The organism is Hymenobacter saemangeumensis, from assembly GCF_039541835.1.
Lineage (GTDB): Bacteria > Bacteroidota > Bacteroidia > Cytophagales > Hymenobacteraceae > Hymenobacter > Hymenobacter saemangeumensis.
The window spans coordinates 115,343-173,013 of sequence record NZ_BAABGZ010000006.1; the positions used below are offsets into that span (position 1 = coordinate 115,343).

43 protein-coding genes and 1 pseudogene (2 of these 44 running past the window's edge) are annotated in these 57,671 nt (G+C 64.7%); 21 read left to right on the plus strand and 23 right to left on the minus strand.

The features are described 5' to 3' along the window. Window positions 1-270 carry the 5' portion of a helix-turn-helix transcriptional regulator gene (locus tag ABD919_RS00970; protein ID WP_345232951.1) on the minus strand. The gene continues 594 nt to the left of window position 1, outside the view, so only the first 270 of its 864 coding nucleotides appear in the window; the start codon lies at window positions 268-270; its stop codon lies beyond the left edge, outside the window. A 143-nt stretch (window positions 271-413) separates the two neighbouring features. Between ABD919_RS00970 and ABD919_RS00975 the strand changes: the two genes are divergently transcribed. The 3 genes from ABD919_RS00975 to ABD919_RS00985 all read left to right on the plus strand — a co-directional run bounded on the left by ABD919_RS00975 (window position 414) and on the right by ABD919_RS00985 (window position 2,558). Beyond that, window positions 414-1,445 carry a transglutaminase-like domain-containing protein gene (locus tag ABD919_RS00975; protein WP_345232953.1) on the plus strand — a complete coding sequence of 344 codons (1,032 nt, stop codon included), beginning with the start codon at window positions 414-416 and terminating at the stop codon, window positions 1,443-1,445. A gap of 117 nt (window positions 1,446-1,562) precedes the next feature. Further along, window positions 1,563-1,718 (plus strand): hypothetical protein, encoded by a 156-nt coding sequence (locus tag ABD919_RS00980; protein ID WP_345232955.1) that lies wholly within the window; start codon window positions 1,563-1,565, stop codon window positions 1,716-1,718. Between the two features lie 267 nt (window positions 1,719-1,985). Beyond that, window positions 1,986-2,558: a hypothetical protein gene (locus tag ABD919_RS00985; protein WP_345232957.1), complete on the plus strand. Its 573-nt coding sequence runs from the start codon at window positions 1,986-1,988 to the stop codon at window positions 2,556-2,558. Between the two features lie 57 nt (window positions 2,559-2,615). Here the strand turns inward: ABD919_RS00985 and ABD919_RS00990 are convergent, their stop codons facing one another. Together ABD919_RS00990 and ABD919_RS00995 are read right to left on the minus strand one after the other, a co-directional pair. Next, window positions 2,616-2,744 (minus strand): hypothetical protein, encoded by a 129-nt coding sequence (locus tag ABD919_RS00990; protein WP_345232959.1) that lies wholly within the window; start codon window positions 2,742-2,744, stop codon window positions 2,616-2,618. Between the two features lie 630 nt (window positions 2,745-3,374). Next, the gene (locus tag ABD919_RS00995; protein ID WP_345232961.1) at window positions 3,375-4,322 is read right to left on the minus strand and encodes an aldo/keto reductase; all 948 of its coding nucleotides are present in this window, start codon (window positions 4,320-4,322) and stop codon (window positions 3,375-3,377) included. Between the two features lie 163 nt (window positions 4,323-4,485). Between ABD919_RS00995 and crcB the strand changes: the two genes are divergently transcribed. Continuing rightward, complete coding sequence (gene crcB / locus ABD919_RS01000) at window positions 4,486-4,857, plus strand: fluoride efflux transporter CrcB (RefSeq protein WP_345232963.1); 372 nt, start codon at window positions 4,486-4,488, stop codon at window positions 4,855-4,857. Window positions 4,858-4,882: 25 nt separating this feature from the next. Here the strand turns inward: crcB and ABD919_RS01005 are convergent, their stop codons facing one another. Further along, window positions 4,883-6,295: an alpha-amylase family glycosyl hydrolase gene (locus ABD919_RS01005; protein ID WP_345232964.1), complete on the minus strand. Its 1,413-nt coding sequence runs from the start codon at window positions 6,293-6,295 to the stop codon at window positions 4,883-4,885. Between the two features lie 248 nt (window positions 6,296-6,543). On the opposite strand from ABD919_RS01005, the gene ABD919_RS01010 reads away from it, so the two are divergent. Next, on the plus strand, window positions 6,544-8,292 hold the full coding sequence (locus ABD919_RS01010) for a T9SS type A sorting domain-containing protein (RefSeq protein ID WP_345232966.1): 1,749 nt from the start codon (window positions 6,544-6,546) through the stop codon (window positions 8,290-8,292). A gap of 93 nt (window positions 8,293-8,385) precedes the next feature. Here ABD919_RS01010 and ABD919_RS01015 read toward each other — a convergent pair whose 3' ends face one another. The 3 genes from ABD919_RS01015 to ABD919_RS01025 all read right to left on the minus strand — a co-directional run bounded on the left by ABD919_RS01015 (window position 8,386) and on the right by ABD919_RS01025 (window position 15,183). After that, window positions 8,386-11,499, minus strand: a complete 3,114-nt coding sequence (locus ABD919_RS01015) for a TIM-barrel domain-containing protein (RefSeq protein WP_345232967.1) — start codon at window positions 11,497-11,499, stop codon at window positions 8,386-8,388. 64 nt (window positions 11,500-11,563) lie between these two features. After that, entirely contained in the window at window positions 11,564-12,088 is a 525-nt protein-coding gene (locus tag ABD919_RS01020) for a GNAT family N-acetyltransferase (protein ID WP_345232969.1), read from the minus strand. Window positions 12,089-12,282: 194 nt separating this feature from the next. Then, a complete protein-coding gene (locus tag ABD919_RS01025; RefSeq protein WP_345232971.1) occupies window positions 12,283-15,183 on the minus strand; it encodes a TIM-barrel domain-containing protein in 2,901 nt (966 codons plus the stop codon). 138 nt (window positions 15,184-15,321) lie between these two features. On the opposite strand from ABD919_RS01025, the gene ABD919_RS01030 reads away from it, so the two are divergent. After that, window positions 15,322-16,398 carry an NYN domain-containing protein gene (locus ABD919_RS01030; protein ID WP_345232973.1) on the plus strand — a complete coding sequence of 359 codons (1,077 nt, stop codon included), beginning with the start codon at window positions 15,322-15,324 and terminating at the stop codon, window positions 16,396-16,398. Between the two features lie 166 nt (window positions 16,399-16,564). After that, complete coding sequence (locus tag ABD919_RS01035) at window positions 16,565-16,942, plus strand: hypothetical protein (RefSeq protein WP_345232975.1); 378 nt, start codon at window positions 16,565-16,567, stop codon at window positions 16,940-16,942. Window positions 16,943-17,079: 137 nt separating this feature from the next. Here ABD919_RS01035 and ABD919_RS01040 read toward each other — a convergent pair whose 3' ends face one another. Together ABD919_RS01040 and ggt are read right to left on the minus strand one after the other, a co-directional pair. Next, the gene (locus ABD919_RS01040; protein WP_345232977.1) at window positions 17,080-17,388 is read right to left on the minus strand and encodes a DUF6799 domain-containing protein; all 309 of its coding nucleotides are present in this window, start codon (window positions 17,386-17,388) and stop codon (window positions 17,080-17,082) included. A gap of 142 nt (window positions 17,389-17,530) precedes the next feature. After that, window positions 17,531-19,276 carry a gamma-glutamyltransferase gene (gene ggt / locus ABD919_RS01045; protein WP_345232978.1) on the minus strand — a complete coding sequence of 582 codons (1,746 nt, stop codon included), beginning with the start codon at window positions 19,274-19,276 and terminating at the stop codon, window positions 17,531-17,533. 164 nt (window positions 19,277-19,440) lie between these two features. Between ggt and ABD919_RS01050 the strand changes: the two genes are divergently transcribed. After that, window positions 19,441-21,498, plus strand: a complete 2,058-nt coding sequence (locus ABD919_RS01050) for an alpha amylase C-terminal domain-containing protein (protein ID WP_345232979.1) — start codon at window positions 19,441-19,443, stop codon at window positions 21,496-21,498. 72 nt (window positions 21,499-21,570) lie between these two features. Here the strand turns inward: ABD919_RS01050 and ABD919_RS01055 are convergent, their stop codons facing one another. After that, window positions 21,571-24,351 carry a T9SS type A sorting domain-containing protein gene (locus ABD919_RS01055; protein WP_345232981.1) on the minus strand — a complete coding sequence of 927 codons (2,781 nt, stop codon included), beginning with the start codon at window positions 24,349-24,351 and terminating at the stop codon, window positions 21,571-21,573. Window positions 24,352-24,695: 344 nt separating this feature from the next. Between ABD919_RS01055 and ABD919_RS01060 the strand changes: the two genes are divergently transcribed. Both ABD919_RS01060 and ABD919_RS01065 read left to right on the plus strand, forming a co-directional pair. After that, the gene (locus ABD919_RS01060; protein ID WP_345232983.1) at window positions 24,696-24,950 is read left to right on the plus strand and encodes a hypothetical protein; all 255 of its coding nucleotides are present in this window, start codon (window positions 24,696-24,698) and stop codon (window positions 24,948-24,950) included. A gap of 306 nt (window positions 24,951-25,256) precedes the next feature. Then, on the plus strand, window positions 25,257-26,459 hold the full coding sequence (locus ABD919_RS01065) for a T9SS type A sorting domain-containing protein (protein WP_345232985.1): 1,203 nt from the start codon (window positions 25,257-25,259) through the stop codon (window positions 26,457-26,459). A 74-nt stretch (window positions 26,460-26,533) separates the two neighbouring features. On the opposite strand, the gene ABD919_RS23910 is transcribed toward ABD919_RS01065, so the two are convergent. The 4 genes from ABD919_RS23910 to ABD919_RS01085 form a co-directional block, all read right to left on the minus strand. After that, window positions 26,534-26,737: a T9SS type A sorting domain-containing protein gene (locus ABD919_RS23910; protein ID WP_425556392.1), complete on the minus strand. Its 204-nt coding sequence runs from the start codon at window positions 26,735-26,737 to the stop codon at window positions 26,534-26,536. Between the two features lie 4,461 nt (window positions 26,738-31,198). Beyond that, a complete protein-coding gene (locus ABD919_RS01075; protein WP_345232989.1) occupies window positions 31,199-31,642 on the minus strand; it encodes a hypothetical protein in 444 nt (147 codons plus the stop codon). A gap of 253 nt (window positions 31,643-31,895) precedes the next feature. Next, window positions 31,896-32,396 (minus strand): YdeI/OmpD-associated family protein, encoded by a 501-nt coding sequence (locus ABD919_RS01080; RefSeq protein WP_345232991.1) that lies wholly within the window; start codon window positions 32,394-32,396, stop codon window positions 31,896-31,898. Then, complete coding sequence (locus ABD919_RS01085) at window positions 32,393-33,880, minus strand: glycosyltransferase (RefSeq protein ID WP_345232993.1); 1,488 nt, start codon at window positions 33,878-33,880, stop codon at window positions 32,393-32,395. Before ABD919_RS01085 ends, ABD919_RS01080 begins: the two co-directional genes overlap by 4 nt. Window positions 33,881-34,232: 352 nt before the next feature. Between ABD919_RS01085 and ABD919_RS01090 the strand changes: the two genes are divergently transcribed. The 4 genes from ABD919_RS01090 to ABD919_RS01105 all read left to right on the plus strand — a co-directional run bounded on the left by ABD919_RS01090 (window position 34,233) and on the right by ABD919_RS01105 (window position 39,059). Then, complete coding sequence (locus ABD919_RS01090) at window positions 34,233-36,698, plus strand: glycoside hydrolase family 31 protein (RefSeq protein ID WP_345232995.1); 2,466 nt, start codon at window positions 34,233-34,235, stop codon at window positions 36,696-36,698. A 112-nt stretch (window positions 36,699-36,810) separates the two neighbouring features. After that, window positions 36,811-38,070, plus strand: coding sequence for a hypothetical protein (locus ABD919_RS01095; RefSeq protein WP_345232996.1), 1,260 nt, complete (start codon window positions 36,811-36,813; stop codon window positions 38,068-38,070). Window positions 38,071-38,279: 209 nt separating this feature from the next. After that, window positions 38,280-38,780, plus strand: a complete 501-nt coding sequence (locus ABD919_RS01100; RefSeq protein ID WP_345232998.1) for a hypothetical protein — start codon at window positions 38,280-38,282, stop codon at window positions 38,778-38,780. A 54-nt stretch (window positions 38,781-38,834) separates the two neighbouring features. Continuing rightward, window positions 38,835-39,059, plus strand: a complete 225-nt coding sequence (locus ABD919_RS01105; RefSeq protein WP_345233000.1) for a hypothetical protein — start codon at window positions 38,835-38,837, stop codon at window positions 39,057-39,059. Window positions 39,060-39,139: 80 nt separating this feature from the next. On the opposite strand, the gene ABD919_RS01110 is transcribed toward ABD919_RS01105, so the two are convergent. From ABD919_RS01110 to ABD919_RS01120, 3 genes are all read right to left on the minus strand, one after another. After that, the gene (locus ABD919_RS01110; RefSeq protein ID WP_345233001.1) at window positions 39,140-40,072 is read right to left on the minus strand and encodes a T9SS type A sorting domain-containing protein; all 933 of its coding nucleotides are present in this window, start codon (window positions 40,070-40,072) and stop codon (window positions 39,140-39,142) included. A 284-nt stretch (window positions 40,073-40,356) separates the two neighbouring features. Beyond that, entirely contained in the window at window positions 40,357-41,520 is a 1,164-nt protein-coding gene (locus ABD919_RS01115; RefSeq protein ID WP_345233003.1) for an esterase/lipase family protein, read from the minus strand. Window positions 41,521-41,545: 25 nt separating this feature from the next. Next, on the minus strand, window positions 41,546-41,962 hold the full coding sequence (locus ABD919_RS01120) for a thiol-disulfide oxidoreductase DCC family protein (protein WP_345233005.1): 417 nt from the start codon (window positions 41,960-41,962) through the stop codon (window positions 41,546-41,548). Window positions 41,963-42,260: 298 nt separating this feature from the next. Between ABD919_RS01120 and ABD919_RS01125 the strand changes: the two genes are divergently transcribed. The 4 genes from ABD919_RS01125 (at window position 42,261) to ABD919_RS01140 (ending at window position 45,302) form a co-directional block, all read left to right on the plus strand. Then, window positions 42,261-42,689 carry a hypothetical protein gene (locus ABD919_RS01125; RefSeq protein ID WP_345233007.1) on the plus strand — a complete coding sequence of 143 codons (429 nt, stop codon included), beginning with the start codon at window positions 42,261-42,263 and terminating at the stop codon, window positions 42,687-42,689. A 46-nt stretch (window positions 42,690-42,735) separates the two neighbouring features. Continuing rightward, window positions 42,736-43,329, plus strand: a complete 594-nt coding sequence (locus tag ABD919_RS01130) for a hypothetical protein (protein WP_345233009.1) — start codon at window positions 42,736-42,738, stop codon at window positions 43,327-43,329. Between the two features lie 187 nt (window positions 43,330-43,516). Beyond that, entirely contained in the window at window positions 43,517-43,855 is a 339-nt protein-coding gene (locus ABD919_RS01135) for a hypothetical protein (protein ID WP_345233010.1), read from the plus strand. A 358-nt stretch (window positions 43,856-44,213) separates the two neighbouring features. After that, window positions 44,214-45,302, plus strand: coding sequence for an MBL fold metallo-hydrolase (locus tag ABD919_RS01140; protein WP_345233012.1), 1,089 nt, complete (start codon window positions 44,214-44,216; stop codon window positions 45,300-45,302). 198 nt (window positions 45,303-45,500) lie between these two features. Here ABD919_RS01140 and ABD919_RS01145 read toward each other — a convergent pair whose 3' ends face one another. The 4 genes from ABD919_RS01145 to ABD919_RS01160 form a co-directional block, all read right to left on the minus strand. Continuing rightward, entirely contained in the window at window positions 45,501-47,315 is a 1,815-nt protein-coding gene (locus tag ABD919_RS01145) for a DUF885 domain-containing protein (RefSeq protein ID WP_345233014.1), read from the minus strand. A 424-nt stretch (window positions 47,316-47,739) separates the two neighbouring features. Continuing rightward, entirely contained in the window at window positions 47,740-49,539 is a 1,800-nt protein-coding gene (locus ABD919_RS01150; RefSeq protein ID WP_345233015.1) for a DUF885 domain-containing protein, read from the minus strand. Window positions 49,540-49,749: 210 nt separating this feature from the next. Then, entirely contained in the window at window positions 49,750-50,409 is a 660-nt protein-coding gene (locus tag ABD919_RS01155) for a hypothetical protein (protein WP_345233017.1), read from the minus strand. A gap of 450 nt (window positions 50,410-50,859) precedes the next feature. Next, window positions 50,860-51,273 carry a hypothetical protein gene (locus tag ABD919_RS01160; protein ID WP_345233019.1) on the minus strand — a complete coding sequence of 138 codons (414 nt, stop codon included), beginning with the start codon at window positions 51,271-51,273 and terminating at the stop codon, window positions 50,860-50,862. Window positions 51,274-51,577: 304 nt separating this feature from the next. Between ABD919_RS01160 and ABD919_RS01165 the strand changes: the two genes are divergently transcribed. Together ABD919_RS01165 and ABD919_RS23915 are read left to right on the plus strand one after the other, a co-directional pair. Next, window positions 51,578-54,745, plus strand: coding sequence for a serine hydrolase domain-containing protein (locus ABD919_RS01165; protein ID WP_345233021.1), 3,168 nt, complete (start codon window positions 51,578-51,580; stop codon window positions 54,743-54,745). Between the two features lie 80 nt (window positions 54,746-54,825). Next, window positions 54,826-55,171 (plus strand): annotated as a pseudogene (locus ABD919_RS23915) (GxxExxY protein); the annotation flags it as partial. A gap of 86 nt (window positions 55,172-55,257) precedes the next feature. Here the strand turns inward: ABD919_RS23915 and proC are convergent. Together proC and ABD919_RS01175 are read right to left on the minus strand one after the other, a co-directional pair. Continuing rightward, window positions 55,258-56,058, minus strand: coding sequence for a pyrroline-5-carboxylate reductase (gene proC / locus ABD919_RS01170; protein WP_345233023.1), 801 nt, complete (start codon window positions 56,056-56,058; stop codon window positions 55,258-55,260). Between the two features lie 90 nt (window positions 56,059-56,148). After that, on the minus strand, window positions 56,149-57,270 hold the full coding sequence (locus ABD919_RS01175) for an acyltransferase family protein (RefSeq protein WP_345233025.1): 1,122 nt from the start codon (window positions 57,268-57,270) through the stop codon (window positions 56,149-56,151). Window positions 57,271-57,528: 258 nt separating this feature from the next. On the opposite strand from ABD919_RS01175, the gene ABD919_RS01180 reads away from it, so the two are divergent. Continuing rightward, window positions 57,529-57,671, plus strand: the start of a protein-coding gene (locus tag ABD919_RS01180; protein WP_345233027.1) for a hypothetical protein. 547 nt of this gene lie beyond the right edge of the window; the window shows 143 of its 690 coding nt (coding positions 1-143); its start codon is at window positions 57,529-57,531; the stop codon falls past the right edge of the window.

Here is a 57,671-nt window from a genome sequence, read left to right on the forward strand (position 1 = left end):
CGCGTCGTCGCTGAGCTGCCAGTGGTGCACCTGTCCCGGGGCCAGGAAGAAGAGGCTGCCGGGCTGCAGCTCGTAGCTCACCAGGTCTACGGTGTGGCTGCCGCGGCCCTGGGTGATGTAGAGCAGGAGGTAGAAGTCGTGGGCGTGGGGCTCGTTTACGTGGGGAAAGCGGCGCACATGGGTTTCGAGCCGCTCCACGTAGTAGGGCCGGCGCGCCTGGGCCTGCGGAAAGGAGGCCAGGGCGAGGACAGGTGGAGTGGTGTTTTTCATGCCGGGCTTACCTCCTGAAAAAGCGTGTTGGTGTCGGCTGCCGACAGTGCCGGGACGACAGACGCTGCAATATTAGGACATGCTGTGGTGGACGCGCCCGCGGCCGGTACGGTACCTTTGCAGCCTTGCTATTCCATTCCTACGTGTTTCTATCTGCTCTACCTTCCGGCCCGTCGCGCCGGCTTGCCCGCCTCGGCCTGGCCCTGCTGACGGCCGCCGGGCTGGCTTTCACTCCCCCGGCACCCCCCAAAGCTCCCCGCGTGCGAACCTTTACCCTGCGCTGCCAGGCCACCGTGCCCGTGCCACCCGCCGGCACCCATGCCCTCGACCTGTGGGTGCCTGTGCCCCACAACGACCCGTCCCAGACCGTAGCCGACCTGCAGGTGGAGTCGCCGGTGCCGTACAAAATCGAGCGCGGCGCCTTTGGCAACACCATGCTGCACCTGCGCCTGCCAGCCATGCCCACGGCCCCACTGGTCCTGCGCTTTACGGCCCGCGTCAGCCGGCGCGAGCACCTGAACTTCCCCGCCGGGCAGCCCGGCAAAAGCCGGCCCGCGCCCGCCGACCCCGACCAGGCCCGCTGGCTGGCGCCCGACCGCCTCGTGCCGCTCGACCCGCAAATCCGGCAGCAGGCCCGGGAGGTAGTGGAGCAGGCCGGCGCCAAAACCGACCTCGACCAGGCCCGCGCCATCTACCAGCACGTGGTGGGCACCATGACCTACGACAAGTCGGGGCAGGGCTGGGGCCGGGGCGACATCTACTACGCCTGCGACGTGCGCCGCGGCAACTGCACCGACTTCCACGCCCTGTTCATCGGCTACTGCCGGGCCCTGGGCATTCCGGCCCGCTTCAGCATCGGCCTGCCGCTGCCGGCCGGGCGCGGCAAAGGTGAAATCAAGGGCTACCACTGCTGGGCCGAGTTCTTCACGCCCCAAACCGGCTGGGTGCCCATCGATGCCTCCGAGGCCGCCAAAGACCCCGCCCGCCGCGACTACTTCTTCGGCGCCCACGACGAAAACCGCGTGGAATTCTCCCGCGGCCGCGACCTGACGCTGACGCCCGCCCAGGCCGGCCCGCCCCTCAACTACTTCGTGTTTCCCTATGCCGAAGCCGATGGTAAGCCCCTGGAGGTGGAGCGGGTTTACGAGTTTGAGGATTTGGCGGTGGCTCCGTGAACCCCGGCCCCACGCCGCTTGGTGCGCGAAGTTCTCCGGGGGAGGGGAGCCTGACGATTTCAGTGGTCGGGACCGACAGTTTGTATGGTCGCTCCCATGCCTTCCCTGGTCAAACAGTTGTGCGCCTTATTAGGGGCGCCCGACACGGTGTATGCGTGGGCTGAGCCGCCCGCAGCCGTGGTCTGGCAGTACGACATGGGGCCTTTAGCGCCCAAAGACGTCCGCGCGTTTCTGGTGCAGGATACCGTTGCAGGCGTGAGCTACATCCAGTAGAAGTCCCTCCGGCGTCGGTTCAGCCAAAGGTTTCGACTCGTCAAAGCAAGGTATTATTGCATAATGCGCCCCTGAGCTTGCCTGTGCCTCCTTACTGTCGGCGCCTATTATTGTATGACTTCTGCTGTTCGGCCATCTTGGTTCTGCTTGTGGCTTTTCGCGGTCTGCTGGTTGTGCAGCGTGCTTCCCAGCGAGGCACAGCTTAATAGGCCCCTCTTTTTCAAAGAAGTGCCCCTGCCCCAACCGTGGGACCCCATGGTGTTGCGCTTGAACAAAGCATTTGGTTACTCCGTCCGCAACGAAAACGGTAAACTCATCACAGGCCTGGGAAGCCCGAGGTACACTTCCGAGCTGGCCACATCCGCCGGGCGCTTCGAGGGTGTTGACTACGGTGAATTTGGCGGCGTACTGCGTTTTTTTAGCTCCGACAAGCAGGCCCCGCCCGTGGTAGTTAAGCAGGGGAACGTGCGGTTCATTTTTCAGCACAATGGCCAGGTGTACTTCATCGAAGGCCTCGCCCATTTGGGCTACAGAGCCGGAGCCCTGTACCGCGTGACGGGCACGGCACCGGCTTGGGGGTACACCCAGGTGCTTGCGTTTGATGATGCCCCCGAAGCGTTTGCGCGTGAGGGCGACAACCTCTACATCGCGCAAAGCAGCGGGTTCATCGTAATCCGGGCGCTGCAACCAGAGGTGATTGTGCCGCGCGCATTCTGGGGTGGGCTCTATCCCAATTCCGTGGCCGTGTTCGGCGACACGGCCTACGTGGGCTTGCGCGGAGGCTATGCACGGGTCATCGTGTCGACCGGGCACGTGGCATTCTTTAAGCACCTGCCCTAGCTGCTAGTGGTCAGCGTAGCACTTGGACTAGCAAAAAGGCTGGCAGGGCTGCTGGGCTCACTTCTTGCGCCGGTTATACGATTTTACCCGGATATAATCGGGCAAGCTCTTCGGTGTTAAGCGGGCCAGCACCATATCGGCTTCGTCTTTGGTGGCCGGGCGCAGGTCGTCTATAGCTTGCAGCACGGCGGCTCCGGCTAAGTACTCTTGCCCCGATAACCGGGGGCAGGTGCACCAAGTCAGGGATGCCCGGATACATTCCACGACCATGAATTGCCGTCGGTGTGACCGGCGTCCCGCCCACAAGGCGCCACTACCGGCGGCTGGCTTCACCGACTTGAGCCGTCCAGCGGCGGCGTTGTAGCGGGGTAACGCGGTAGAGTTTGCAGGGGTGGGAGCCGCCGCTGCCGTATCAACGGCGCAGCAGCGCACGGCGTAGGGCCCCGGGACCTGGAAGACCAAGGGGGTGCCACCCAACGCACGGAGCAGGGCAAACACGTCGGGTTCGCTCCCGGCCATCGGGGCACGGGGAACTGGGGCAGCAAGCTTGGCGGGCAGCACAAAATACGTGTCATTGGCATCGATGGACCCAATCGTCACTTTCACCACCAAGTGCGGTGGAGCAGCTGCTTGGGCGTGGGCAGCCGTATTCGCTAACCCGGCTTGGGCGAATGCCTGCACGCTCAACAAGAACTGCAAGTGAAGGAATAGTACACGAAGTGTCATGTCAGAATGTACAGTTAAACACGACACCGGAGCAGGCACCCCGGAGGATTCCGCGTATCAAGCGGTGTGGGCCGGGGGTGAGGTTTGCGCCTACTCCGCCGCCTGCAGCGTGCGAATATCATCCGCTGTCAGGCGCATTTCCGTGGCTTCCAGCAGTTCTTCCACCTGGCCAGCGCTGGTAGCGCTGGCAATGGGCGCCGTTACGCCGGGGGCCTGCATCAGCCAGGCCAGGGCTACCTGGGCGGGCGTGGCGCCTTGGTGGTCGGCCACGGCGTCGAGGCCGTGGAGCAGGCGCTGGCCTTTCTCGTTGAGGTATTTCTGGCCTACGCCGGCGCCGCGGGCACTCTTCTTCAGGTCTTCGGCCTGCCGGTACTTGCCGGTGAGGAAGCCTGCCGCCAGGCCGTAGTAGGGAATGCCGCCGATATTTTCCTGCGTCAGCATGGCAGCCAGCTCCTGCTCGAAGTCGTGTCGGTCGTAGAGGTTGTACTGGTTTTGCAGGGTCTCGTAGCGGGGCAGGCCGTGCTGACGGCTGGCCTGCAGGGCCTCCCGCAGCCGGGCCGCCGTGAAGTTCGACGCCCCGATGGCGCGCACCTTACCCTGCTGAATAAGCTGGGCGTAGGCTTCCAGGGGCTCGCTCACGGGCACGCTGGCGTCGTCCTTGTGCGACTGGTACAGGTCGATGTAGTCGGTTTGGAGGCGGCGCAGCGAGTCTTCTACCGAGCGGATGATGTAGGCCTTGCCCAGGCCGCGGTGCTCGGCGTCGATTTCGTAGCCCACCTTGGTGGCAATGAGCACGTCGTCGCGCCGCCCCCGCTGCTTGAGCCACTTGCCGATAATGGTTTCCGACTGCCCGCCGCCCGCGTTGCCCGGCGCCCAGGCCGAGTACACGTCCGCCGTATCAATCATGTTGCCGCCACCGGCTACAAAAGCATCAAGCACGGCAAAAGACATGGCTTCATCAATGGTCCAGCCGAAAACGTTGCCGCCTAGCACCAGCGGGAAAGTGGAAAGGCCCGAGCGGCCAAGGGGACGGAGCATGGTAGGGAATTAAAAATTATGAATTATGAATTAAAAATTCTCGGTCGGACGAGGTTGTTGGTGTGGCGCGGCATATTCTGGCTACGGCACCACTTTCAGAACCCAGCCTAGGCATACGTGAGGGCGGCTCCTAAAGTAGATAGGCTCCGCGTAAGTTTGCCGCATGATGTATTCCTACATGCTGGTGGGGTTGGGGGGCGGAATAGGCGCTATGGGCCGCTACGTACTGCAGCAGGCGGTACAGGGGCGCTTCCCGCTGCCCTGGCCGGTGGGCACGGGCGCGGTAAACGTGCTGGGCTGCCTGCTGGCCGGCCTGCTGCTGGGCACGATGGAGCGCCACGGCCTGGGCAGCGGCTGGCGCCTGCTGCTCATCACCGGCTTCTGCGGGGGCTTCACCACCTTTTCGGCTTTTGCGCTGGAAAACCTGGCTTTGCTGCGGGCCGGGCAGGTGCTGCTGGCTGCCCTCTATGCCGGGGGCAGCGTGGTGCTGGGCGTGCTGGCCGCCGCCGGGAGCTACTGGCTGGCGCGGGGGTGAAGGGGGTACGGGCAGGTTCGGATGCTTACTGGCTGGCCAGCACGCGCCAGCCGTGGGCGGGCAGGCGCAGGGTATCGGCCGGGGCGGGCTGCTTGCTGAATACGTCCTGGCGGGCCTCCTCAGCGGCGGGCAGCGGCACCGCCTGAGGCCGGGCGTCCAGGTTCACGGCGACGAGCACGGCGGCATCGCCTTTCCGTCGTTCAAACACCACCGTTTTTGATGAGCTGGGCAGCAGGCGGAATTCGGCGCAGGCGTCGTAGTTGCGCAGGGCCGGGTGGCTTTTCTTGAGTTTGACGAGCGTAGTGTAAAAGTCCTGCAGCGGGTAGCCGTTCCAGGGAATGGTGTCTTTGTCGAAAAAGCGCAGCCGCTTTTTCAGGGCGGCTTCCTGCCCGCTGTAGATGAGCGGCACCCCGGGCAGCAGGGCCGTGAGCACGGCCATGGGCTGGGCATTGGGCCCCAGCCGCTCGTACTCCGAGCCGTCCCAGGCGTTGATGTCGTGGCTGCTGGTAAAGGTCATGAGCTGCACGCCGGCCGGGTACATACGGCGCTCGGCGGCGTAGTAGCGGGCCAGCGCGGAAGTAGGCTTCTGGCCCCGGCCCAGGCTGTCGAGCAGGCCGTGCAGGTGCAGGGCGTAGGTGGCATCGAAGGCCTTTTCGAGTAAATGCGTGTGGGGCGTAAACTCGCCGGGCTTGAGGAAGGGCGGGTCGTGCAGCTCGTCCCACTCGGCCAGCATAAACACGGGCTTCACCTTTTCCAGCTCCTGCCGCGTGCTTTCCCAGAAGTCGGTAGGCACCAGCCCGGCCACGTCGGCGCGGTAGCCGTCGATGTCGGCCTCCTTCACCCAGTACAGCATGGCGTCGGTCATGTAGCGGCGCAGGGCCGGCTTGCCGTAGTCCAGGTCGATGACGTCCTGCCAGTCGGCCACGGGCGGCTGAAAGTTTCCTTTGGCGTCGCGGGTGTACCAGTCGGGGTGCTGTTTGGTTAGCGGGTTGTCCCAGCTTGTATGATTGGCCACCCAGTCGAGGATGACGTACATGCCGCGGCCGTGGGCGGCCTTCACCAGCTGCTGTAAGTCGGCCAGGGTGCCCAGCTGCGGGTTCACGGCCCGGTAGTCGTACACGGAGTAGGCGCTGCCCAGGCTGCCCTTGCGGTTGAGCTTGCCGATGGGGTTGATGGGCATCAGCCACAGCACCTTTACGCCCATTTGCTGCAGGCGCGGCAGGTGCTGCTCAAAAGCCCGGAACGTGCCCTCGGGCGTGTACTGCCGCACGTTTACCTGGTAGATGGTGGCATCGTCCATCCAGGCCGGGTGCCGCACGGTGAAGGGGGCCGGCGGGGGCGGGCAGGCCACTGCCTGCTTTGCTGCAGTCGTTTCTTTCTTATCGGTTGACTGGCAGGCAGCCAGCGTCAGCAGCAGGAGCAAAAGGAAATGTCGCATTCCGAAATGTACGCGGCCTTTCATCATCCTGAACCGGCACCTGCCTTCAACAATCGGTACGAATGGTACGCTACTGCTTCACCACGCGCTGGTGCTGGCCGCTGCGCACTGCTGGGTAGCCGGGAGGCGCATAAGCCATTCCGGGTAAGCAGTATTATGAGCGTCAGGTGAATAAAAACTACTTACCTTGGGCCCCAGTCAATGCCAGGCCCGTCCACCAGCGCGGGTACACCCAACCGATTGTGGCGATGAGGAAGTACCTGACACGTTTTGGGAGTGCCCTGGTGGTATTCGTGCTACTGCTTTCAGGCAGCAACGCCAGCGCGCAAGGCCCCACCTTCGACCGGGCCATAACCTGCGCCAGTGGCCCGGGCTCAATGGGCTTTGGTCCCTTCCGTATGGTCTTCGACGCGCAGGGCAACCAGTACGTGGCCGGGGCCTTTGGGGGTTCGGTACTGCTGGGTAATACCATCCTGTCTGTATCGCCCAACGTACGAGGGCTGTTTGTGGCCAAGCTCGACCCGCAGGGCAACTATCTCTGGGCCACGCAGGCCGACGACAACCAAGATGGGTATGCCACGGTCCTGACCTTAGACGCAGCTGGCGACCTGTACGTGGGCGGGGGCTTTAGCTCCTTCAGCCTACGCCTGGGGCCTGGCGTAATTGTCTACAATTCCAGCAACAACCTGACTGAAGGTTTCGTGGCCAAGATGGACGGTTCTACGGGCCAGTGGCGCTGGGCCCGTCGCGTGGGTGGCACCCGCGATGATTATGTCAACGCGCTGGCGGTAATGCCTAGCGGGGATGTGTACGTGGTCGGCAACAGCGAAAGCCAAGTCAACAGTTTTGGGCCGGGCACGCCACTGAACTTGCCTAATCGCGCCGTTGGCACAAGCAGCCAATACCGCGACGCCTACCTGGCCAAGCTCTCAGCCACTGGTACCTGGCTCTGGGCCCGGCACGTGGGCAATGGCAATCCCTATTTAGGCACCTTGGAGGTGGACCCGCAGGGCGAGCTATACTTTACCGGAACCTTCACTGACTCGGTTCGCTTCGGGAACACGCGCCTGCTGACGCGGCGCATTACCGGCGCGCCTAACCCCATGGGCAGTGACATATTCATCGCCAAAAGCACTGCGGCAGGTGTTTGGCAGTGGGCTGTGCAGGGCGATGCTCTTACCCAGCAGAACCAACTAGGAGGTGGGGTTGTCAGTGATGGCCAAGGGCATCTGTACTTTGCCGGTATTTATGAAGGGCCAGCCGCGCGCCTTGGCAATTTCGTGCTCCCGAACCAAAGCCTGCAACGCCCGCGAAGTCCGATGTCGCCCCTGTATACGAATAACTATCATTCCGATGCCTTCGTGGCCAGGTTTGATTTAGGTACTCAAACCTGGAGTTGGGCTATGCAACGAGGAGGGCCTTACGACGAAGTATTAGGTCAGCCTGCCGTGGACGCCCAAGGTCGTTTGTATGTAACGGGTACCGTTACCAATGTACCCCAGTACGGAAGAGACCCGGAGCTTGGGCAACTGGATGCGGCAACGGGAGCCTGGCAGTCGAGTCAGTCCTTGATTCCGCTAGCCTATCCTATATTAAAAGTTGATAGGCAAAACCGGCTGCATTTAGCTACCTCATTCAGTACGCCATCAGTCACGCTCGGGGCCTTCACACTGCAGAATGCCGGGCCCAATATGAACACCGGCGTGCTGGCCCGCATGACGGCCGGCCCGCTGGCAGCTACGGCGGCTTCAACACGCCAGGTAGGATTGGCGCTGTGGCCCAACCCAGCCAGCGCGGGTATGCCGGTGCAGGTGACGGGCCCGGCCCCGGGCCAAGCGGTGGAAGTGTTCGACATGCTGGGCCGCAATGTGGGCCGGGGCCGTATGCCCGCTCAAGGGCCCTTAGCCCTGGCCTTGCCTGTAGCATTGCCCGCCGGCGTATACGTAGTGCGAAGTGGCGGACAAAGCATGCGCCTGCTCTGGTCCGCTCATCCCTAGAGCTTGCTGGCGGCGAAAGGCTTCAGTTTTTCCACTGTTCTAGCGTAGCTGGCAGTTAAAAGTATCCCGCTTCCAAGGGATAGCATTTAGGTCTTACTGCTTCACCACGCGCTGGTGCTGGCCGTTGAGCTCCAGCAGGTACACGCCGGGCGGCAGGGGCTGGCCGGCACTGCCGGTGCCGGGCCAGGTCAGGGTGTGCGTGCCGGCAGCTTTGGCGTCTACCGGCAGGGTAGCCAGCAGCTGGCCCGTGAGCGAGTACACCCGCAGCTGGTAGCGGCCCGGCTGGCTAACCTCGCAGCTGATGGTGGTTTCGCTGCTGAAGGGGTTGGGGTAAGCAGCATTCAGGCTGATGGGCCGCAACGAGCTTGGGCGGGCCGGGATACTGTTCAGCCGCAGGTTGAATACGCGCACCGCCACTTGCTGGTGCCGCCACTTAAAGTGTACGCGCAGCACGTTGCTGGCCGCGTCGAAGTAAGCCGCCGAATCTTGGGCTGCATAGGCGGCCAGGCTAGCAGAGAGCGGCAGGTTCTGCCCATCGTACGTCACCAGCGAAGGAGCCCGGCTCACCCGCTGGATGTGGTACTCGATTTCGCGCTGCCGCGGGGCCCCGACGTAGCCGGCGCCAGTAGCCGTGGCCACCAGCGTCATGTCGGCCGCCCCGGTGGGGTAGTCCTGAAACCGCAGCAGCTGGTACTCGCCGCGGGCGTAAGCATCGGGCGTGCGGCCGTCGTCGTCGTACACAAAGTAGGGCGCGCTGTTGCCCCCGATGATGGGGTAGTAGTGCAGCTGCAGGGTGTCGAGCACGCCCTGGGCCGTGCTGGGGCGGTAAGGCTGCAGGGCCAGGAAGCCCTCGCCGCGCACAAACAGGGGCAGGCGGCTGAGCGGGGCCGCCACGGTGGCCGTGCTGCCGCCGCGGTACACCTGCCGCGTCCAGTAGTCGACCCAGTAGCTATTGCCGGGCAGGTACACGCTGCGCTGGGTCTGGCCGGGGCTGAGCACCGGCGCCACCAGCAGGTCGTGGCCCCAGAGGAAGGCGTCGTTGAGGGAGGGCACGGTGTTCGGCACCGCCGCCTCCCAGCTCAGCGGCCGGGTCAGGGGGGCGCCGGTCTGGCTGTTTTCCCAGGCGAGGGTGTAGGTGGTGGGCAGCAGGCGGTGGCGCAGGCGGGCGTAGTCGCGCACGATGCTCTTGTAGGGCTCGGGGTAGAACACCGGCTCGGTGGGCACGCCCTCGCCGTGGGCCCGCATGATGGGCGTAAAGGCCGCAAACTGCAGCCAGCGCATGTACAGCTCGGGCTGCAGGCCGCCCCCGGTGAAGCCGCCGGCGTCGGAGTGCATGTAGCCCACGCCGCTCAGGCCCATGCCCAGCATCACCGGCACCTGGGCCTGCAGGCCGCTCCAGCTGCGCTGAATGTCGCCGCTCCAGGGGAAGGCGCTCAGGCGCTGCATGCCCGCGTAGCCCGAGCGGGTGAGGTTGAACAGGCGCTGGCCGGGAAACTCCTGGCGGTACTGGTCGTGCAGCAGCTCCATCCACTGCTGGGCGAAGCTGTTGTGTACCTGCCGGGCCGTGCCGCCGGTGTGGCGCATGTCGGCCGGGTGGTTTTCGGGCTCACCCAGGTCGCTCCACCAGCCGCCTACCCCTTCCAGGGTGCGGGCCCGGTAGAAGGGCCACATCCAGCTGCGGGTGGCCGGGTTGCTCATATCAAGCAGGCTGGCCGCGCCGGCCCAGAAGTTGCCAATAACGTAGGGGGCGCCGGTGCTGCCGCGGGCCAGCAGGCCGCCGGCCTGGGCGGCCGCGTAGTTGCGGCTCTGCTGGGTGATGTAAGGCTCGGCGATGAGCACGGTTTTCACGCCCACCGAGTCGAAGTCGCGCAGCATGCGCACGGGGTTGGGAAAGCGGCTGCGGTCCCAGTCCAGGTCGCCCATGCGGTTCATGCCCCCAAACCAGTACAGGTCGAGCACCAGCCCCGACAGGGGGAAGCCCTGCCCGCGCAGGGCCTGCACGATGCTGCGCGACTCGGCCTCCGTCTGGTAGCCGTACTTGCTTTGGATGTAGCCCAGGGCCCAGCGCGGGGGCAGGGGCTGCCGGCCGGTGAGGGCGGTGTAGGAGCGCAGCAGCTCGGGTATGGTGGTGTCGGCCAGCACGAAGTAGCCCAGGCGGCTGCTTTCGGTGCCGTATTCGAGGGTGTTGGCGTCGGCCTGGCCCAGGTCGAGGTAGCCGGGCAGGTGCTCGTCAAACAGCAGGCCGTAGCCGCGCCCGCTCAGCACCAGCGGGATGCTGATGTTGAGGTTGGGCTGGCCGTTCTGGTAGCCGTAGTGGGCCTGGTTGTACAGCTCCAGGCGCTGCCCGCGCCGGTCGATGGGCAGGGCGCGGAAGCCCGTGCCGTACAGGGCCTCGCCCGGCCGCAGGCCGAAGCGCACGCCGCGCAGGCTGCCGGCTTCAAAGTAGCCCGGGGCCTCCACCAGCAGGGTGTCGGTGCCGCGGCGGTACACCAGGCGCAGGGGCATTTTCTCAATGCTCAGGCGGATGCCGCTGGCCGTCAGCTCCAGGCGGGCGGGCGTGTCGGCCACGGTGGCGCTGCCGCTGGCCGTGGCCGTTACGGCCAGGCTGGGGGCGGGCACGGCCGCCACGCCGCTGGGGTAGAAACCCACCCGCAGCACGGCCGGGGCGTAGGGCTGAACCGTTAGCGTGGCCCCATCGGAGGTGCTGACGCTGAGCAGGCCGCCGCTCCACTGATGGCCTGCGTAGTTGCGGGTGGTGGCCGTGTAGCGCGGCAGCAGCACATCGGAGCCGTTGGCGTTGCGGCCCGAGCGGCTGCCGTCGGCGTTGCGGAACACGAAAGCGAAGTAGTTGACCTGGGTGCCCGGCAGCAGGCCGTAGAAGGTGTCGGGCCGGATGCGCAGGCTGTAGCGGCGGTTGCCCAGGGCACGCATGCGCAGCCGGGGCTCGGGCTGGTTCCAGCTGCCCTGCACATGCTTCCAGTCGCTGGACGACGTGCTGGCCGGGGTGATAACGCCCGTATGGGCGTACACGTCGCCGTTGAAGCTGGCCAGCCCCGCATCGCCCCGGGTGGCATCGAAGGTGATGGTGAGCGAGTCGCTCAGGCTGGGCAGCTGCTGGGGCGCAAGCGTGGCCACAGCCTGGGCCCGGGCAAGGCCGGGGAAGGCGAGGGCGAAGAAAAGCAGCAGGCCGAGTAGAGAGTGGCGCATAGCATCCGGAAAAGGCTGAGTAAGCCGCAAGCTACAGCAAAGACCATGCTACCTGCCCCGGCGCTTAAAGCTGCGGATTGGACCGCTCGTACCACACGCAGATGTCGCCCTCGTCTTCGAAGGAGTTGCCCAGCTGCATGCCCAGCTTCTCCATAATGCGGCGGGAGGCCTGGTTCTGCTCATCCACGTAAGCTGAAATCAGCGGCAGCTTCATCTGCTCGAAGCCGTGGTTTAGCCAGGCTTGGGCGGCCTCGTAGCCGTAGCCCTGCCCCCAGAACCGCTCGATGAAGCGGTAGCCCAGGTCGTAGACATTGGTGCGGCCGTTCAGGGGGCCGGCAATAAACTTCAGCCCGGCCCAGCCGATAAACTCGTCGGTGGCGCGCAGAAACACGCCCCAGCGGCCAATGCCAAACTGCCGGTACTGGGCCTGAATATCCTGAATCATGGCCAGGCTCTGGCTGACCTCCGTCAGCGGCTGGCTGCCGAGGTAGCGGTGCACGGCGGGGTTGGCGTCCAGCTCAAACATGCCGGGGGCGTCTGCTTCGCGCAGCTCCCGGAAGTACAGACGGGGGGTGGGGGAGATAGTCATCGCAGAAGCAAGAATGTTAAGTAGGCAGAGTTTACACTAAAAAGGACCTTATGCCGAGCGCAGCATCTTGCCCCAGCAGTAATCTTAACATAAAGGATTTACTCTCGTGGCAGAGATGCTTCGACTCCGCTTCGGCTCCGCTCAGCATGACGCTCTATGATTTTCATGTCTCAGAGCGCTTGCAAGCTCAAATACTACTGCGTCACAATCAGCCGCTGGTGCTGGCCGCCGGCTTCGGCCGTGTACACGCCCAGCGGCAGGGGCTGGCCCTGGGCATTGCGGCCGTCCCATTTCAGGGTGTGCGCGCCGGCACTGCCGGCCAGCTGCAGCTCGCGCACTACCTGGCCCCGCGCATCCAGAATGCGCAGCGGCATGGCCGCACCAGCGGCGTGCCGGGTGTAGCGCAGCGTGGTGCCGCCGGGCCCGAAGCTCCGGTTTTCCGGCACCTCCAGGGTAAACGTTTCCGGCTCCACGCTGCCCACGGGCCGGGTTTGCAGCAGCAGGCCGCGCAGGCTCACGGCCGTGCCGGCATTCATCAGGAAGTGCACGTCCAGCTCGTGGCGGGCAGGGTCGTAGCTCCAGGCTTCGGCCGGCGTGGGCTTGCCGTCGAGCAGCACCTGCGCGGGCGGGGCGGCCACGCGCTGCACCAGCAGCCGCAGCAGCCGAAACGAGGGCTGCCCCGGGTACTCGCCGTCGCTGCTCAGGATGATGTCGGTTTGGGCGCGGCTGTAGAAGCCGCGCATGGTCAGGGTCTCGTACTCCTTGCGGGCCAGGGCCTGGGCCGAGTGTCCGTCGTCGTCATACATGGTAAACTCCGACTCGGTCACCTGCGGGTCGGGGTAGTAGCGCAGCAGCAGGGTGTCGGGCTGGTAGCGGGCCGTGCTGGGCCGGTAGTTGGTCATGGGCAGGAAGGCGCCTGCTTTCACCAGCAGCGGCGTGCGGGCCAGCGGCGCCGGCATGCTCACCGTGCGCCCCCCGGCCAGGGTCTGACCGGAGTAGAAGTCAATCCAGCTGCCGGTGGGCAGCACCACGTTGCGCCGCCGCTGGCCCGGCTGCAGCACCGGCGCCACCAGCAGGCTGGGGCCCAGCAGGTATTGGTCGTTGGAGGGAGTTGTCAGTTGTTGGTTATCAGTTGTCAGTGACGTTCTACCGTCAGCTTTATTAGAACGACCTGACAACTGATAACTGTCAACTGATAACTGCTTATCATACTCCATCATCCGCGCCAAAGGCGCACCAGTCGTAGTATTCTGCCAGGCCAGGGTGTAGAGGTAGGGCAGCAGCTGGTAGCGCAGGTGGGCGGCGTCGCGCACGGCGCTCTTATAGGGCTCGGGGTAGAAGAAGGGCTCCGGCGGCACGCCCTCGCCGTGGGGGCGCATGATGGGGCAGAGGCTGGCCATCTGCAGCCAGCGGGTGTAGAGCTCGCTGTCGATGCCGCCCACGCAGAAGCCGCCGGCATCGGAGTGCATGTAGCCCACGCCGCCCACGCCCATGCTCAGCATGATGGGCACCTGGGCCTGGAAGCCGCTCCAGGTGCGCTGCACGTCGCCGCTCCACGGAAACACCGCGTTGCGCTGCATGCCGGCCCAGCCCGAGCGGGCCAGGTTGAACAGCCGCTCGTTGGGGTACTCCTTGGCGTAGTTTTCCGAGAGGATGCTGGCCCAGGCCATGCCGAAGGCATTGTGCACCTGCCGGGTGGGGCCCAGCACGTGGCGCATGGCTTCGGGGTGGTTTTCGGGCTCGCCCAGGTCGCTCCACCAGCCGTGCACGCCGGTGTCGTGGTGCTTTTTGTAGTAGCTCCACAGCCAGGCGCGGGCGCTGGGCTTGTACATGTCGAGGATGGTGGCCGGGCCGGCCCAGAACGAGGAAACTGTGAACGGCTTGCCGGCGGCGTCGGTGCCCACCAGCCCGCGCGTGCGTACCAGCGAGTCGTTGCTGGAGGTGCGCATCACGTAAGGCTCCGAGATAAGCACGGTTTTCACGCCCTTCTGCTCCAGGCGCTTCATCATGCCCAGCGGGTCCTGGAAGTGGCGGCGGTCCCACTCCAGGTCGCCCTGCCGGGTGGTGCCGCCAAACCAGTACAGGTCGTGCACCAGGGCATCGAGCGGAAAGCCCTCGCGGCGCATGCGGGCGGCCACGTTTTCCGTCTCCGCATCGGAGCGGTAGCCGAAGCGGCTTTGAATCAGGCCCAGGGCCCAGCGCGGCGGCAGGGGCTGCCGGCCGGTGAGGGCGGTGTAGCGGTTGAGGATTTCGCCCTGGTCTTTGCCCGTCACCACGAAGTAGGAAAGCGAGGTCAGGCCTTCGCCGCTGTACTCCAGCACGTCTTTGTTGGTGGCGCCCAGGTCTAGGCTGCCGGCCGTGTAGTGGTCGAACAGCAGCAGGTAGCCGCGGCTGCTCAGCACCACGGGCAGGGTCACGTTTAGGGTGGGCTCGCCGTTCTGGTAGGCGTAGTGGGCTTCGTTGTAGAGCTCCAGCTTGTGCCCGCGCCGGTCGACGGGCAGGGCGCGGGAGCCCGTGCCGTACAGCTGCTCGCCGGGCTGCAGGCGGAAGCGCACGGCCGTGCCGCCGGGCTCGGGCTTGGTGGCAGCGGTGGGGGAGGCGGCCTGACGGCGGAAGGGGGTGGCGGCTTGCGGAACGATGGGGTTGCCTGTTTCGGCTGAACAGACTTCTACCTGCATCGTGCCTTTCATCACCCTCACAACTTTGTCTTCCAACAATGGCCCACCTACAAGCCACAGCCGGTCAGGCTTTTCAACTACTTGTGCTTGGTCCAGAGCCGGAGGTTGCACCACGCTGATGGAACTATCGGCCTTGGGCATTCGGCCAGGCGCGAAGTAAGTTACCCGGACGACGCCCTTAGCCCAAGGCCGTACCTGTACCACGCTGCCATCGGAAGCATTCACTTGCAAAGTGCTGTTGTCCATAAAGGCCGACTGAAATTGCCCGCCCGGTACCACCCGCGCCGCCACGGTGCGCTTGCCAAACGGGTCGGGGCCGGGGGCATCGCCCACGCGCTGGGCCTGGGTAGCCGGGGCCAGCAGCAGGCCGGCACTTAGAAAGGAAAGAGAAAGCAGGGAAGGGAAAACGGACTTCATCGACGCAGGGCAATACACGAGGCGGCAAGTTACGGCCCCGGCGCTTGCGTCTTGTATAAGCCCGGCCATTCGGGAAAGAAAGGCATTAAAAGCCGGTGAAAACGCCCAACCCCCCGAACCCAATTGTACATTTGCCACATGTCCAGTAAAACCCAAGCCTCCCCCTACGCTGCCGTTTTTATTGACTTTGAGAACGTTTTCTACTTTCTCAAAAACCACTTTCACGACCCGCCCGACCTCAACGACTACGTGCTGGAAATTGTGCGAAAGCTGCGCGAGGAGCTAAGTACAAAGGGTCTGGACTGCCTGGTAATCAATGCTTACGCTGACTTTGAGCGCATTCCTACGGCCCCGCAGGGCGCCTTTTACCTCATGGGCGTGAGCACCCGCAACGTGCTGGGTACCGACCATAAGAATGCCGCCGACATGCAGCTCTGCATCGACGCGCTGGAGGTGATGTATACCCGCCCCGACATTGGCACTTTTGTGCTGGTGGCCGGCGACCGCGACTACATTCCCGTGCTGCAGCACCTGCGCCGGCAGGCCCGGCAGGTGCTGGTGGCCGGCTTCCGCGAGGCCGTTTCCGGCGACCTGATTCAGAACCTGGGCAGCCAGCATTTCTACGACGCCCGCGAGCTGCTGGCCCCCGACACGGTGGAGCTGCTCGAAAAGCGCCGCAGCGAGCGCCTGCGCCTGCAGGAGGAAAGCCGCCGCCTGCGCGAGCAGGGCCTGGTGGGCGTGCCCTCGGCGGCAGCCCTGGCCCTGCGCAACAGCCCGGCCCCGGAAGCGGCGGCCGATGAAGCGGCGGCACCTCCCCAGCCGTACGTGCCGCCCGTGCCGGCCCAGGCCGCCCCGCGCCCCCTGGGGCCGCCGCCCGTGCGCCCAGCCGCGGACGAGGCGGCGTTCAACCCCGTGCGGCGCCTTACCCGCGAGCTGGAACGCCGCGCTCTCGGTCTTATCCTCAGTGAGTTCCGCAAGCTCGAAGCCAAGCAGCAGCGCCACGTGTCGGAGCTGTGGCTGGGCCCTTTCATGCGGCAGCTCACCGACGAGCTGTCGGAGCTGCCCGACTGGGAGCGGCGCGACCTGATAAACAAGCTGCGCGACGCCGGGGCCCTGCGCATCGAGAAGCGCGAAGGCGAGCCCCACCCTTTTTCCGTCATCGTCGTCAACTACACCCACCCCGACGTGTGGGAGCTGAACCCCGGCGAGGAATAGCGTTTCCGGTGCCTGGCTTCTGGTTTCTTGTTCCTGGTTGCTGGTTTCTGGTTGCTTGTTTCCGTATTTCGCAGTCTGAAACAGCCTGTGGCAGCTCAGAGCCGGCTCCCCACGCCGCCGGCCCCACCTCATAACTCATAATTCATAACTCATAACTCAATAAAGCATGAGCTTCTTCTCTGAAATGGAATCGGGCATTCAGGCCCTGTTTTCGGCCGTTGGCAACGGCTTTGGCGGCGACCCGGCCATTGGCCAGCAGCACGCGGCCAACTGGCGCCAGCACCTCAACAACGCCAACAGCCCCGCCCTGCGGGCCATCAGCCAGGAGCTGGAGGTACTCAACAGCCACATCGGGCACGGCAACGCGGCCGGCATGGCCGTTTCCATGCAGCTGCTGGGCGAGCTCACGGCCAAAGCGGCCATGGGTATTCACACCTTCGAAGGCACCGGCGACAAGATGCGCGAGCTGAGCCAGAAACTCATCGCCGCTGCGGGCAACCTGCGCCAGATTGCCGCCACCCAGCAGCCCGTACACACCCACTAAGCAACTGCGCTTGTCGCGTTGCTTATAAGGTGCCCATGCGCTAAGCGTACATATTGGTATCAGACCAAGAAAACGGCCCCGCCTCCTGTTACAGGAAGCGGGGCCGTTTTTCTGTTGAAGCGAGGTCGGGCAGGTGCTTAGCGCATTTTGCCGTCCATGCCAATCTGCTGCTGGTCTTTGAGGGTGCTGGTTTTCCCCGACTTGCTGATTACGGTGCCGTCTTTGCGCACCTTGCTGCCATCGGCCAGGGTTACTTCATTGGCCATGGGAATCATCGAGCCGTTGGCCTCCACCTGAATCATCTTGCCCTTGTTCATATAGATGTAGCCACCGGTATCAGGGGTGGTTTGGGCCGTGCCTGCCTTGGCCGGGGCCGTTTGGGCGTGGGCGGTGCCGGCAAAGCAAAACAGGGCCAGGGCCGGTAGGAACTTGAGAGCGTTTTTCATAAGTGAAGTGAAAAAAGGTATGCCTGGAATGAATGGATGCTAAAGTAGCTTACGCTGAGACTATAATACAACTTTATTTTCTAAGATTTACACCGGGCCGCCAGCGCGGCCAAGGTGCCGGGGGTAAGCCCGCGGGCGGGCACTAGTACCCCAGGGCCGTGTCGTCTCCCCGGGGGTCGGCGCCGCCTTCGAGCATGCCGTCGCTCAGCACCCGAATCACCTCTACGCGGCCCCAGGGCGCGCGGGGCTTGAGGGTGTAGCCGCGCCGCTGCAGGGTGTCCTGGGCGGCGGGCAGCAGGGCGCCGGCTTCCACGTCGATGTGGTCGGGCAGCCACTGGTGGTGCAGGCGCGGGGCAGCCACTGCCTGCTGGGCGTTCAGGCCGTAGTCGACAATGCCCACGATGGTTTGCAGCACGCTGCTGATGATGGTGGACCCGCCGGGCGAGCCCAGCACCAGGGCCAGCTTGCCCCCGCGGGTGAGGATGGTGGGCGTCATGGAGCTGAGCATGCGCTTGCGCGGGGCAATGGCGTTGGCGGTGCCGCCTACCAGCCCGTAGGCATTGGGGGCACCGGGCTTCACCGAGAAGTCGTCCATCTCGTTGTTGAGCAGAAAGCCCGCGCCGGGCACCACCACGTAGCTGCCGTAGCGTCCGTTGAGGGTAGTGGTGCAGCTCACGGCGTTGCCGTAGGCATCCACGATGTTGAAGTGCGTGGTTTCGGTGCTTTCGTACCCGGGCAGGCCGGCGCCGGCTTTCACCTGAGCGCTGGGCGTGGCGCGGCCGTCGCGGCGGATGGTGCCGGCCCGGTAGCGGTTGTAGTCCAGGTCGAGCAGCCGCTGCACCGGCACCCGGCCAAAGTCGGGGTCGCCGAGGTAGGTGGCGCGGTCGGCATACGCCAGGCGCTCGGCCTCGGTGATGTAGTGCGTAGCCCCGGGCGAGTGGTAGCCCAGCTGGCTGAAGTCGACCGGCTCCAGCATCTGCAGCATCTGCAGCAGGGCCACGCCGCCGCTGCTGGGCGGGGGCATGGAAATAACTTCATAGTCGCGGTAGCGGCCCCGCACCGGCTCCCGCCACTGGGGCTGGTAGGCGTCGAGGTCGCGCTGGCTGATGAGGCCCTTGCCGCGCTTCATCTCGGCCAGCAGCAGGCGGGCCGTTTCGCCCTGGTAGAACCCGGCCCGGCCTTTGTCGCGGATGCGTTCCAGGGTGCGGGCCAGCTCGGGCAGGCGCAGGGTGTCGCCGGCCCGCCAGGGCCTTTCGCGCAGGTAGGCGGGGGCTGCGTCGGGGTTGTGTAAGAGCAGCTCGGCGCGGGCGCCATTGAGGCCTTGGGCTTCCTTCTCGGTGAGAGGGAAGCCCCTGGCGGCCAGGGCCACCGCCGGCTGCACCAGCGAAGGCCAGGACAGCTTGCCCAGGCGCTTGTGCAGCTCGGCCATGCCGGCCACGGTGCCGGGCGTGCCCACCGACAGCGCCCCGGCGGTGCTCAGGCCCGGCTGCGGGTTACCCTGGGCATCGAGGAACATGTCGCGGCTGGCCCCGGACGGCGCCGTTTCCCGGAAGTCGAGGGTGCCGGCCGAGCCGTTGCGGTCGAGGTACACCAGGAAGCCGCCCCCGCCGATGTTGCCGGCGGCGGGCAGCACCACGGCCAGGGCCAGCTGCACGGCCACGGCAGCGTCGTAGGCGTTGCCGCCGCGCTGCAGCACCAGCGTGCCCACCTTGGATGCCTCCGGGTGGGCCGACACCACCATGGCGTAGTTGGTAACCACGGGCGGCGCGGCTTTGGGGATGGGGGCCGATAAGGCCGATTCGAAGCTGCGCGACGACGAAGTAACGGGCCGCTCGGTGGTGCAGGCCAGCACCGCGGCCAGGGGTATGGCCAGCCATTGGGTTTTCATAACCACAAATAAACGCCGGGATTGGAATCCGCCGCGGGATTTACTGGCCGGGGCGGGCCCGCCCCCTACATTGCGCGGCCGCGGCCGCCTGGCAGGGCTGCTTGCTCTACATGGTTCTATCTATTCATCTACAAGCTACTTTTGAGCTTCACCGCTTTATCCCGATGGCAAAAAAGACCCTTACCGCCCCTGCTGCTCCCCGCCTGGCCCTGGTGCAGCACGACGCCTGGCTGCAGCCCTACGAGCCCGTGCTGCTGCGCCGCCAGCAGCGCCTGCGCGAGCGCCTGGCCGAAATCACGCGCTACCACGGCTCCCTGACGGCCTACGCCACTGCCCACCAGCAGCTGGGCCTGCACCACAGCGCCGGGCGCGGCGGCTTCGTGTACCGCGAGTGGGCGCCGGGCGCCACCAGCCTGGCCCTGGTCGGCGATTTCAACCAGTGGGACAACCTGGCCAACCCGCTGCAAAAGCTGGAGTACGGCGTGTGGGAGGTGTTTCTGCCCGATGCGGAGTATGCCGGCCGCCTCACCCACGGCAGCCGCTATAAGGTGCACGTCGTCACGCCCACCGGGGCCAAAGACCGCCTGCCGGCCATGCTGCGCCGCGCCGTGCAGGACGAGGACAGCAAGGACTTCGCCGCGCAGTACTGGCAGCCCGACACGCCCTTCGCCTGGACCGACCAGGAATTTCGCACCAGCCAGGCCGTGCCCGAGCCGCTCATCTACGAGGCCCACGTTGGCATGGCCACCGAAGAGGGGAGGGTGGGCAGCTACCGCGAGTTTGCCGATAATATCCTGCCCCGCATTCAGGCCGATGGCTACAACTGCGTGCAGCTCATGGCCGTGATGGAGCACCCCTACTACGGCTCCTTCGGCTACCACGTGGCCAACTTCTTCGCCGCCAGCTCCCGCTTCGGCACACCCGAAGACCTGAAGTACCTCATCAACGAGGCCCACGGGCGCGGCATTGCCGTGCTACTCGACGTGGTTCACTCCCACGCCGTGAAAAACGAAGCCGAGGGCCTGGCCGACTTCGACGGCTCGGGCAACCTCTACTTTCATAAGGGCGGGCGGGGCCAGCACCCGGGCTGGGACAGCAAGCTGTTCGACTACGGCCGCCCCGAGGTGCAGCAGTTTCTGCTCTCCAACGTGCGCTACTGGCTGGAGGAGTTTCACTTCGACGGCTTCCGCTTCGACGGCGTGACGAGCATGCTCTACCACCACCACGGCGAGGGCGTGGCCTTCGTGGGCTACGACAACTACTTCGGCCCCGGCGCCGACGAAGACGCCATTCTCTATCTGCAGCTGGCCACCACCCTGGCCCACGAGCTGCGGCCCGAGTGCCTGCTCATTGCCGAAGATATGAGCGGCCTGCCCGGCCTGTGCCGCCCCATTGCCGAAGGCGGCGTGGGCTTCGACTACCGCCTGGCCATGGGCATTCCCGACCACTGGATTAAGCTGCTCAAGCACACGCCCGACGAGCACTGGCCCCTGGGCGACCTCTGGCACACGCTCACCAACCGCCGCGCCGGCGAGAAAACCGTGGCCTACGCCGAAAGCCACGACCAGGCCCTGGTGGGCGACAAAACCCTTTCGCACTGGCTGTTCGACTCGGCCATCTACCACCACATGCAGGCCGGCGACCCCGACCCCGGCGCGGCTCGCGCCCTGGCCCTGCACAAGCTCATCCGCCTCATCACCCTGGCCACCGGCGGCGAGGCCTACCTCAACTTCATCGGCAACGAGTTCGGCCACCCCGAGTGGGTCGACTTCCCCCGGGCCGGCAACGACTGGAGCTACCACTACGCCCGCCGGCAGTGGAGCCTGGGCGACAACCCCGACCTGAAATTTCACTTCCTGGGCAACTTCGACAAGGCCATGATTGGGCTGGCCCGGGAGCAGCACCTGCTGGCCGCCCCCGCCGCCCGCCTGCTCAACCACGACGAGGGCAACCGTGTGCTCACCTTCGAGCGCGGCGGCCTGGTGTTCGTCTTCAACTTCAGCCCCGAGCGCAGCTTGCCCGACTACGGCATTCCCGTGCCCAAAGCCGGCCGCTACCAGCTGCTGCTCAACTCCGATGATGCAGCCTTCGGCGGCTTCAACCGCATCGACCCCGCCGTGATTTACGACACGCTGGGTGGGGGCGGCACGCTGGAAGCGCCCCGGCTCAGCCTGTACGTGACCAACCGCACGGCGCTGGTGCTAGGGGCGGTGGGGGAATAGGGCGCCTGGCCCAAGCCGCAAGGCCCCGGGTGCACTCGTAGCCGGTGCCTTGCGGCTTATGAGAAACTTGATTTACTCGACAACGAACTTCTTGCTGACCGTGCCCTGGGCCGTGGCAATGCGTAGCGAGTAAACGCCCGCGGCCAGGCCCTGCAGCGACACCTGCTGGCTAAGCAGGCCTACCCTCAGCGCCTGGGTACGCACCACGTGGCCCAGCGCATCCACCAGCTCCGCCGTGTAGGCGGCGCGGCTGAACATGGCCGGCAGCTCCACAAAGACCGTTTTGCTGGCTGGGTTGGGGTAGAGCAGTACCTGCGCGTTAAGCGCGGGGGCGGTGGCCGACACGGCGGCCGGGTCCCAGATGGCGAAGTTGTTACTAACCTTGCTGCCGTCGCCTACACCTCCGAACAAGCCCCCGACACAGACCTTGTTGTTGGGCCCCACACACAAGGCAATTACACCCCCATTCAGCCCCGTGCCCAGGTTACTCCAGGCGGTGCCGTTCCATTTGGCAATGTTACTGGCCGGCACGCCCCCGGCCTGCGTCATAGTCCCGCCCACATACAGCTCCCCGCTGGCCGACACGGCCAGGCAAAGTACACTGCCATCCGTGCCCTGGGCACTCGCCGAGCCCAGGGCGCTCCAGGTGGTGCCGTTCCATTTGGCGATGCTACGGGCCGCAACTACACTTGGAAAAAACTGGCCTGCCACTTGGTTAAAGTACCCCCCTACGTACAGGTCTCCGCTGCCCGACACGGCCAGTGCGCATACTGGTTGATTCGTGCCATCGTTGGGGGCGACACCCAGCGTGCTCCAGGCCGTGCCGTTCCATTTGGCGATGCAACGGGCTGGCTGGCCCCCGGCTTGGTCGAAGAAACCCCCGACGTACAGCTCTCCCAGGCTCGTAACGGCAAGGGCCCTCACTTCACGATTCACCCCATTGGTGGCCCCCGTACCCAAGGTGCTCCAGGCCGTGCCGTTCCATTTGGCCACGTGGTTGGCGAGCTGGCTACCCGCTTGTATAAAATCACCACCCGCATACAACTCTCCCGTGCCGGTTAGGGCCAGCGCTTTCACCGCTGGCGCAGTGTTGTTGGCGAGGACGAGGCCCGTACCGAGGGCACTCCAATTGCTGCCGTCCCACTTAGCGATGTTGTTGACCACAACGCCTCCCGCGTGGGTAAAGGCCCCGCTCGCGTACAGTTCCCCGCCCGGTGCCACCACCAGGGCATACACCCCATTGTTAAAGCCAGTGGACCAAGTAATTCCGGTGCCCAGGCTACTCCAGGCCGTGCCGTTCCATTTGGCAATGTTGTTCGTCGCCAGTGCGCCCGCCTGGGTAAAACGCCCCCCCGCGTACACCTCCCCGGTGGGCGCCACGGCTACGGCGAATACACCACCGTTCACGCCATTGCCGCCGCTCGTGTCCATGGGGCTCCAGGCGCTGCCGTTCCACCGCGCAATGCGGTTGACCCGCAGCCCCCCAGCCAGGGTGAAGTCTCCGCCGGCAAAAAGTTCCCCACTGCCCGAAAAGGCCAGGGCCTTCGCCGGGTTGTTGATGCTACCGGCATTGCCGGTGCCCAGCACCGCCCAGGCCGTGCCGTTCCACCGGCTTATCTGACTGACGCTGCCCCCTCCTGGCGGGGTATAATTCTCCCCCACGTACAGCTCCCCGCTGCCCGAAAAGGCCAGCGAAACCACCGTCCGATTGGTCCCAGTGCCCAGCCCCGCGCCCAGGCTGTTCCAGGCCGTGCCGTTCCAGCGGGCGATGCTAGAGGCCGCCATGCCCCCGGCCAGGCCAAAGTCCCCCCCGGCATATACCTCCCCGCTGCCCGACACGGCCAGGGCATACACTACGTTGTTGGTCGTGTTGCCAATGCCGGGGCCCAGGGTGCTCCAAGCCGAGCCGTTCCACTGGGCCACGCGCTTGGCTGCCGTGCCCCCGGCCTGTTGGAAGCGTCCGCCCACGTACAACTGTCCGCTGCCCGTCAGGGCCAGCGCGTACACCTGGTCATCTACCCCATTGGTGCTGCCCGTGCCCAGGGTGCTCCAGGCCGAGCCGTTCCACCGGGCGATGTTATTGGCCATTACATTGCCGCTGGTCTGGCCAAACAATCCCCCCACATACACATCTCCACTGCCGGATACGGCCAGGGCCGTCACTTCCCCGTACACACCATTGTCGGTCGCCGTGCCCAGCACACTCCAGGCCGTGCCGCTCCACTTGGCCACCTGACGGACGGTGAGGCCCCCGGCCCGGGAAAATCCCCCCCCTACGTACACTTCTCCGCTGGGCGAGGCCGCCAGGGCATACACTCTCGCGTCGGTGCCATTGACGGGGCCCGAACCCAGAACGCTCCAAGCGGTGCCGTTCCATTTGGCAATGTTACTGGCCGCAACATCGCCTACCGCTGTAAAAGACCCCGCAATGTAGATGGACGTGCCGACGCACAATACAACAGCTACCGACTGATTGGCTCCTTGCAGGCCAAAGTTACCGGCCCACCGATGGTCCCCTATTCCCATTGTCCCGCTGGGCCGAAACACGGGCCGCCCATCGGGCGCGGTCTGCATCTGGTACTGCCGGGCATCGAACGAGCCGCTGGCCCCCGCCCGCAGCGTGCCGTCCGGGTTCAGGGCCTGGGCCAGCGAGGGCGTGGCCCCCGCCGCCGGTCCCGCCTCTACCGCCGGGCCCTGGTGCGTGCCGGGCCCGGCAGCTGCGGGTGGAGTGCCAGCCCAAGCGGGGGCTGCCAGCAGCCAACTCAACAGCAGAACACGTAGCAGGGCGGGTAGCGGTGCAGTAGCCTTCCTGAGCAGGGCGCTGCAAGTAGTCGAGGGCGTAAGAGTGGGCATAGAGCGAGTGTAATAAGGAGTGGGTATGTGGGCAAATATAGGAGCGGCCCCAAACAGCCACGCCTGCCTGAGGGCCGCTGCATGACGCAGGTGCTGCCCCGGTAGCAAGAGCAGTTTCTCGTAGCTGTGGATTGACAGTATTTCCCGAAAAAAATAAGAAAACCAGTGCATTAAATTTAATTGGCGGCAATCCGTAACAGTGGCTTCTAACGGATGGGAAGACGGATTTGCAACCTGCCATTGAATTAAGAACAGCTGGTATTCCCAGGCAGTGGGTGGCCGGTTTCCAGGAAAAGGAGCCGTGCCGGGCAGTCTTCATCCTTGGGTTGACGCCGGGCTTGTATTTGCGTATACCCGCCACGCCTGGCCATTTCCTACTCGGCCCCGACCGCAGCGGGCTGTTCTACCTGCTGCTGTTCATTGCCCTCATTGCCGCGGCCCTTTTTGTCGACCACGCCTTTGACATCCATTATTCTATTATCGGCAGCGTGGCGTCGTTCTTGGGCTTCTTTACCTCCTTTCAGAGCTGGAAGGCCGCGCACGAAGCCCCGCGCAATGCCGACCAGGCCCTGGCCCAGATGCAGGACATCACGCGCTAAACTCAGGCTCTGGCTCATTCCAACCACCTCATCGACCTTTGCTAGCGCGCGTCTGCGACGCGTGCTCACCAGCCTCGCGTCGCCAACGCGTAACCTCCGCGCCCTATGAAGATGCATACCGCCGCGTCAGAGAGGCGAAACCACCCGGCACGCGTCGCAGACGCGCCAGCAGAGGTTCTGCCTGCGGGAAGGGCCATTGTAGCCTGCCATTTCGGGCTTGGTAAAATGATTAACTTGCTTTCAGGGCAAGCAAGCCTATATTAGTCTGCCCTTTACTCCCGCTTCACCCTTTTTTCTGACTTTGCCATGAAACACACCTACGCAATTTGCTTATTGCTACTGGCCAGCACCGTTGGCCGGGCCCAGTCCTCGCTCACCTTTACCCAGCTGAGTGGCCTGCCCGACGGCGGGCGCTACGGCATGGGCTACAGCCAGGACCAGGATGCCTTCTACATGGCCGGGGGCGGCGGCCCGGCTTCGGCTTTTAACTCCCAGATTTACCGCTACGAGCCCAGCTCCGACTCCTGGGCGTCGGGCAGCGCCAGCGCCAGCCTCACCCCCCAGCGCTGGACTTCCCTGGCCCAGCCCAATATCAGCCTTATCTACGTGCTGAACGGGGTAACAGCCGCAGGCGCCCCCGTGCCCGACCTGCAGACCGTCAGCACACAGTCGGGTTCCTTCGGCTCCAGCTTCGCCAATCCCAGCCCGGCCTCCTCGGCGGGCGTGGCCGTATGGAACGGCCTTATCTACAGCTACGGCGGGCAGCTGGCCAGCGGTACCTACACCGACCAGCTGCGGGCCTACAACCCCACTTCCAACACCTGGACCACACTGGCGCCCATGCCCGAAGCCAAGTCTGCCTTCGGGGCGGCGGTGAACGGTAAGATTTACACCTTTGGCGGCTTCAACGGCGTGCAGAATTCGGCCCGCGTCGATGCCTACGACATTTCCAGCGGCCAGTGGCAGGCCCAGGGCCTGCTGCCCACCACGGTATCGAGCCAGGCCGTGGCCGTGCAGGGCGAGTGGGTGTGGCTGGTGGGCGACTTCACCAACCAGAGCTACCTGGCCGCCTACAACGTACGCACCCGCCAGCTGCGCACCTTCACGTCCAACCTGCCGCCCCGCCGCAATGCGGCAGCGGCCGTGCGCAACAACTTTCTCTACGTGTGGGGCGGCAACACCGCCTCCAGCAATGCCTCTACGCTGGCCGACATGTGGCGCGCCGACGTGAGCCTGCTGCTGGGCACGGGCCCGGCCACGGCCCAGGCCTCCGGCCTGCGCGCCTACCCCAACCCCAGCGAAGCCGGCCAGACCACCCTGGAGCTGCCCAGCGGCACTCAGCAGCTCAACGTCTTTGATGCCCTGGGGCGCCAGGTAGCCACGGCCACCCCCGCCCCGGGCAGCCCGCGCTGGCCCCTGGACCTACGCGGCTTCCCGGCCGGCATCTACCTGGTGCGGGCGCGTACCGCCTGGGGCGGCAGCGCCAGCTGCCGGGTAGTGTGCCCGTAGCTAAGTTGACTTTACTTCATTAAAAAGCCCCGGCTGCGAGCGCAGCCGGGGCTTTTTAATTCCAGCATGTTAGCTTACTCCACCACCAGCTTCTTGCTGATGGTGCCCTGGGCGGTGGCCAGGCGCAGCGCATACACGCCGGCGGCCACGCCCTGCAGCGAGAGCGGTTGGGCCGCTGCGCTAGCCCCCAGTTGCTGGGCGAGCACTACGCGGCCCAGGGCATCCACCAGCTCGGCCGTGGTGGCCGCGCGGCTCAGGCTGGCGGGCAGCACTACCATCACGGCTTTGGCGGCCGGGTTGGGGTACACCGCTACCTGGGTGCTGAGGCTAGTCGCGGCCGTGCCCAGCACGCGCTGGGGCGCGAACACCAGCTCGAAGCGCGGGGTGGTGTTGGCTGCGTTCAGCGTAAAGGTGTAGCTGGGCTGCTGGCTCAAATCCACCAGGGCGCCGGTCTGGCGGTCGCGCAGGTAGGTGGGGATGCCGGCCAGGTGCAGCAGCTCGGCCGCGTGCAGGGTGTAAGAGCCCGTGGCGGGCACTTTCACCGCTAGGGGCACCACTGCCTCGGCGCTGCCCGGCAGGGGCAGGCCCTGAATGGCCAGCTGCTCGGTACCGGTGCGCGCGCTCAGGTTCAGGCCGTGGGTGTTGGGCAGTTTCACGGCGTCAAACTCCGCATCTACCCCCGCCGTGGCGCCTTGCTCAAAGTACACGTAGGCCGCGTCGTGGAGCCCGTTGCTACCACGCAGCTGCAGCTGCAGCTGCGGGCGGGTATCAGCCGCGCCGCGCCGTACCGGCACGTTGGTGTAGCTGGTCAGGCGCTGGGAATCGCGCAGGGTAAGCGTCCCTTGAGTTTGGCCGCTGCTCACGCGCACCCAGAAGCCCTGGGCCAGGCCAATGAGCGAGTTGCCGATGCCGTTGACGTAGGCCCGGTACTGCCCGCCGTACTGGCTGGTGCTTTCAAACACGTACATCGACGCATCCAGATTGACCCGGTCGGCTGGGGCCACCAACGCCCAGTCCAGCGGGGCGGGGTAGGGGTTGCCCAGGTGGTGCCAGCCTGCTTCTGACGCAAACACGCCGTTGTCGCGGTTCAGCGTCTGGCTGAAAGCCCCGTTGAATACGCCCCCGAAAAAGTCTATTGTCTGACCAGCGGGCAGCTGCACCGCGTAGCCCCGGCCCAGGTCCAGCGGGGTGCTCGGCGACGCCGGCGAGAACCAGCCCTTGTCGAACGCCGACAGGTTGTTGCTGGCCGTGGCCAGGCGGGCCTGGTTGTAGCCAAACACGGTGGGGAAGGGCGTCACCTGGCCGGGAGCAGGCGAGCTGTTATAGGCCGGGTTTACCACCGGAGGAGGAGAGCTGCCCGTTCGCAGGGCCGACACGTTGGCGAACGCGCTCGATACCGGCGAGCTCAGGTGGCGGTAGCCGGTACCGGGGTTCACGCTGGGGTTGATATAGCGCTGCACCGTGGCGTTGCCAGTCAGCACGCCGCCGTTGTTGACCACCATGGCCGTGGCCGTGGGCATCGATTCCAGGGTGAAGGCTTGGCCGTTTATATTCAGGCTGCCGGTGAGCGTGAGCAGGCGCTGCACGCTGGCCGGGCCGCCGAGGCTGGCGCCATTGGCTTGCACGGTCAGGTTCCAGAAGCGGGAGGTGCTGCTGCCGCCCAGCGCTGTTGGGGCGGAGCTAGCGGCCACTACGGTGCCCCCGGCTGGCACAAAGCTGCCGTTGTTGGTCCAGCTGCCGCTTACTGCCAGGGTGCCGCCCGTCATGTTGAGCTGGGCGGCGCTGGCAATGGTCAGGTTATGGGCCGTGGCGTTGCCGCTGCCGATGAGGGGCATGCGCGGCGTGGTGCCCGCAATGGTAGCGTTGAGGGCGGGAGTGGGCACGCCGGCCGTCCAGTTGGCCGCGTCAAACCAGTCGGTGGAGACGGCCCCGGTCCAGGTAGTGGCCGTGGCTGCATCGGAGTAGAAGCCGAAATAAGAAGTGGCTTTGCTGCCGTCGCCTACGGTGGTGAAGCTGCCCCCGGCGTACACGCCGGTGCTGAGCATGCCCAGGGCATTTACCCGGTTATCCAGTCCCGTGCCCAGGCTGCGCCAGCTCGTGCCGTTCCACTTGGCAATGTGCGGGGCCGTGCCTCCGCCAGCCATGGTGAAGACACCTCCTATGTAAACATCGGAGCCGCTTACAGCTAAGGAGTAGACAATGTTATTCGTGCCATTGGCCATACCCATGCCCAGGCTGCTCCAGCTGGTGCCGTTCCACTTGGCAATGTAGTTGGCCGCAGCCCCACCGGCCGTAGAGAAGTTGCCCCCCGCGTACACGTCGGTGCCACTCACCGCCAGGGCCCGAACGTCGCTGTTCATGCCCGTGCCCAGGCTGCTCCAGCTGGTGCCGTTCCACTTAGCAATGTTATTCGCGGCCACTCCGTCTACAGCGGTGAAGCTGCCCCCGGCGTACAAGTCGGGGCCGCTCACGGCCAGGGAGAAAACAGTACTATTCATGCCCGTCATGCCGGCTCCCAGCGCGCTCCAGGCGCTACCATTCCACTTGGCAATGCGAATGGCCGTTGCCCCGCCGGCGGTGGTAAAGCTGCCCCCCGCGTACACGTCGGCCCCCCTCACGGCCAGGGCATAAACAAAATTGTTCATTCCTGTGCCTAAGCTACTCCAACTGGTGCCGTTCCACCTGGCAATGTAAGACGTCCCCGCACCGCCAGCCGTAGTGAAGCTGCCCCCGGCGTAGACGTCGGTGCCGCTAACGGCCAGGGCCCACACGGTACCGTTTGTGCCATTGCCAGCGCCCGTTCCCAGGCTGCTCCAGCTGCTGCCGTTCCATTTGGCAATGCGATTGGCCGTCACCCCACCGACCGTGGTAAAACTGCCTCCCACGTACACATCGGTGCCACTCACGGCCAGGGCATGAATATTATTGTTTGCGCCCGCCCCCAAAGCACTCCAGCTGCTGCCATTCCACTTGGCAATGAAGTTGGCCGCCACTCCACCGGCTGTGGAGAAATTACCGCCAGCGTACACGTTGCCGCCGCTCACCACCAGGTCCTGTACGTAGCTGCTCGTCCCCGTTCCCAGGGCGCTCCAGGCGCTGCCGTTCCATTTAGCTACGCGGCTAACGGCCACGCCCCCGGCTGAGGTAAACCACCCCCCGGCGTACACCTCGCTGCCGCTCACGGCGATGGACAGCACATAATCATTCACGCCGCTACCCAGGCTGCTCCAGCTCGTGCCGTTCCATTTGGCAATGTTATTCGCGGCTACTCCACCGGCCGTCGTGAAGTAGCCCCCGGCGTACAGGTCGCTGCCGCTTACAGTCAGCTCCCATACAGTGGCATTGCCAGGCGGTACGTTATTATTCATTCCTGTACCCAGGTTGTTCCAGCTCGTGCCGTCCCATTGGGCGATTTTGTTCGCCGCTACCCCGCCGGCCGTGGTGAAGCTGCCGCCTGCGTAGAGGTTATTGCCCATCACGGCCAGGGCCTCGACACGTCCGTTTATTCCAGTGCCCAAGGCACTCCAGCTCGAGCCGTCCCATTTGGCAATATAGTCGGCGGGTACCCCACCGGCAGTGAAGAAACTACCCCCTGCGTATACGTCACTGCCTATCACGGCAAGGGCTCTGACTTCACGGTCAGTACCGGCATCCAGACTGCTCCAGCTGCTGCCGTCCCATTGAGCAATGTTATTCGCGGCTACCCCGCCGGCGGTGTCAAAGTCGCCCCCCACGTAGAGGACGGGGCCGCTCACCGCCAAGGTATTGACATTGCCGTTTATCCCCGTATCGAGGCTGCTCCAGCTGCTGCCGTTCCATTTGGCAATGGAATTGGCTGCAATCCCACTCGCCATGGAGAATGAACCGCCCACATAGATGTCGTTGCCATTTTGAACCACGGCAATCACTGTTCCATCAGTGCCCGGCAGCCCAAATCCATCCTGCCAGTTCTCATCGCCGGCCCCGGTAATGCCGGCCGGCCGGAATACCGGCTTGCCGTCGGGGGCGGTGCGCATTTGGAAGCCGCTGGCATCGAACGAGCCGCGGAGGCCAGTCTTGAGGGTACCGTCGGGGTTGAGGGCGCCGGCCAGGGACTGGCCTTTGGCCGGAGTGCCGGGCATAGGGGCGCCGGCTGGCGGCGTACTGGCCCAGGCCGGGGCGGCCAGCAGCCAGGCAAGCAGCAGGGCCCGCAGCAGGCCTGGCAGCGAATGGCCGCCGGCCAGAAACAGAGGAGAAGTGTGCATAGGTGTAAGGGAATTAAAGGGAAGAGATAAATTGACCGGTAAAGCTACGCCCCCGAGGCAGGTGGCAATACCCGGAGGTGGGGATTTCCCTTTCCGGCTAGCCCGCGGTGTAGGCCGTCACCTGGCACGTCATACAACGTTTTGCTCAGGGGGCTTTCTGAACTAGTTGGCACGTCCTACAGAGCTACTGTGCCGCAACAAAAAACCTGGCCGCTCCAGCGGCCAGGTTTTTTTGGGAATGTACCCGGTTGGGGTGGCTACACCACCAGCTTTTTGCTGACGGTGCCCTGGGCCGTGGCCAGGCGTAGCGTATGTACACCAGCGCCCTTGCTCGCAAGGCTGGCCACAGTCTAAGCGCAACGACGATTGCGCGCCAGGAGTTAAGACGTGTTTGTGCTTCGCCATTGAATAGGCTCAGGCGACGAATTGCAAACTCGCTTATCTCAGGCTCGCAATTACCCGGGCTCTGGTCGGAAAGCTGCGTCGAACACTAGCTTACTCCGCCGCCTCGTGCCGGGGCCAGGGGGCGGTGTGGAATATCACTTGCCCGTCCTTGATGCCGTCCACCACCAGCACGAAGTAGCGGCCCAGCTGCTGCTCGTTGCTGTAGGCATAATCCCGCGCCAGCTGGGCCATATCCAGGTAGCCGATGCGGCTGCGCTTGCGGGTCAGCAGGTTTTTGTCGAACAGCCGGCACAGCTGGTAGCCGCCGTAGGCCGTGGGCAGAATTTCATAGCGCTGCCGCGGAAACAGGCGCAGCATGCCGGCCTGGGTGCGGCAGTACAGCTCGTGCCCGGGAATGCGGCTCAGCCCATCTACCCGGAAGTAGAGGGTGTAAGGCTCATCTGCCTGCCCGGCACGGGCCTGCTCCGGCCAGCGCCACCACGCCGCCAGCAGCAGGCCAAGTGCCAGGATAATACGCAGATGTAGGGGCCGCATGAAGTCAGCTCAGGTGGTAGTGCCGGCGGGTAAGCCTTGGATATGTTTACGCTTAACAGTTGAAAGTTAAAAGTTGAGCGTTAAAAAGCAGACGTGCTGTTAACGCTCAACTTTTAACTAAGCTTTCGTAAGCTGTAGCGTGAAAATCTGTTTCGCATTGCGCAGCAGGCGCCAATCGGGTACCGCGCTATAGCGCCTACCCGCCCAGGGCTTGTCGCAAAAGAGATTCTCGCAGCTGCTTCCGCGCCATTGCTTAAGCCCGCTTCAGGCCGCGGGCCAGACGCGCCACCGTTTCTTCGAGGCGGCGGGTACGGGTTTCGGGCTTTTTGGCACCTTCCAGCCAGCGCACATATTCCCGCTGATGCGTGAAAGCCAGCTTGGCGAAATAGGTGGCCGCCGCCGCATTATCCTGCAGGGCGGCCGCCAGGTCGTCGGGCACGGTCACCTTGCGCTCGGTGGTGTCGCGGCTCAGAGCCACCCGCACGGTGTCGCCCAGCGTCTTGCCGATAGCGCGGCGAATCTGCTTAAGAACCAGCAGGGCATGGTGCCCGTCGCCGAGCGGTACCAGGCTGCCGCTGTACGGGAAGCCGTCGAGGGTAGCCCGCACGGGTACCCGGCCGCGGGTGCCGTACACCTCGGGTACGCTGAATGGGGCCAGCACAAATACGCCGCCATCGGCTGCTTCGGCATCGGCTTCGAGTACGGCGTCGAACTCGTGTTCAAAAGGGATTTCGGGGCTATTATCGGCGTTCATGAGGCGGAAGTAGGAGGGATGGAGGGGAGGGCAGTCAGGCTGAGCCCGGCCAGTAGCGCCGCAATGCCGGCGGCGTCGGTGGCGGCCAGCACCTGCACCCGCTCGGGGTGCAGGCTGTAGTGCCGCAGCACCCGCTGGCGCAGCTCGTCGGTGGTTACCAGCACGGTGTGGGCCCGGCGCAGGGCGTAGCGCTCAACTTCCAGGCGCCAGCCGCGGTCGGCGGGAGCGGCCGAATCCCGGGCCAGGTCGCTCAGGTGCAGCACCAGGGGGCAGCGCAGGCGGTAGCGGATTTCCAGCGCCGCCAGCCAGGTAGGCCAGCTGGGCGCGTAGATGATGCCAAACTCCTCGCCCAGGCTGCTGGCGTGGGTAGCAAAGCGGGCGTATTGGATAATGCGGTAGTGCAGGTCGTCGGACAGTGCCGGCAGGGCCGGGGCTGGCTCGGCCGCCGCCGTGGGTGCCGGGGCAGGCATGGCTTCTTCGCCGGAGCGGCGCAGGGCGGCCAGCCCTTGTGTGAGGCTGGCGCGGGCCGGGGCAGAGGGCAAGTGCGCGGGGGCAGCCGCCGGGGGGGGTAGGGCCGTACCGGCTTCGGCCGGGCTCAGGCTCAGGTTGTCGGCGGACGCACTTAGGGCGGCTGCTTCCGCCGGGCCGGGCTCGGCGGGAGTGAGGGCGAAAGGCGGGGCGACGGCCTGGGGCCGCAGCGGCAGCTCCGGGTCGGGGTCGAAGGCCAGGTCGGCCACCAGGCGGGGGGCAGGCAGCGGGCTTTCGGGCCGGGGCCGGGGAGGAGCCGGCGGGGGCGGCACATGGGGGTAGGGCGGCCCCAGGGCCGGCCGGTTCCCGCCTGCCTGCGCGGAGCTGCCCAGGTAAGGCGCGGCCGGTACCAGACCGGGCTGCTGCCGGGGCACAGCGGGCCAGACAAACGGCGTAAACCCGGCCCGGGGGGGCTGGGGCCGGTCGGCCGGCCGGAGGCGGGGGGCAGAGGGCACTGGTGCTGCCGGCAGGGGCGGGGCGCTCGTGACAAACCCTACATCAGCCAGGCCAATAAGTCGGGAAATGGACGCGGGCTCGGGGCTGGCGGCGTTGGCAGCCTGCAGCGGAACACCCAGCGCAAAGACAGAGGCAGAGGCCGGGCCTGCGGCTACCAATGATGTCGCCTCCGGTTCAGTGGCAGGGGCTACATCATCGGCGTCGCTCGATGGGGCGGGTGCGACGGACTCCGGACGGCTTTCAGCCTCGATTGCCGGGCCGGGCCCGGGGTGGGGCAGTGCAGCCCCGGCGGCTTGCGGCGCCTGCGCCAGCTCGTCCAGACGGGCCTGGTCGCGCACGGCCTCGGGCAGCTGGGGCAGCACGGCCAGCAAGGGGTGCCGGGCGGCCAGCGCCCGCAGCAGCGGCAGCAGCGGGGGCATGGGCTGCTCGCCGGGCAGGCAGGGGCTGGCGTCGTCATCGTCCCAGGCCAGCACAAGCAAGGGAAACAAAGGCTGGGTCATGGGCAGAGGGCTTGGGACGGGCAAAACGGCGAGTGCCGGCAAAGATGCGCCGCCCGGGCTGCCCGCGCAACCCTGCCGGGCTGGGAGGCCGCGTTCCGGCGGCCGCTGGCTCACCAGGCTGCCTTTATTTGGATTCTGCCCGCCGGGCGCCGGGGGCTGCTGGCATCTGCTTCCGGGCGGCAGAAAGGCAGCCGAACAGAGGGCCGGACTTACGTGGAAGGGCTTCCGCCTGCCCGCCCGGGTTTACAGTTCAGCCTATCTGGTTTTACCTTGCGGAATTATTGCTGGCACCGGCCTTTAGGTCCTCTTGCCTACGGCCCCTTTGCCCCACCTCCGACATCAGCACCTCTTCATGGCTTCCACTGCCCCCGAACTGAATTACATGATAAACGACCTGGCGGCCAAAAGCCACCAGGAGCATTATCCCGGCGTCGTTATTCGCGTCGACCAGCTCAGCGACAGCACCTTCCTGTTCAACACCCAGAACGGCGCCCGCCTGGCCCTGTACGTGCTGGGCGACAAAATCCTGCGCTTCCGCTACCTCACCGACGGGCCCCTGGAGCCCGACTTCTCCTACGCCGTGCCGCCCGAGTCCATGCGCCGGCACAAGCCCAAGTTTTTGGAGTTTACCGAGAAAGTCGACCACTACCGCATCACCACCGCCCGCCTTATCTGCATCGTGCAGAAAGAGGGCCTGCGCATCCGGGTGCTCGACCGCTCCGGCACGGTGCTCAGCGAAGATGAAAAAGGCTTCCACTGGGAGTACAACGACGACACCGGCAACGACATCGTGAAGATGAGCAAGCAGGTGCCCGCCGGCGTGCACTACTACGGCCTGGGCGACAAGCCCGACAACATGAACCTGCGCGGCAAGCGCTTCACCAACTGGGGCACCGACACCTATGGCTACCAGAAAGGGGCCGACCCGCTCTACAAGAACATTCCGTTCTACCACGTGCTGCACCAGAAAATCGCGCACGGCATTTTCTTCGACAACACCTTCAAGGCCAGCTTCGACTTTGCCGCCGAGCGGGCCGACGTGACCAGCTTCTGGGCCCAGGGCGGGGAGATGAACTACTACTTCATCTACGGCCCCAGCCTCATGGAAGTGGCCCAGGAGTACACCATGCTCACCTGCCCGCCCGAGCTGCCCCCGCTCTGGACCCTGGGCTACCACCAGTGCAAGTGGAGCTACTTCCCCGAAAGCAACGTGAAGGCCATTGCCCAGGGCCTGCGCGAGCGCCAGATTCCCTGCGATGCCATCTACCTCGACATCGACTACATGGAAGGCTACCGCTGCTTTACCTGGAGCAAGGCCCACTTCCCCGAGCCCAAGCGCATGGTGCAGGAGCTGGCCCAGGACGGCTTCAAAACCATTGTCATCATCGACCCCGGCATCAAGATTGACCCCAGCTACTGGGTGTACCAGCAGGGCCTGGCCGGCGACTTCTTCTGCCGCCGCGCCGACGGCCCCCTGATGAAAGGCTCGGTGTGGCCCGGCCTCTGCAACTTCCCCGACTACACCAACCCCAAGGTGCGCGAGTGGTGGGCCGGCCTGTTCCAGGAGCTGATTCAGGACATCGGCGTGAAGGGCGTGTGGAACGACATGAACGAGCCCGCCGTGTTCGAGAAAGGCACCTTCCCGCCCGACGTGCGCTTCCACTACGACGGCCTGACGGCCTCGCACAGCAAAGCCCACAACATCTACGGCATGCAGATGGCCCGCGCCACCAACGACGGCGTGAAGCGCTTCAGCTACCCCAACCGGCCCTTCACCATCACGCGCAGCACCTACAGCGGCGGGCAGCGCTACTCCTCGGGCTGGACCGGCGACAACATCGCCTCCTGGGAGCACCTCTGGCTGGCCAACATCCAGTGCCAGCGCCTGAGCATCTCGGGCTTCAGCTTCGTGGGCTCCGACATCGGCGGCTTCGTGGATACGCCTACCGGCGAGCTCTACGCCCGCTGGGTGGCGCTGGGGGCCTTCCACCCCTTCTTCCGCACCCACTCCAGCGGCGACCACGGCGACCAGGAGCCCTGGAGCTTCGGCGAGCCCTACACCAGCCACGTGCGCAGCTTTATTGAGCTGCGCTACCGCCTGCTGCCTTACATGTACACCACATTCTGGCAGTACGCCACCCTGGGCACGCCCATGCTGCGCCCGCTCACCTTCCTCGACCAGCACGACACCGAGACCTACCTGCGCATGGCCGAGTTCGGCCTCGGCGACAACCTGCTGGTGTGCCCCATCACCCAGCCCGGGGCCGATGGCCGCTGGATGTACCTGCCCCGCGGCGACTGGTTCTACTACTGGACCGACGAGCACAAGGCCGGCGGGGCCGAGGTGTGGGCCAGCGCCGACCTGAGCCGCATTCCGCTGTTTGTGAAAGCCGGCGCCGTGCTGCCCCTGCAGCCGGTGCTGCAGTACGTGGGCGAGAAGCCCGTAGACGAGCTGACCCTGCACGTGTACTTCAAAAACGGCAGCGCCGAGAGCCTGCTCTACGACGACGGCGGCGAAGGCTACGGCTACGAGCAGGGCCACAAAACCCTGCGCCGCTTCACCGTGACGGGCACTACTGACAGCCTGACCCTGAGCCAGGCCATCGAGGGCGACTACCAGCCCGGCTACGCCAGCTACCGCGTGGTGCTGCACGGCCTGCCCACCGCGCCCGCCAAGGCCAGCGTAGACGGCAAAGCCGCCAAGCTCCGGGAAGTAGCGCTGGAAACCGGGCTCACCCTGCCCGGCCTGGCCGTGCCCAGCAGCTTTGCCGAAATCCGCCTCGGCCTGCACGTGCCCGGCCTCGACGTGCCGGCATAAGGCAGTAGCTGGCGGAGGTAGCAGCCCTGGCCCCGGCAGCCGCTGTTCCCAGGGCTAAGAAGAAGTAGTTGGTCTGTAAATCAATCCGCCATTCGCTTTAGCTTCAGCCCTTATGCGACGCTGCCAGTGGAAAAACCTCGTTCGGGCCAGCTGCCTGCTGCTTGCTCTGGGCAGCTGCCGCCCGGAGCCGGAAAGCGCGGCCGCTGCGCGCAAGCGGCAGCTGCCGGGGCACTGGCTGCTGTACTTCACCGCCCGTCAAGATGAGCAGGGGCGGACCCAGGCGCGGTACTTCCGGGATGAGCCCGGGTACAATGCGAACCGGCAGGCGCCCCAGGCCATTGCATTTACGGCCGACAGCATCGAGTTTCTCAACGGCATCTTCAGCGAAGGGCCGCCCGATAGCGTGTACAAGCATAGTCGGCCACGGATTTACCGGGGCAATTTTGCCCGGTACCGCCTGCGGGGCGACAGCATTCTGTGGGAGCATCCGGCCGATAAGTGCTGGCAGCTGCTGGGCCGGGTGCAGAGGCTGCGGAACGACACCCTGCTGCTGGCGCCGCCGGTAGTACCGGAAGAGATGCCGCCCCGTACGGTTGCCCTGCGCGAGGGGTACCGCCGCTTACCCCCGGCGGCCAGGCGGCCGACCTACGACGAAATTGCCTTCTCCGTCCACGGCTGGACCAGCTTTTCAATCGTGCTGGTTACGCGGGAAGGGCAGGTGCTTTTCCAGGAGAATCGCGGCCAGCCCGGCATCAGGGTAGGGCAGCTGACGCCCTACCAGCGGGAGCTGCTGTTCAGCAAGTTTGAACAGATAGATACCGCAACGGCGGCCCGCCGGGCTGGTGGCGGAATTGATGGCGACGTGGCCGCAACCTGCCTGATTCGCGACCATAAGATTGTGGCGTCGTTTCGCGACTGGGGCATGATGCTGCGGGAGATGAACGGGGCCAAAGAGCTGCAGTGGGCCTACGTGCCGGCGTATTTTCTGCCGCGGACGCTGCACTACCCGCCGCCCCCGCCGCTAACCCCGCCCTTCAACAGCAGCCTGCTCTTCGACTACTTCGTCCTGGGCCACGACGAGCTGCCGCTGGAAAGAGCGGAAAGCCTCTTCCTCTGGCACGAGCTGCAGCAAAGCCGGCCCACCACGGCCGCCATCGCCCTGCACGACACGCTGCGCTTCTGGCATTTTCGGGGCCCCGCGCCCCAGGCGGAGGGAGCTACTGCCGAGGCGTTTCGCCCCGTTGCTATTCTGACCGATGGCCGCTACTACCGCTTCTGCTTCGCGAACAAGACCACCACTACGCTTGACTTAGGCTATAATTTCATCGCTCGCAATGGCTTGGCTCAGCGGCGGCGCCCAAAGTCATATTAGCGTCATTCGCGCCGGGCGGCTGCCCGGCGCGAATGACGCTTGAGTGGCCCGGCCGGGTAGTCTGATAGGATGGGCCGCGGCGCTGCCCCGTGCGTTACGGTGAAGGCTAACGGTGCCGGCACGATAGAACGAATTGCCAGGCGTCGCGTAGCTTTCGGGCCCGGGTGTTCATTCAGAGTCATTTTTTGCCCGGCTCCAACTCCCGTCGTATGTCCCCTGTCCGGATAAGATGCAGCGTGCTACTGCTGGTTGTAGCCGGGCTTATCGGCCCGGGTAATCGCTGCCAGGCCCAGGACCAGAACCGGCCCTTCATCAAGATTGCGCACATTGGCGCAGAAGAAAGCCCGGTTGTGGGGGCTTTCATCAGCACCCGGGCCTCGGCCCTCGACGAGGGCCTGGCGCTGGTACCGGGCTACCGGGTAGAGCCAGTATTTGTGGTCAGCAAAAATGAGTTTGCGGCCTTGCTGCGCTTGGTGCGGCGCTACGCTACCACGGCCCGGCCCGCGGTGGCCCCGGCCGGGCATGGCACGTTTCGGTGCACCTTCAGCGACGGCAAAGGCGCCGAGGGCCAGCTGATTGCTCCCAAAGACGAGGCCCTGCACTTCATCACCGAGCTGTCGGCCCTCGTTGATACGTTCGAGGCTGCCAACCGCAAGTCGCCGGAGCTGTGGAATGCCTTGAAGGACCTCCGCTTCCGCCTGGCCAACTGAACACGGCGGGGGCCTTTCTGCGTAAACGCCGCATACCCTTCCCGTGTCCTGTTTATGAAGAAAATGCTTGTTCTGCCACTGGCCCTCGGCACTGCCCTGGGCCTGGCCTCCGCCTGCAGCCGCGACGTTACGTCCGAAGCACGGGCCTCGTCGCCCTCCGCCGCCGAATTCAACCGCCAGACTGCCAACAGCACCAAAACCGACGAAGAAATTGCCGCCGACTCTATCCGGGATGCCCGGCGTGCCCAGCGCACCGTCAGCCAGGAGGAACCGCGTTAAAGCTTCCGTTTTTCTGAGGCAGTCAATAAAAAAAAGGCACCCCGGCTGAGGTGCCCTTTTTAATTTTTGGCAATTGATGCCTACTGCACCGCCAGCTTGCGCGTCAGTACGCCCTCGGCCGTTTGCAGCTGCAGGGTGTAGAGGCCGGCGGGCTGCTTGCCCAGGTCAATGGTGCGGAAGCTGGCCGGGCGGGCGGCTTCGCCGCGCAGCACAACGCGGCCGGCGGCATCGGCCACCTTATAAGATGCTGCCAGCAGGGCCGGCTCGGTGCTGGTGAGGGTAAAGGTGCCGGTGGTGCTGGGGTTGGGGAACACGCTCACGGCTTCCTCCAGCTTGGGGTTGCGGGTAGCGGTAGCCGTGCCGGTAAAGCGCATGTTGTCGATGAAAAGGGCCGTGCCAGCCGTGGGAACATCGGCGCTGCTGGAAGTCATGAGGATGTGCACCGAGTCGGGCATGATACCCGAGGAATAGCTCAGGGGCATGGTCACGAGGGTGTAGGTAGAAGCCGGGGTGCGCAGCAGGCGCTCGGCACCGGCCACGGGCTGCTTATTGCCGTTTACGGTGCGGGTCAGGGTTACCACAATTTGCGCCGAGTCGTTGGCGGCGTTGGCGCCGGTGAGCTTGTAATAGAACTCCAGGTTGGCCGGGCGGGCCGTAAAGGGCAGGCCCCCGGGCACGCTCTGCTGTTGGGAAATCCGGTTGCCCAGCACCAAAATGCCCGGGATGGTGGCCATAAACAGGGGGTTGGCTCGGTTTTCCAGCTTCACGGCGTAGGTGCCGTTTTGCCGGTCGGTGGTGCGGGTAACGGTGCCCGTGCTGAAGGGCAGGGGGCTGCCAAACACCGCGGCAAACACGTCGTCGGTGGTCTGCCAGTTGGTGGGTACCAGGGTGTTGTTGCGCGTGGCCCAGGTTTCAAAGTCACAGTTGGGGAAGGTCTGGGCCTGGGCAGGGGCGGCCAGCAGCAGGGAGCAGCTGCCGATGGCAGTCAGGGCGAAGCGAATAAGTTTTTGCATGAAAAAGGAGAAAGTGTAAAAAAAAGTGGGTAAAATTATTTTTGCAAAAGTAGCTTGCTTACCATTTCCGGCCAAGCATGGGCTTGCTTTCGCATCGTTGATGCTTTTCCGCCGGCTTTGGTTGCTTGCCGGTTTGGGCCTGTCCGGGAAAAGGCGGGGAACAGTAAAGGCAACGAGGCGGAGTAGCCGCTACCATCCGTTTCGCAACGAGCTACTGCGGCGGCAGTGCGGCATTGGCGCTTTCAGCACCACGCGAAACAGATATTCACGCGGCTCTGGCAGGCTTACAGGTGCTGCTTGATGTATTGAAATACGGCGGGGTGGTTGAGCAGCCCGCCGTGGTGCTGCTGGGCAAACACGGCCGTGCGCACGGTGGTGCCGGGGGGCAAATCGGCTTCGTTGCCGAAGATGGCTGCCCCGTGGGCGCTCTGCTTGCCCACCAGCCCATCGCCGAAGTACTCGCGAATAGCCGCGGGCAGGCTGGTGCGCAGCCAGGAGCCCAGCAGAATGTGGTACTGCACCCCCGGCAGGGGCGGCACCTTGGTGCGGGGCGGGGTAAGGTCGGTGGCGTGCGCGTCCTGCCAGTCTTCATCCACCAGAATGGCGTGGCGCAGGTCTTTGATGCCGTTGCTGCGCTTGTTGAGAGCCCGGCTGAGGAAGCGCGTCGGAAACAGGTTGATGCGGTGCAGCAGGCGCTCGGTGAAGTGGCTGTTCTGCTCCAGCCAGGAGCCGTCGTTGGGGGTGCCCAGCATAAACACCGAGCGCAGGTGGACCAGCCAGGATGCTTTATTAATTAATGATGAAGAATTAGTAATTGATAGTTGTTCCGAATCGGAAGCTCCTGTATCAATTCTTAATTCTTCCTTATTAATTCTTAATTGCTGCGGCGCAGCCGCAGCGTAGTGTCCGGCCGACCGGATGATGAGGCCGCCCATGGAGTGGCCCACCAGCACCAGCTCGCCGATGGCGTTGGGGTAGGTGTCGACCAGCTCAGCAAGCAGGCGGTTGAGCTCGCGGCCGTTTTCGGAAAGGTGCAGGCCGGTGTTGTAGCGCAGGTAAAGAATGCGCACCCGGGCTTCGTCGGCCAGGCGGGGGCCGTAGCGGCGGGTACCCGGCGCATCCTGAAACCCGGTTTGCCAGATAAGCTCGTCGCCCATGAGGCCGTGCACGAACACCACGGTTTTCTGATGGGGCTCGCTCAGGGCCAGCTCGGCCACGCGGATGTCGTGGCCGGCGCGGCGGAAGCTCATCCGGATGGCGCGGCGGTCGTGGCGGGCCGCCAGCTGGTCGCCGAGGGCGCCGTTGAGCACGGGCAGGAAAAAGTGCTGGTGGGCCTGGCCCGAGCGTAGCAGGTAGCCGGCGCCGCGCACGGGCAGCAGGGCAGCGCGGCCCACGGCGCCCAGCAGGCGCCGCAGCCGGCCAGGGGAATTCGAGTTGGAGTCCTTCATAAAGTATAGCGAAGGTAAGGGGGGCTTATGCCAGAAACCGGGCCTGAAGCTCGGGGGTAGGCAGCAGGCAGGTTTCCTGCCGGCCAAACCAGCGGTAGCGGTTGCGGGCCACCCAGCGGTACAGGGCATCGCGCAGAAAAGCCGGCAGCACCCGGCCCAGCGCCAGCCAGCGCCAGCCGCCGCTCAGGCCGGCGGCAATGCGCAGCACAGCCGCCGAGTGGGTGTAGATGCGTCCCTGGTCAAGGAGCACCACCGAGTCAGGGTCGGTCAGGGCGGGGGTGAGGGGCTGGCCGTGGGCGTCGAGCAAGGCGCGGGCGGCTTCCGACTGCAGGGGAGCAAACCGGAACTGCCCGCGGGCATCGTGGCGGATGACGAACTGCACAAAGCCATTGCACAGGTTGCATACGCCGTCGAAAAGGATGGTTGCAGGAACGGCAGACATGAGAAAGGAAGGTCGTGGCAGACTGCCGGGCATACGGGCTGCAAAGGCTGGGGTTAAAAACCGGCGGAGCCAGCTTTTGTTGCGGGCCGATATGCAGCAGCGCCACGAGGAATAAGTCGTAGAAAAAGTTGCATACTAGTAGGCTTGCCTGGTAAATGGTTGAGTTCGTCGGGTGTTTATCCGTATTTGCCGAAGAAAAATACCGATTTATTCTGGGTGGATAACTCAGTAAACTTTTGGATACCACCGTATAGAGCACACTTTTCCTTTCAAAACACCTTTCACTACTCCTACGATAATGAAGCGAACTTCCATTTTCCTCCTGACCCTGCTGATGGGTGGAGCCCTGACCCTTAGTTCCTGCGGCGACAACAACCACGGCAACAGCAACGCTGAAAGCGGCATGGGCTCCGATGGCTCGGGCGATGCCACCATGAGCAGCGACACCTCCGACACCATGGGCGGCTCGGGCGGCATGGGCGGCTCAGGCACTAGTGGCTCAACAACCGGCGGGGGCTCCACGGCAGGTGGCTCTACTTCCGGGGGCATGGGCGGCTCTACGGCCGGCAGCACTACTGCGGGCGGCACCGGCACTACCGCGGGCGCCTCCACTTCTGGCGGGGGCATGGGCGGCTCTACCGCCGGTAGCGGCGCAGCAGGCGGCAGCACCAGTGGCTCGGGCATGGGCTCTACTTCGGGCTCTACCGGCGGGGGCACTACCCGCTAAGCAACAAACCTCACACTTCCTTCCTCCACCATTCCTTTCCACTCCAATGAAAAAGACATCAATTCTGGTTGGTATGCTCGGCCTGATGCTGGCCGCGGCTCCTTCCTTCGCTCAATCGGGCAGCACCAGCGGCTCGGGCATGGGTTCTACCTCGGGCACTACTTCCGGCACTACCGCCGGTAGCGGCTCCGACCGTGGCATGAGCACCTCGGGTACCATGGGCTCCGGCTCGATGGGTACTACTTCGGGCACCACGTCCGGCAGCGGCTCCGACCGCGGCACCATGGGCTCGGGCAGCATGGGCAGCACTTCGGGTACTACCGCGGGTTCGGGCAGCATGGGAACCACTTCGGGCAGCACCAGTGGCTCGGGCTCGATGGGCAGCACTTCGGGCTCTACCACAGGCTCGGGCTCGATGGGCACTACCTCCGGCTCGGGTACTAGGGGCAGCGGCACCGGCTCGGGCACCATGAGTGGCGGCTCCGGGTCGGGTTCCGGCACGATGTCGGGCAGCCGCAGCAAAACCAAGACGAAGTCGCGCTCGGGCAGCAGTACTTCGGGCTCCACGCGCTCCGGCCGTCGCTCGTCGGGCAGTGGCTCGGGCAGCACTACTTCCGGTGGCGGCTCTACCACGCGCTAACACATCCTCATTCGACCGAGTCGAGTTCTGTAAGCAGGCGAAAAGACCGGGGCCAGACGGCCCGGGCTTTTCGCCTGCTTTTTTTCTAAAAGCTCCCCCAGGCCAAGCCTGCTGATGCGGAGGGCGGGCATGCGGCCATACCCCGCCGATTTACGTACTTAGCAGCCGCAACCCAATTTGTTTTCTCATGAAGCTTATTCCCCGCTCTGGCCTGGCTTTCCTGCTGGGCGCCTCCCTGGCACTTTCTCTCACTGCCTGCGACTACCGCTACAGCCCCGGCCTCGACAACCAGCGCCGCGACTTTAGCAACGCGCCCGGCTGGCGCAACGAAGACATAAACCGCGACAGCATCAACTACAAGCAGCGCGCCCCGGCGCCGGGCGGCGTAGGCTCGGCCGCGGCGATGGCCAATGGTACCGTAGACGAGCAGCGGGCCTCCGTGCCCCGCCGCCAGGGAGCCGCCAGCCCCAGCGGCCAGATGGCCCCGGTGAGCGAGCAAAGCCGCCCCACAGAAAGCGGCGAATAATAGTACTGCCTGCCAAAAAGCCCTGTGCCTTCAGTTAGGGACTAGGCTTTTTGCCCGGTTATACGCCGTTGGCACTAGCATCTTTATGTCATAGCGCGGCATAGCAATGCTGTAGACCTTTGCAGCGCAGCTAAGTGGAAAAGTCAAGCTTTTCCACTTAGCTGCAGTAAGACGCGGCTGTTTGGCTTGCCAACAGCTGCAGTTTGTTGCATAACGAAGAAAAGCCCGCTTCCCTGAAGCGGGCTTTTTTGCTTGGAAAGGCGCGCTGGCATATCGAAAAAACAGCAGCCGGCCTTAACCTCCGGGGGGCGCTGGCACGTAGTACCTGCCACAGCGTTCCACCTCTTTTCCAGTGCCTATGTTATCAAACACCGCCTCCCGGGCCGACACGCCCGCTTTCACCCCGGTGGTTCCCGGCCTCAGCGTTCTGCGCGACGTGTTCGTGAACCTCTACTACGCCTTCGACCCGGCTCAGCCCCAGGGCCCCTGGGTGCTGATTGACGCGGGCCTGCCCGGCTCGGCCAGTAAGATTGGGGCCCACGCCGCCGAGCTGTTTGGCAGCGAGCAGCCCCCTGCTGCCATCCTGCTCACTCATGGACACTTCGACCACGTGGGCGCCCTCGACGGCCTGCTCAAGGCCTGGCCCGAGGTGCCCGTGTTTGCCCACCCCCTGGAGCTGCCTTACCTCACCGGCAAGTCGAGCTACCCACCACCCGACCCCACCGTGGGCGGGGGCATGATGGCCTATATGTCGTTTGTGTACCCCAAGCACCCCTACGACTTTGGCAGCCGCGTGCAGGCCCTGCCCGCCGATGGCAGCGTGCCCGGCCTGCCGGGCTGGCGCTGGCTTCACACCCCCGGCCATACCTTCGGCCACGTCTCCTTTTTCCGGGAGCAGGACAAAGTGCTGGTAGCCGGCGACGCCATGACCACGGTAAAGGGCGAGTCGGGGCTGTACACCCTCACCCAAAAGCAGGAAGTGCACGGCCCGCCGGCCTACTTCACGCCCGACTGGGATTCGGCCCGCGCCTCGGTGGAGCTGCTGGCCCGTATGGACATTGAGGTGGCGGCCACCGGCCACGGCATTCCCATGCACGGCGACGAGCTGCGCCGCCAGCTCACGGCCCTGGCCGCACAGTTCGATGCGGTGGAGCGCCCCAAAGTGGGCCGCTACGTGAAGCAGCCGGCCACAGCCGATGGCGGTGGGGTGCGCTTCATACCCCCACCCCTGGTAAATCCCTGGGTGAAAGGCCTGGCCATTGGCGGCGCCGTGCTGGGCCTGCTCGCGCTGGCTACCAGCGGTGGCCGGAAAGGACGCAGCCAAAAGCCGCTGGGTAAGCCGGGCCACTACACCGGCCCGGCCGGGCCCCGCCGCTACACCGACCACGGCCCCGACCAGCGCTACTCCCAGCAGCGCACCGACCGCATAGAGACGCAGTACCCTTAAGGAATGCTGATGCTAAGTTGACTTTCGGCAATAATGGTTGTCAGTTGTCAGTTGTCAGTTGTCAGAATTGTTCTGACGTCTGCTTTGCAAGAACAGCCTGACAACTAACAACTAACAACTAACAACTAACAACTAACAACTAACAACCAATAATCGAATTCAAGCGAAAAGCCCACCCAACTAAAACGGGTGGGCTTTTTATTTTTTAGGGCCTGCCTGCCGGGCCGCCCAGCGGTCCATCTTACGCTCCAGCACGGCCAGGGGCATGGCGCCGTCTTTTAGCAGCTCGTCGTGAAAGGCACGCAGGCTGAAGTTCCGGCCCAGCTGCTTCTGGTAGCGGCTGCGCAGCTCCTGAATTTTCAGCTCCCCGATTTTATAGCTCAAGGCCTGGCCCGGTATGGCCATGTAGCGCTCTATCTCCGTTGTGGCGCTTTGCTCGCTGATGGCTTCGTTGTCCATCATGTACTTGATGGCTTCTTCGCGCGTCATGCCCCGGGCGTGCATGCCCACATCGACAACCAGCCGGATAGCCCGGTGAATTTCGGTGCCCAAGGCGCCCAGGCGCTGGTAGGGGTCGGTGTAGAGGCCCAGCTCGCTGCCCAGGCTTTCGCAGTACAGGGCCCAGCCTTCGCTCATGGCGCTGTAGCTGCCAAAGCGGCGGAACTTGGGCAGGCTGGCATTTTCCTGCTGCAGCGACACCTGGTAGTGGTGGCCGGGAATGGCTTCGTGCAGAAACAGGGCTTCCATGGCCGGGTTGGCTACAATGTTGTACTTGCCTGCATCGAGTATAGGAACGTAGAAAATGCCGGGCCGCGAGCCATCGGGCGCCCCGCGGTTGTACTGCGCGCTGGCCGAAGCCGCCCGGTATGCCTCCGTGGCCCGCACCTCAAACCCGGTGCTGGGGCGGCGGCTGAACAACGCCGGCAGGGCAGGGGCAAGGCGCTGCTGAATGGCAGCAAACGCCGCCAGCACCTCGGCCTCGGTTTTGAACGGCCGGAATTTCGAGTCGGTATTGACGAAGTTGAAGTACGCCGTCAGGTCGCCTTTAAAGCCAATCTGCTGTTTTACCCGCTCCATCTCGCCGCGAATGCGGGCCACTTCCCGCAGGCCGGTTTGGTAAATTTCCTCGGGCTTGCGCTCGGTGGTGGTCCAGTAACGCACCGCGTGGGCGTAGCGCTGGGCGCCGCCCGGCAGGGCGCCCAGGCCGGTGCTGGCCCTTGCCTGGGGCAGGTATTCCTTTTCCAGAAAGTCGATTAGGCGCTGGTAGGGCGCCACCACATCCGTGGGCAGGGCCTGGGCCAGGGCCGCGCTCAGGCGCTGGCGGTCGGCCTCGGCCACGCTTTTGGGAAAGGTGGTGAAAGGGCCATAGAATACGCTTTTGCCTGGCTCAACGGGCAGCAGGGCATGCAGCTGCGGAATCATCTTGCTCACCACGGCCCGGGGCAGCACCACGCCGGCTTTCAGCCCGCGCCGCATGTTAACAATGGCTGAGTCGGCCCAGGCCGGAAAGCCATGCAGGCGCGCCAGCCAGTTGTCGTAGTCCTTCGCGTTGCGAAAGGGCTGGGAGCCGGTGCCGGCCCCCAGCTGCGCCAGCATAATGGGCAGGCCTCCAAACTGCGTAAACGGCATCATCCAGTTGTTGAGCTGCAGCCCGGCCAGGTCGGTTTGCAGGCGGTAGCGGAAGATGTCGTAGCTCACCCGGTCGTTTTCCGAGAGCCTGACGCGGTCGAACTTCTGCAGCTGGGCCAGGGAGCGCTGGTAGAAGTGGCGCAGTGTATCGCGGAAGGCCTGGGTCTGGTCGTTGGGCAGCCGGTCGTTGTAGCGGTTGTCGCCCTGGCTCATGGCGTGCAGGGGAAAAAGCTGGCTGCTGCGCTCCCAGTAGCGCTCAAACAGCGCCGCCAGCTGGGGCGAGGCAGCGGAGCGGGCCGCCGGCGCTGCGGCCCGCTTTTGCCCCCGGGCGTGGCCCCCATACAAAAGAAAGAAGCCCACGAAGGCCAGGGTAAGTAGTCTCATAGCAGCGTAGTGCGGAACGCAAGTAAGCGGCTATTGTTTCGCGCCGGCCGCTTTTCCCGCTAAGCCGGGTACAATAGGCGGTGGATGCGACGGAACGGCGGTTGACGTGCCCGGGCAAAAAAGAAACCGGTCGGCAGGCCAGCCGCTGCTCGCGCCTCACTGCATAGGTTGCGCTGGCCTGCAGCCAGCTGCAGCGTTTGCCGCTGCGGCTGGCTGCTGCCACGACAGGCAGAGGCGTGCGGGTGCAGGACGAGCCGCCGGCGCCGGGCTTTGGTGTGCTGATGCTGCCGGTGGGCAGGTAGGAGCGGGCCTGGGGCGGGGTACCCCGGCAGCAAGCGCCAGGGAAAGGCCGGCCATCCGGCCTTCGCGGGCATAAAAAAAGCGCGGACTCTGAAGTCCGCGCTTTTTCTTTGAGTGGCACCGCCTATTGTCTGGCGGCCCAGTCGTCCATTTTCTTTTCCAGCACGGCCAGGGGCATCACGCCGTCTTTCAGCAGCTCGTCGTGGAAGCTGCTGAGGGAGAACTTGCTGCCCAGCTGCTTTTCGTAGCGGCGGCGCAGCTCCTGAATTTTCAGGGCGCCAATCTTGTAGCTCAGGGCCTGGCCGGGAATTGCCATGTAGCGCTCAATGGCCGAGGTGGCTTCGGCTTCGCTCATGGCCTGGTTTTCCATCACGTAGGCAATGGCCTGCTCGCGGGTCATGTTCTTGGAGTGCAGGCCGGTGTCGACCACCAGGCGCACGGCGCGCAGCATCTCGTCGCCCAGGGCGCCCATGCGCTGGTAGGGGTCGGTGTAGAGGCCCAGCTCCTTGCCCAGGGTTTCGCTGTACAGGGCCCAGCCTTCGCCCATGGCCCCGTACCAGGCAAAGCGCCGGAACTTGGGCAGGTCCTGGTTTTCCTGCTGCAGCGAAATCTGGTAGTGGTGGCCGGGAATGGCTTCGTGCAGGAACAGCGACTCCATGCCCGAGGTAATGTTGAACTTGGTGGCGTCCACAATGGGGATGTAGAAGATGCCGGGCCGGGAGCCGTCGGGGCTGCCCTGGTTGTACTCGGCCGAAGCCGACGCGGCACGAAACGCCTCGGTCTGCCGAATCTCAAACGGCGTCTTGGGCGTGCGGCCGAACATCTTCTTCAGGTTGGGGTCAATCTTGGCCTGAATGGTATGGAAAGCGTCGAGTACCTCCTTGGGGGTTTTGTAGGGGTACAGCTTGGGGTTGCTGTTGAGCGAGGCGAAAAATGCCTTCAGGTCGCCCTGGAAGCCTACTTCGGCCTTCACCTTTTCCATCTCGCCCCGGATGCGGGCCACCTCGGCCAGGCCGGTCTGGTGAATCTCGGCCGGCGTCTTGTCGGTCGTGGTCCAGTTGTGCACGTAGTACTTGTAAATCTGCTCACCGCCGGGCACGGCCGAGATGCCGCTGCTGGCCCGCGCCTTGGGCAGGTACTCATTTTTGAGGAAGTCGCCCAGCTTTTTGTAGCTAGGCACCAGCTGCGTCAGAATGGCTTCCTGGTAGGCCGAGCTCAGGCGCTTGCGGTCGGCTACCGAAAAGTCCTTGGGAAAGCGGTTGATGGGCCCATAAAACAAGGACTTGGCGGCGTCGCTCACCACCAGCTCTTCCATCTGCGGTATCATCTTCACCACCAGCGCCCGGGGCAGCACCACGCCGGCCTGCATGCCGCGCCGCATGTTGCCAATGGCCGAGTCGGCCCACACCGTGAAGCCGCGCACGCGGCCCAGCCAGTTGTCGTAGTCTTGCACCGTCTTGAAGGGCTGCGTGCCCTCGCCCGAGCCGTACTGCCCCAGGGTAAGCGGCAGGCCCCAGAACTGGTTTACCGGCAGCATCCAGGTGTTGAGCTGTAAGCCGGCCAGGCGCTCCTGCATCTCGTACTTGAAGATGTCGTAGCTCACCTTGTCGTTTTCGCTCAGCTTTTCGCGGTCAAACTGGTTGATGCGGTTCAGGTAGTCCTGGTACACGGTGCGCAGCGTGTCGCGGAAGGCCCGCGTCTGGTCGTTGGGCAGCAGGTGGTTGAAGCGGTTGTCGCCCTGGGAGGTGGCGCTCATGGGGTCGAGGCGCGACTGCACTTCCCAGTAATTGGCGAAGAGCGTGGGCAGGTCGTCGGCCTTGCCGTGGGCCCCGCCATTGCCTGCGGCCGATTCGGTACTTTTATTCTGATTGCAGGCCGTAGCCAGCGTGGCCGCTACCAGGCCGGTGAGGAAAAGTTTCTTCATGAAGGCATAAAAAAGAAAGTGCCGGCAAGCTACAACGCCGGCCGCGCAAGGACGGCCGACCAAGCAAGGAGGTTGCGGACGGCCCCGGCCCCGAAAACCACAAAAGCCGTCGTGCCGGGCTTGTAAAACCCGCTCTCCGACCAAGTCAGAAAGCGGATTAACAAGCGCGGCACGACGGCCTTGGCTTTGTCGGCAGTAAGGCCGGCTGCCTTACATGCGCCCGGTGGCAATACGACCCAGCTGGGTAGCTACCTGCTGCCGGGTTTTGCCCGGTATTTCGCCGGGCACGCTAATGATAAGCGTCTGCCCGTTTTTGTTTACGTAGAGGCTGCCCTCGGTGTCGTCGTAAAAGGCCGAGCGGCCCAGGCTGGGCTGGTCGGAAACTTTATGGCGGGCATTGCGGGCCATATCCCGAGAGTCGGCCAGCTGCCCGTCGCCAGCCAGGCGAATCATAACCAGGGGCGCGGTGGAAGTGGCACCGGCATCGCTGGCCACGTAGGCGGCCGTGGTGGTGCTCATGGCTGCCGTAGAGTCAGAGCCGGTCTGCAGAGCCACCGGGCGGTTGAGAATGCCCGCTATTTCGGCCGGGGTAAGTACGTTGCGGGCCGACTTGGGCAGCGCGCTCATGTCGGTAGTGCCAGTACCTGCGGCGGTGCCGGTACCGCCAGCATCAGCTGTGCCGGTTGCACCGGTGCCCGTAGCGTCCGTGGTGGTGGTGGTGGCCGTGGCCGTAGTAGTGCCGCCTGTATCCTGCTCGCTGGTGGCAGCGCAGCTGCTGGTCAGCAGCAGGGCCGTGAGCGACAGCGGCAGCAGCAGTGCGGACCGCTGGGTGCGCACTAAGTCAGAAAACGAGGAGAAAAGCGTAAGCATGGCGTGTGAAAGTGAAGGTAAGTAGGTAAGGTAAGCAGCGTAAAGGCCCCGCTAGTATAGGAATACCTGCGGCGCTAAGATTGGCTTTACGCGAAGCAGGCGAGGGTGTTTCGTTTCCGGCCGCGCACCTGGAAAATGGTGGCGGCAGGCCGAGCCAGCTCGGGGGATGCAGACCGCCAGAATTTCTGTCCTCACTAGCTGAAAAGGCTAACTCCTCCCGGCGCTTACCAGACATAAGGAACGCGACAGAAGCAGCAGACGGGCTACGCAACCTGCGCCTGTTTTCCTGCGACAGAGTCGCGCTATCTGGAACAGGAAGGCCAGCAACAGCAAGGGCCCCGGCACAGCAGCTGCTCCGATAAAGAACAGCTGCTGTGCCGGGGCCTGATTTAGATTTTCTCTCTCGTGAAAAGGCGGTTTATAACCGGGGCAAAGGCCTGAAATTCCGCTCTAAGTCAACTGCTTTAGCCATTGCTGGGCCGCTTCCTCATCGTCGAACACCCGGTAGGTAAGCGCCGCCGCCTGCGCCTCTTCCATCACCTGGCTTGCGGAAAGCTGCGCATACGCGTCGGTGGGCAGGAGTACGGCGCCGTAAATATTCTCGCCACGCTGCGCGGCCTGCAGCCAGTAGTTCACAATCCAGGTGGTTTCTTCCTCAGTGAAGGCTTCCATCTGACGCTGGTCGCCCAGAATCTTGTTCCAGCTATTGCGCCGCAACAGCTGGCCGGTGTGCGTCAGAAATGCCTGTAGGTGATGCAGCTTGCGCTTGCCGGCGTGGTACTGCACCAGGGCATAGCCATCGGGATGCTCCAGCACCCGGCCAACAGGATTTTCAAAATATAATCGAAGAGCAGAAGGGTTCATGCAACAGGATGCAGAAAGGAAATGGAACGAAGCGCAAGCCCGCTCAGCAGCCACAAAGCTACGCAACAGGAAAGACGGGCAGGAGTTTTTACTATTTCACTCAATGCTGCCAACGAATGGTTAGGTTCAATAAACTGCAAAAAAAACCATTTGAAGTGCAGTTTTGGCTGGTTTTTGAGCCTTGCAAAGTATTCACGCACTTTATCCCGTAACCCGTCCACCCAACGGGTTGCTGGCTGCGCATGCGCGGCCCTTGCGGCGGGGCCGGGCTATCTTCGTGGTTCGGTTTATTTCCCCGTTTCGCGTGCGCTTTTCTGTTCTGCTAGTTGTTTTGTGCGGCCTGCTGCCGCTGTCCACTGCCTTTTCCCAAACCCGGCCTGCCCGGCCTACGGGACCGGTGCGCCGCCCGGCTCTGCCCCGCGCAGAGGCGGCCCGGCGGGCTGCCGCCCAGGCCGCGGCCCGGCAGAAAGCCCCGGCCCCGGGAGCGCCGGCCTTCACGCAGTACCTGCGCTCGCGCTGGGTCGACTCGCTGATGCGGGTGCTCACGCCCGACCAGCGGGCGGCCCAGCTGTTTATGGTGGCGGCCTACTCCAACCGAAAGCGTGTGGACGAGGACTCGGTGTCGGCCCTGATTCAGCGCTACGGCATTGGGGGGCTGATATTTTTCCAGGGTGGCCCGGGCCGGCAGGCGCGCCTGCTCAACCGCTACCAGAGCCAGAGCCGCGTGCCGCTGCTGGTGGCCATGGACGCCGAGTGGGGCGTAGGCATGCGCCTGGATAGCGTGCTGCGCTTCCCCTACCAGATGAGCCTGGGCGCAGGCACCCGGTCCGACTCCCTGCAGCTCTACGACATGGGCCGCGAGGTAGCCCGGCAGTTCAAGCGCCTGGGCATGCACGTCAACTTCGCCCCCGTGGTCGACGTCAACAACAACGCGGCCAACCCCGTCATTGGCTTTCGCTCCTGGGGCGAAGACCCGGCGGCCGTAACCCGGGCCAGCCGCCTCTACATGCGCGGCATGCAGGATGCGGGCATCCTGGCCGTGGCCAAGCACTTCCCCGGGCACGGCGACGTAGATGCCGACTCCCACCTGGCCCTGCCCACGGTGCGCGTCGACCGCCGCCGGCTCGATACCCTGGAGCTGCCGCCCTTTCGCAACCTGATTAAAGCCGGGGTGGGCGGGATGATGATTGCCCACCTCAACGTGCCGGCGCTGGACACCACCGGTGGCCCCAGCACCCTGTCGCGGCCCATCGTCACCGACTTCCTGCGCGGGGAGCTGGGCTTCCGCGGCATTGTCTTCACCGATGCCATGAACATGCAGGGCGTCATCAGCAAGTTTCCGCCCGGCGAGGCCGACGTGCGGGCCCTGCTGGCCGGCAACGACATCCTGGAGTTCAGCAAAAACGTGCCCCTGGCCCTGCGCATGGTGCGGGCGGCCGTCGACAGCGGCCGCATCTCCCAGCGGGAGATTGACGAGCACTGCCGGCGCGTGCTGGCCCTGAAGCAGTGGGCCGGCCTGCACAAGTACCGCCCCGTTAACACCAGCAACCTGTTTCAGGACCTGAACCCGCCCCACGCCCGCTACCTCAGCCGGCGCCTGAGCGAGCAGAGCCTGACTTTGCTGCGCAACCAGCGCAACCTGCTGCCCCTGCGCCGCCTCGACACCCTGCGCATTGCCACGCTGGTGGTGGGCGGCTCGGTGCTGACCGACACCACCGAGTTTCAAAAGGCCGTGGCCGACTACGCGCCGGCCGACCATTTCCGGCTGTCGGCCACTGCCAGCCTCGACGAGCTGACGGCCCTGCGTGAAAAGCTTTTTCCGTATAACCTGATACTGGTGGGCCTGCAGAACCTGGGCCGCTCCCCGGCCAGCAGCTTCGGCATCACGCCCGAAACCAACATGCTGCTGCGCGAGCTTACCAAGCCCGGGCAGCAGGTAGTAATCAGTGTGTTTGGCTCGGCCTACGCCGTGGGCCGCATCCGCGACCTGGACCGGGCCGGGGCCGTGGTGCTGGCCTACCAGGAAAGCCAGAATGCCCAGAGCAATGCCGCCCAGCTTATCTTCGGCGGCATCGGCGCCCAGGGCCAGCTGCCCGTCACGGTGTCCGACAAGCTGCCCCTGGGCACGGGCCTCATCAGCGAGGGCGGGCTGCGCCTGCGCTACGCCACGCCCGAAGATGTGGGCCTGGACGGCCGCCTCGAAGCCCGCATCGACAGCATTGTGGGCCGGGCTCTGGCTGCGCAGGCCACACCGGGTATGCAGGTGCTCATCGCCCGCAAAGGGGCCGTGGTGCTGCGCAAAAGCTACGGCAACCAGACGTACGCGGGCTTTGTAGGGGATGGGGAAGAGGGCATAGGCAATAAGGGACAAGGGAAGGGGAAGAAGGAGAAGCGGAAAAAGGATAAGTCCGTGTCCCCGATGCCCTCTTCCGTATCCCCGTCTATTCCCCGGCCCGTGCGTGATACCGATGTGTACGACCTGGCTTCGCTGACCAAGGCCCTGGCTGCCACGCCGGCCCTGATGAAGCTGCAGGAAGCCGGCCGCTTCAGCCTCGACAGCACCCTGGGCCAGTACTTCCCGGAGCTGCGCAAAACCAACAAGGCCGACCTGAAGCTGCGCGACGTGCTCAGCCACCAGGCGGGCCTGAAGGCGTTTATTCCCTTCTGGAAAGACCTGACCAACAAAGACGGCGAGCTGCGCCGCCGCTACATCCACACCGACTCCTCAGCCCGCTTCCCGCTGCCGGTGGCCCAGGGCCTGTGGGCCCGCCGCGACCTGCCCGAGCTGCTACTGGAGAAAATTGGCGAGTCTCCCCTGAACGAGAAGCCGGGCTATGTGTATTCCGACCTGTCGTTCTACCTCTATCCGCAGCTGGTGCGGCAGCGCACAGGCATGGAGTTCGAGGATTTCCTGCACAAGGAAATCTACCGCCCGCTGGGGGCCACCACGCTGAAGTTTAAGCCCAAAAACCACTTCGCGCGCCCGCGCATTGTGCCCACGGAGTACGATTCCGCATTCCGGCGGCAGCTGCTGCACGGCACTGTGAACGACGAGGGCGCGGCCCTGCTGGGCGGCATCTCGGGGCACGCGGGCCTGTTTGGTACGGCCAACGACGTGGCCAAGCTGGCCCAGGCCTACGCCTGGGGTGGGCGCTACGGCGGGCAGCAGCTGTTCAGCAAGGAGGTGCTGGAGGAGTACACGCGCTGCCAGTTCTGCCCCGGCAACCGCCGCGGGCTGGGCTTCGACCGGCAGGCAGCCACGCCGGCCGGCAACACGGCCAAAGGCGCTTCGGCGCGCAGCTTCGGGCACTCGGGCTTCACGGGCACCTACTTCTGGGTCGACCCCGAGACGGAGCTGGTGGTGGTGGTGCTCAGCAACCGCGTGCATACCTCGCGGCACAACAACAAGCTGAGCCAGCTGAACGTGCGGACGGATATTCAGCAGGCGGCAATTGAGGCTTTGCGGCGCTGATTTCCTTTGCCGATGTCCCGCAGTGGGCGCGGTGGGTTGCGCAGTGAACGCAGTGTTGTTCTGGCGATATACCTTGCGGTATGCACGAGAACCAGATTTCTTTCCAAATTCGCAAGGCAGCCTATGGGGTTCATACTGACCTGGGGCCTGGCCTGTTGGAATCGGTATATGAGACGGCTTTGGCTCATGAGCTGCCAAGCAGGCTTACAGGTAGCTAGGCAGGTGCCTATGCCCATGGTATACAAGGGAATTGCCATGGAGGCAGGTTACCGGCTCGACTTACTGGTAGAAGGCAAGGTGATAGTGGAGTTGAAATCAGTTGAGACGCTGCAGGAAGTACATTTCAAACAGCTCACCACTTATCTGAAGCTATCCGGTCTCAAGCTTGGCCTGCTCATCAACTTCAACGTCGACCGGCTAAAAGAACACATGCATCGCCGGGTGAACGGCCTCGAGAACGACACTGCGCTCACTGCGGGAAACAGGCACAGCGCTAAAGGCGTTGTCGTAAGCTACTTCCCCAGCTCCTCTGCCCGGTCCCGCGCCGCCGTGGCGCCTGCCATCAGCCCCTCCCGTACCGCGCCGGCGCCGAAAGCCCGCAGCGCCGCCTCCGTAGTGCCGCCCTTGGAAGCCACCCGTGCAATCCAGTCCTCGCAGCTCAGGCCGGCCTGGGAGTAGAGCTCCACGGCCCCGCGAAAGGTCTGGCTGACCAGCAGCTCGGCCTCCGCCGGGGCGAAGCCCATCTGGGCGGCGGCATCCATGAGGGCGCCCATGCAGTAGTACACGTAGGCCGGCCCGCTGCCGGAGATGGCCGTGCTGGCGTCGATGGCGCTTTCGGTCTCCACATACACCGTCTTGCCGGTGGTGGAAAGCAGGTTCTGCACCTGCACCAGCTCGGCCCGCGTCACCTCATCGGTGCTGGTGAAGGCCGTCATGCCCATGCCAATCTGGGAGGGCAGGTTGGGCATGGCCCGGATAATCTTGGGTGTGCCCAGCTCTTCGCGCAGGGTGGCAATGCGCACGCCGGCCATGATGCTCAGCACCAGCTGCTGGGGCTGCACCAGGCCGCGCAGGCCTTCAAACAGCGCACGGGAATCCTGGGGCTTCACGGCCAGGATGATGATGTCGGCCCCCGGCACGCACTCGCTGGGGTGGCCCCACACGGTGCCTACTTCATGGATGGCCAGGGCTGGCACCCGCTCCGGTGAGCGGGCCAGCAGCCGCAAGTCGAGCCGCGAGGTGATGTGGGCGCGCACAAAGCTGCGGGCATACGTCAGCCCCATGTTGCCGCCGCCGATGATGAGGATTTTCATTTTTTAGTTGTCAGGTGGTAGTTGTCAGTTGTCAGGGCTGGAAAAGGTAGAATTCTCATCAGCACATCAAAAAATCAGCACATCAACCAATCAGGCTTTCCACACCCAATTGCGGCGGTAGAGCCAGCCCAGCACGGCCCACCAGATGAGCAGGGAGACGACCGCGCCGGCCAGTGAGGCTGCTTTGGGGTTTTCAAACCAGGGGGCAATGCCTTTCTGGTACAAAAAGTCCTTCACGCTCAGCTCGCCGATATGGACGCGGTTGAGGGTGCGGGCCAGAATGCTGGAGCCGAAAAAGACGGCCAGGGCATTCACACCCAGCGCTCGGAAAGGGCTGGTCCAGCCCGTGCGCCGACGCAGGTCGCAGTGCCAGTACAGTACGGCTAGCATCAGCGCCGCCATGCCGCCGGTAAACAGCACGTAGGAGCTGGTCCAAAGGCTTTTATTGATGGGGAACCACGGGTGCCAGGCCAGCCCGGCGGTGGCCAGCGCGAAGCCGGTGCCCAGCAGCCCCAGCGTGCGCTGAATAGGAGAGCGAACTTCCTGCCGCAGCCACTGCCCGGCCAGCAAACCCAGAATGGCCGTGCCAATGGCCGGCAGCGTACCCAGCAGGCCTTCGGGGTCCCAGGTTCGGCTTTGCTTCCAGAGGTGGCTCTCGCCCAGCACCGTGCGGTCGAGCCAGGCGCCGAGGTTGGTGGCCGGCTCCAGGTTGGCCGGGCCGAAGCCGGGCACGGGCACTACCTGCAGCAGCACCGCGTAGCCGGCCAGCAGCGCCAGCAGCAGGGCCAGCTGCCCGCGGCAGGAAGTGTACAGGAAGAGGAAGGCACCGGCCGCGTACACCAGGGCAATGCGTACCAGCACGCCCGGAATGCGCAGGGTGGCCAGGTCGAAATCCAGCCAGGTGGAAGCAAACAAGCCCAGGCCCGCCAGCACGGCGGCCCGCTTCAGCACCTGCGCCAGGGCCGCTCTGCCTCGCCCTTCCCGTTTGGCCGCCGCCAGCGCATACACCGTACTCACGCCCACGATGAACAGGAAAAACGGAAACACCAGGTCGGCCAGGGTGCAGCCGTGCCACTCGGCATGGGCCAGCGGGGCGTAGATGTGGTCCCAGTCGCCGGGGTGGTTCACCAGCAGCATCAGGGCCACGGTGAGGCCACGGAATACGTCGAGGGAAACCAGGCGGGTAGTGGGGGCGGTAAGCGGAGGGGGCATGAGCAGCGGGAAGCTTTGCCCGAAAGTAGGGCGTAAATACCTGAAGGGGTAAGGCCGGATACCAATGCGCTACTTCGCGGGCCTGATGTAGCCGGCTTAGCCTTCGGCTGGCGTTATTGGGGCCCCAATTCATTTAAATCAATGCTACGCGCTACCCTTGCGGCCGGTGGGCTGCTACTTTCAGGGCTTACGGCCTGCTCCGACTCATCCCAGCCGTTTGCTTATCGGCAAAGTCAGGGGGTTTCTGGCGCGGATGGAGTGCCCCGCGATTCAGCTACCAGCTACTTCCCGGCCCGGGTAAGTGGTGGTGCCGGCTGGTTTGCGGATGCGGCGGCAAACCGGCAGTGCCGGCGGGAATACCGCGCCGTCTCGCGCTACCTTTTCGCCTTTGGCGCACCGGT

Excerpts from the sequence above, each read along its gene's own strand:
- ABD919_RS01135 (WP_345233010.1), top strand. The coding sequence starts at position 43,517 with ATGAAGCTTATTCCCCGCTCTGGCCTGGCTTTCCTGCTGGGCGCCTCC.
- ABD919_RS01015 (WP_345232967.1), bottom strand. The coding sequence starts at position 11,499 with ATGCGCCACTCTCTACTCGGCCTGCTGCTTTTCTTCGCCCTCGCCTTC.
- ABD919_RS01125 (WP_345233007.1), top strand. The coding sequence starts at position 42,261 with ATGAAGCGAACTTCCATTTTCCTCCTGACCCTGCTGATGGGTGGAGCC.
- ABD919_RS01160 (WP_345233019.1), bottom strand. The coding sequence starts at position 51,273 with ATGAACCCTTCTGCTCTTCGATTATATTTTGAAAATCCTGTTGGCCGG.
- ABD919_RS01010 (WP_345232966.1), top strand. The coding sequence starts at position 6,544 with ATGAGGAAGTACCTGACACGTTTTGGGAGTGCCCTGGTGGTATTCGTG.
- ABD919_RS01120 (WP_345233005.1), bottom strand. The coding sequence starts at position 41,962 with ATGTCTGCCGTTCCTGCAACCATCCTTTTCGACGGCGTATGCAACCTG.
- ABD919_RS01175 (WP_345233025.1), bottom strand. The coding sequence starts at position 57,270 with ATGCCCCCTCCGCTTACCGCCCCCACTACCCGCCTGGTTTCCCTCGAC.
- ABD919_RS01145 (WP_345233014.1), bottom strand. The coding sequence starts at position 47,315 with ATGAGACTACTTACCCTGGCCTTCGTGGGCTTCTTTCTTTTGTATGGG.
- ABD919_RS01055 (WP_345232981.1), bottom strand. The coding sequence starts at position 24,351 with ATGCCCACTCTTACGCCCTCGACTACTTGCAGCGCCCTGCTCAGGAAG.
- ABD919_RS23910 (WP_425556392.1), bottom strand. The coding sequence starts at position 26,737 with ATGGTAGTGCTGCCCGCCAGCCTGAGCCGCGCGGCCACCACGGCCGAG.
- ABD919_RS01150 (WP_345233015.1), bottom strand. The coding sequence starts at position 49,539 with ATGAAGAAACTTTTCCTCACCGGCCTGGTAGCGGCCACGCTGGCTACG.
- proC (WP_345233023.1), bottom strand. The coding sequence starts at position 56,058 with ATGAAAATCCTCATCATCGGCGGCGGCAACATGGGGCTGACGTATGCC.
- ABD919_RS00995 (WP_345232961.1), bottom strand. The coding sequence starts at position 4,322 with ATGCTCCGTCCCCTTGGCCGCTCGGGCCTTTCCACTTTCCCGCTGGTG.
- ABD919_RS01095 (WP_345232996.1), top strand. The coding sequence starts at position 36,811 with ATGCGACGCTGCCAGTGGAAAAACCTCGTTCGGGCCAGCTGCCTGCTG.
- ABD919_RS01020 (WP_345232969.1), bottom strand. The coding sequence starts at position 12,088 with ATGACTATCTCCCCCACCCCCCGTCTGTACTTCCGGGAGCTGCGCGAA.
- ABD919_RS01115 (WP_345233003.1), bottom strand. The coding sequence starts at position 41,520 with ATGAAGGACTCCAACTCGAATTCCCCTGGCCGGCTGCGGCGCCTGCTG.
- ABD919_RS01140 (WP_345233012.1), top strand. The coding sequence starts at position 44,214 with ATGTTATCAAACACCGCCTCCCGGGCCGACACGCCCGCTTTCACCCCG.
- ABD919_RS01035 (WP_345232975.1), top strand. The coding sequence starts at position 16,565 with ATGAGCTTCTTCTCTGAAATGGAATCGGGCATTCAGGCCCTGTTTTCG.
- ABD919_RS01100 (WP_345232998.1), top strand. The coding sequence starts at position 38,280 with ATGTCCCCTGTCCGGATAAGATGCAGCGTGCTACTGCTGGTTGTAGCC.
- ABD919_RS01030 (WP_345232973.1), top strand. The coding sequence starts at position 15,322 with ATGTCCAGTAAAACCCAAGCCTCCCCCTACGCTGCCGTTTTTATTGAC.
- ABD919_RS01005 (WP_345232964.1), bottom strand. The coding sequence starts at position 6,295 with ATGCGACATTTCCTTTTGCTCCTGCTGCTGACGCTGGCTGCCTGCCAG.
- ABD919_RS01050 (WP_345232979.1), top strand. The coding sequence starts at position 19,441 with ATGGCAAAAAAGACCCTTACCGCCCCTGCTGCTCCCCGCCTGGCCCTG.
- ABD919_RS01085 (WP_345232993.1), bottom strand. The coding sequence starts at position 33,880 with ATGACCCAGCCTTTGTTTCCCTTGCTTGTGCTGGCCTGGGACGATGAC.
- ggt (WP_345232978.1), bottom strand. The coding sequence starts at position 19,276 with ATGAAAACCCAATGGCTGGCCATACCCCTGGCCGCGGTGCTGGCCTGC.
- ABD919_RS01105 (WP_345233000.1), top strand. The coding sequence starts at position 38,835 with ATGAAGAAAATGCTTGTTCTGCCACTGGCCCTCGGCACTGCCCTGGGC.
- ABD919_RS01080 (WP_345232991.1), bottom strand. The coding sequence starts at position 32,396 with ATGAACGCCGATAATAGCCCCGAAATCCCTTTTGAACACGAGTTCGAC.
- crcB (WP_345232963.1), top strand. The coding sequence starts at position 4,486 with ATGATGTATTCCTACATGCTGGTGGGGTTGGGGGGCGGAATAGGCGCT.
- ABD919_RS01065 (WP_345232985.1), top strand. The coding sequence starts at position 25,257 with ATGAAACACACCTACGCAATTTGCTTATTGCTACTGGCCAGCACCGTT.
- ABD919_RS01025 (WP_345232971.1), bottom strand. The coding sequence starts at position 15,183 with ATGAAGTCCGTTTTCCCTTCCCTGCTTTCTCTTTCCTTTCTAAGTGCC.
- ABD919_RS01040 (WP_345232977.1), bottom strand. The coding sequence starts at position 17,388 with ATGAAAAACGCTCTCAAGTTCCTACCGGCCCTGGCCCTGTTTTGCTTT.
- ABD919_RS01155 (WP_345233017.1), bottom strand. The coding sequence starts at position 50,409 with ATGCTTACGCTTTTCTCCTCGTTTTCTGACTTAGTGCGCACCCAGCGG.
- ABD919_RS01075 (WP_345232989.1), bottom strand. The coding sequence starts at position 31,642 with ATGCGGCCCCTACATCTGCGTATTATCCTGGCACTTGGCCTGCTGCTG.
- ABD919_RS01130 (WP_345233009.1), top strand. The coding sequence starts at position 42,736 with ATGAAAAAGACATCAATTCTGGTTGGTATGCTCGGCCTGATGCTGGCC.
- ABD919_RS01110 (WP_345233001.1), bottom strand. The coding sequence starts at position 40,072 with ATGCAAAAACTTATTCGCTTCGCCCTGACTGCCATCGGCAGCTGCTCC.
- ABD919_RS01090 (WP_345232995.1), top strand. The coding sequence starts at position 34,233 with ATGGCTTCCACTGCCCCCGAACTGAATTACATGATAAACGACCTGGCG.